This is a genomic window from Streptomyces sp. NPDC030862 (assembly GCF_055571835.1).
Map to the genome: position 1 here is coordinate 737449 of NZ_JBVIEN010000002.1, position 56570 is coordinate 794018.

The window sequence follows — 56570 nt, forward strand, 5'->3', positions numbered from 1 at the left end:
GCGGTTCCTGATGGTGCTCGCCGCCAACCCCTGCCCGTGCGGACGGCACACCCTGCAGGGGGCCGGCTGCGAGTGCCCGCCCTCGGTGATCCGCCGCTACCAGGCGCGGCTGTCCGGGCCGCTGCTCGACCGCGTCGACCTGCGCGTGCAGGTCGCCCCGGTCGGCCGCGCCGACCTGATGGGGCAGGGCGGGCGCGGGGAGCCCAGCGCGGCGGTCGCCGCGCGGGTGCTGGAGGCCCGGGAGCGCGCCGCCGCCCGCCTGGACCGCACCCCGTGGACCGTCAACTCCGAGGTGCCCGGCCATGAACTGCGCACGCGCTGGCGCGTCGCGCCCGGGGCGCTCGACGCGGCGGAGCGGGACGTCGAGCGCGGCCTGCTCACCGCGCGGGGCCTGGACCGGGTGCTCAGGGTCGCCTGGACCCTCGCCGACCTGGCGGGCCGCGACCGGCCGGGGGCGGGCGACGTCGCCCTGGCGCTGGAGCTGCGCACCGGCATCGCCCGGGGCGTGCCGGTGGAGGCGGGAGCGGCGCCGTGAGCACCACGAACGGGGCGGAGAGCGGGGGCGGCGGCGTGGGGGAGGAGGAGCGGCTGGCGCGGGCCGCGCTGACGCGGGTCCTGGAGCCGGGCGACGAGCACGGCGGGCGCTGGCTGCGGGAGCTCGGGCCCCGGGAGCTGCTCGCCCGGCTGACCTCGGAGCCATACCGGCGCGGAGCCCTCGGCGGCGTGACCGAGCGGCGGCTCCAAGGCCTGCGGATACGGGCCGCCGGCGCCGAGCCCGAGCGGGACCTGGCGGCGGTGGACGCCGTCGGCGGGCGGTTCGTCGTGCCCGGCGACGCGGAGTGGCCCCGCCAGCTCGACGACCTCGGGGACGCCCGGCCCGTGGGGCTCTGGGTGCGCGGGCGGGCCGGGCTGCGCCCTTGGGCGCTGCGCTCCGTCGCCGTGGTCGGCGCGCGGGCGTGCACGCCGTACGGGGCGCACATGGCCGCGAGCCTCGCCTCGGGGCTCGCCGAGCGCGGCTGGGTGGTCGTCTCGGGCGCCGCCTTCGGCGTCGACGGCGCCGCGCACCGCGGCGCGCTCGCGGTGGACGGCGCCACCGTCGCCGTCCTCGCCTGCGGCGTCGACGTCCCCTACCCGCGCGGCCACGCCGGCCTGATCGGGCGCATCGCCGAACAGGGGCTCGTCATCGGCGAGTTGCCGCCCGGAGCGCATCCGACACGCAGCCGCTTCATCCTCCGCAACCGGGTCATCGCCGCGCTGACCCGCGGCACGGTCGTCGTCGAGGCCGAGTACCGCAGCGGGTCGCTCGTCACCGCGCGCAGCGCGCAGCGGCTCGGCCGGTACACGATGGGCGTGCCGGGGCCCGCCACCAGCGGGCTGTCGGCGGGCGTGCACGAACTGCTGCGCGGCGAGGCCGTCCTCGTCACCGACGCCGCCGAAGTCGCCGAACTGGTCGGGGACATCGGGGAGCTGGCGCCCGCCCGGCGCGGGCCCGTACTGCCCCGCGATCTGCTCGGCCCGGTCAGCGCCCGCGTACTCGAAGCCCTCCCGCCGCGCGGCACGCCCGTCACCGCGCGGGACGCGGCGCAGGGCGCCGGCACCGACGTTGACGAAACCCTCGGCAGCCTGTACGAACTCCACTCCCTCGGGTACGTCGAACGCCACGGCCAGGGCTGGCAGTTGACCGCGGAGGCCATACGCCGCCCGAACACCCGGCGAGGCGGTGCTTGACCTGCAGCATTCGGGTGAAAAGGTGATGCCGATGACGTCCGTAGCGCTCCCGGAACCGCCCGAGGGGCCGGTGTGCGCGCCGTCGGCCCCGCCGGCCCCCCTCGTGGCTGCCGATGTTTTCGAAGCGTGCGGACTATTCGAAGATGCGGCCGACGGCACGCCCCCGAGGAGGCATGATGCGCATCCCTTAGCGCACCGCGACCGGCCAGTCACGCTACGCTCACCAGAATTACCCCTTCCGCTATTCGGCCCTCCTTCGTTCCCCCGTCCCCCCATACACCCAGAACGGCTCAAGGCGACGCATGCCCCAGCACACCTCCGGGTCCGACCGCGCAGCGGTGCCCCCCGCTGCACGGGGCGCCGTGCGCCCGCCCGCTCCCTCGTCACTCGAGGAGCTGTGGCGGTCGTACAAGGACACGGGCGACGAGCGGCTGCGGGAACAGCTGATCCTGCACTACTCGCCGCTGGTGAAGTACGTGGCCGGGCGGGTCAGCGTGGGCCTGCCGTCCAACGTGGAGCAGGCGGACTTCGTCTCCTCCGGGGTGTTCGGGCTGATCGACGCGATCGAGAAGTTCGACATCGAGCGGTCGATCAAGTTCGAGACGTACGCGATCACCCGGATCCGGGGCGCGATGATCGACGAGCTGCGGGCGCTGGACTGGATCCCCCGGTCGGTGCGGCAGAAGGCGCGGGCCGTGGAGCGCGCGTACGCCACGCTGGAGGCGCAGCTGCGGCGCACCCCCTCCGAGAGCGAGGTCGCCGCCGAGATGGGCATCGCGCTGGAGGAACTGCACGCGGTTTTCAGCCAGTTGTCGCTGGCGAACGTCGTGGCCCTGGAGGAGCTGCTGCACGTCGGCGGTGAGGGCGGCGACCGGCTCAGCCTGATGGACACGCTGGAGGACACCGCGGCGGACGACCCCGTCGAGGTCGCCGAGGACCGCGAGCTGCGGCGGCTGCTCGCCCGGGCGATCAACACGCTGCCCGAGCGGGAGAAGACCGTGGTGACCCTGTACTACTACGAGGGGCTGACCCTCGCCGAGATCGGCAACGTGCTCGGCGTCACCGAGAGCCGGGTCAGCCAGATCCACACCAAGTCCGTGCTCCAGCTGCGGGCCAAGCTGGCGGACGTCGGCCGCTGAGCCGGCGATCTCTCACACCGAGGTCGAACGGGCGGCCGTAAACCGTAAAGTGGAGCCGTGCCCAGGATTCGAGCGGCCTCCGTGGCCGAGCACCGGACCATGCAGCGCGGCGCCCTGCTGGACGCCGCGCGTTCCCTGCTGTCCGAGGGCGGTACGGAGGCGCTGACCTTCCCCGCCCTCGCCGAGCGCACCGGCCTGGCCCGGTCCTCCGTGTACGAGTACTTCCGCTCGCGTGCCGCCGTGGTGGAGGAGCTGTGCGCGGTGGACTTCCCCGTGTGGGCGGCGGAGGTCGAGGCGGCCATGGAGCGGGCGGACACGCCCGAGGGCAAGGTCGAGGCGTACGTCCGCAAGCAGCTGGAGCTGGTCGGGGACCGGCGCCACCGGGCCGTCGTCGCGATCTCGGCCGGCGAACTGGACGACGGCGCACGCGAGAAGATCCGCGCCGCGCACGGCGGGCTCATCGCCATGATCGTCGAGGCGCTCGGGGAGCTGGGGCAGGAGCAGCCCCGGCTGACGGCGATGCTGCTGCAGGGCATGGTCGACGCGGCGGTCCGCCGCATCGAGCTCGGCGCGGCCGAGGAGCCGTCGTGCATCGCCGAGGCGGCGGTGGCGCTGGCCCTGCGGGGCGTGGGCGGCACCGCGAGCTGACGCCGCGCCGCCGGACCCATGCCCGGCCGGTACGCCGCGCCGCCGGACCCACGCGCCGCCGGGCGGCCTGACCGGCAGGCGCGCCGTCGAGGAGCCTCACGGGCCCGTCAGCGGCAGCAGCCGCGACGGCCGGCGCGGCACCAGCGTCAGGGGGTTCAGGTGCGTGTCGCCCCGGCGCAGGCTCCAGTGGAGGCAGGTCGGGGCGCAGTGGGGCCGCGCGGCGGTCAGGACCGCCACCACCTGGCCCTTCGCGACCTCGGCGCCCGCGCGGACCAGGGGCTCGACCGGTTCGTACGACGTACGCAGGGGCGGCCCCGGGCTCGCGTGCGTGATCGTCAGGACGCCGCGGCCCGCCACCGGCCCCGCGAACGTGACCCGGCCCGCGGCCGCCGCGCGGACCGGGGTGCCCGGTGCGGCGCCCAGGTCCACGCCCCGATGGCCGGGGCCGTACGGGGAGGCGGCCGGCTCCCAGCCGCGGACGACCGGTGGTCGCGGCGGTCCCACCGGCCAGGTGCCCGCCAAGCCGCGCAGGACGGGCGGGACAGCCGAGCCGGACGGCCCGGGCGGGACGGTCGAGCCCGTCAGAGCGGTCGTGAGCGTGAGCAGCAGAGTGATCAGGCGCATGGGGTGACTGTGGGGCACCGGAGCCGCGCCCGCCGGGGGCTGTGGATTTCGAAGATCTTGTGGACAGCGCCGTCACCCGGCGGTGCCTGGGTCCCGTACACTTCTTCTGGCGACCCGGGCCACCGGGTCGACTTCGCACGCCCCGCCACCGCCCTCAAAAGTCGTGGTAGCGCTCTTCGGTCCCTTGTGGCAGCAGCGCGTCGGGGCGTCAGGACACAACCGAGATTCCAAGGAGATACGGCCATGGCCGTCGTCACGATGCGGGAGCTGCTGGAGAGCGGCGTCCACTTCGGTCACCAGACCCGTCGCTGGAACCCGAAGATGAAGCGCTTCATCTTCACCGAGCGCAACGGCATCTACATCATCGACCTGCTCCAGTCGCTGTCGTACATCGACCGCGCCTACGAGTTCGTCAAGGAGACCGTCGCGCACGGCGGCTCCATCATGTTCGTGGGTACCAAGAAGCAGGCCCAGGAGGCCATCGCCGAGCAGGCGACCCGCGTCGGCATGCCGTACGTCAACCAGCGCTGGCTCGGTGGCATGCTCACCAACTTCTCCACCGTCTACAAGCGCCTTCAGCGTCTGAAGGAGCTCGAGGCGATTGACTTCGAGGACGTCGCCGCGTCCGGTCTGACCAAGAAGGAGCTTCTCGTGCTCTCGCGCGAGAAGGCCAAGCTGGAGAAGACCCTCGGCGGTATCCGCGAGATGCAGAAGGTGCCGAGCGCCGTCTGGATCGTCGACACCAAGAAGGAGCACATCGCCGTCGGTGAGGCGCGCAAGCTCCACATCCCGGTCGTCGCGATCCTCGACACCAACTGCGACCCCGACGAGGTCGACTACAAGATCCCGGGCAACGACGACGCGATCCGCTCCGTCACCCTGCTCACCCGCGTGATCGCCGACGCCGTCGCCGAGGGCCTCATCGCCCGCTCCGGCGCCGCCACCGGCGACCAGAAGCCGGGCGACAAGGCTGCCGGCGAGCCGCTGGCCGAGTGGGAGCGCGACCTGCTCGAGGGCGACAAGAAGGAGGCCTCCGAGGAGGCTCCCGAGGCCGCCGAGAAGCCGGCCGAGGCTGCTGCCGAGGCTCCGGCCGCTGAGGCCGCCGAGGCCCCCGAGGCCGCTGCCGAGGCTCCGGCCGCGGACGCCGAGCAGGCCTGACCTTTCAAGGTTCGGATGACGGCGGGGGCCCACAAAGCCCCCGCCGTCCACCCGTAGATCTTCGTAGATCTTCCAGACTTCGAGAGAGATTCACAGATCATGGCGAACTACACCGCCGCTGACGTCAAGAAGCTCCGCGAGCTCACCGGCGCCGGCATGATGGACTGCAAGAAGGCGCTCGACGAGTCCGACGGCAACGTCGACAAGGCCGTCGAGGCCCTGCGCATCAAGGGCCAGAAGGGCGTCGCCAAGCGCGAGGGCCGCTCCGCCGAGAACGGCGCCGTCGTCTCCCTCATCGCCGGCGACAACACCTCCGGTGTCCTCGTCGAGCTGAAGTGCGAGACGGACTTCGTCGCCAAGGGTGACAAGTTCCAGGCCGTCGCCAACGCGATCGCCGAGCACGTCGCCAAGACCTCCCCGGCCGACATCGAGGCGCTCCTCGCCTCCGAGATCGAGCCCGGCAAGACCGTCCAGGCGTACGTCGACGAGGCCAACGCCAACCTCGGCGAGAAGATCGTCCTGGACCGCTTCGCGCAGTTCGGCGACGGCTTCGTCACCGCGTACATGCACCGCACCATGCCCGACCTGCCCCCGCAGATCGGCGTCCTCGTCGAGCTCGACAAGGAGAACGCCGAGGTCGCGAAGGGCATCGCGCAGCACATCGCCGCGTTCGCCCCGAAGTACCTCTCCAAGGACGACGTCCCGGCCGAGGTCGTCGAGGCCGAGCGCCGCGTCGCCGAGGAGACCACCCGCGCCGAGGGCAAGCCGGAGGCCGCGCTCCCGAAGATCGTCGAGGGTCGCCTCAACGGCTTCTTCAAGGACGCCACCCTCCTGGGCCAGCCGTACGCGCTGGACAACAAGAAGTCCGTCCAGAAGGTCCTGGACGAGGCCGGTGTCACCCTGAAGCGCTTCGCCCGCATCAAGGTCGGCATCTGAGCCGGTACGCGATCGACCGGGCCGCCCAGTAGGGTTGCCCACGTGGACGTCGGCGCGTGAGCGACCGGACGCCCGCAGATCTGACGAGGAGGCCATTGCCGCTAGGGAGAGCAGTTACCCCGGCAATGGCCTTCTTCGTATGTGCACGAGGAGATCTCCATGAATCAGGGCGCCGCACAAGGCGACGACAACCACGGCAAAAAGGCCGGCCGCTTCATGCTGAAGCTGTCCGGTGAGGCGTTCGCCGGCGGAGGCGGCCTCGGCGTCGACCCCGACGTCGTACACGCCATCGCACGCGAGATCGCCGCGGTCGTACGCGACGGCGCGGAGATCGCCGTAGTGATCGGCGGCGGCAACTTCTTCCGCGGCGCCGAGCTCCAGCAGCGCGGCATGGACCGGGCCCGCTCCGACTACATGGGCATGCTCGGTACGGTCATGAACTGCCTCGCCCTCCAGGACTTCCTGGAGAAGGAGGGCATCGACTCCCGCGTCCAGACCGCCATCACCATGGGCCAGGTCGCCGAGCCGTACATCCCGCTCCGCGCCGTCCGTCACCTGGAGAAGGGCCGCGTCGTCATCTTCGGCGCCGGTATGGGCATGCCCTACTTCTCCACCGACACCACCGCCGCGCAGCGCGCCCTGGAGATCGACGCCGAGGCGCTTCTCATGGGCAAGAACGGTGTGGACGGGGTCTACGACTCCGACCCGAAGACCAACCCGGACGCGGTGAAGTTCGACGCGCTGGAGTACGGCGAGGTCCTCTCGCGCGACCTCAAGGTCGCCGACGCCACCGCCATCACCCTCTGCCGCGACAACAACCTCCCGATCCTGGTCTTCGAACTGCTCGCGGCGGGCAATATCGCCCGCGCGGTGAAGGGTGAGAAGATCGGCACTCTCGTGAGCGACCAGGGCACCAGGAACTGACCCACCCTCCCCGGTGCCCTGATCCCGGGGATGGACAAAGCCCTGCCGGTCGGACACCGTGCAGAGCGTAAAGACGCGCCTACTCAAGACACGCAGGAGCAAGTGGTGATCGAAGAGACCCTCCTCGAGGCAGAGGAGAAGATGGAGAAGGCCGTCCTGGTCGCCAAGGAGGACTTCGCCGCGATCCGTACCGGACGGGCGCACCCCGCCATGTTCAACAAGATCGTCGCGGACTACTACGGCGCGACGACCCCGATCAACCAGCTGGCGTCGTTCTCCGTGCCGGAGCCGCGCATGGCCGTGGTGACCCCGTTCGACAAGAGCGCGCTGCGCAACATCGAGCAGGCCATCCGCGACTCGGACCTCGGCGTCAACCCGAGCAACGACGGCAACATCATCCGGGTGGTGTTCCCCGAGCTCACGGAGGAGCGCCGCCGGGAGTACATCAAGGTCGCCAAGGGCAAGGCCGAGGACGCCAAGATCTCGATCCGCTCCGTCCGCCGCAAGGGCAAGGAGACCCTCGACAAGCTCATCAAGGACGGCGAGGTCGGCGAGGACGAGGGCCGCCGCGCCGAGAAGGAGCTCGACGACACCACCGCGAAGTACGTCGCGCAGGTGGACGAGCTGCTCAAGCACAAGGAAGCCGAGCTGCTCGAGGTCTGATGAACGACTCTTCCTGGGGGGCCCCGCCGAAAGGCGGCTACTGGGGTCCGCCCGACCAGGGGCACGCTCCGGGGCCGCGCGCCCCGCAGGCCGCCCCGGCGGGTCCCGCATACGACGGGCATGACGCGGGGCAGACGCGCCCCATGCCCGTCGTACCCGCCGATGTTCCCCCTGGCGCGTACGCCGGAGGACACGTCGGCGGAGACCAGGACGACGACCACCGTGACCGGGGGACCGCTCGGCTGAGCGGTCCCCTGTTCCGTGACGAGATGCCGCAGGAGCCCATGCCCACGCCGCCGTCGGGAGCGACGCAGCCTCCGGAGCAGCCGGGTCAGCCGGGTCAGCCCCACCAGTCTCCGCCGAAGAAGCGGGCCGGGCGCGACCTGCGGGCCGCCATAGGGGTCGGCGTCGGCCTCGGCGCGGTCATCATCGCGTCGCTCTTCATCCTCAAGGACGTGTTCGTCGGCGTCGTCGCGGTCGCCGTCGTGGTCGGGCTGTGGGAGCTGACCTCGCGCCTTCAGGAGCGCAAGTCCATCAAGGCCCCGCTCGTGCCGCTCGCGGTGGGCGGCGTGGCGATGGTCGTCGCCGGGTACGTACGCGGCGCCGAGGGCGCGTGGGTGGCGATGGCGCTGACCGCGCTCGCCGTGCTCGTGTGGCGCATGACGGAACCGCCCGAGGGCTACCTCAAGGACGTCACGGCCGGCCTCTTCGCCGCCTTCTACGTGCCGTTCCTGGCGACCTTCGTGGCGCTGATGCTCACCGCCGACGACGGTTCGTGGCGGGTGCTCACCTTCCTGCTGCTGACCGTGGTCAGCGACACGGGGGCGTACGCGGTCGGCTGGCGCTTCGGCAAGCGGAAGCTCGCGCCGCGCATCAGCCCCGGCAAGACGCGCGAGGGCCTGGTCGGCGCGGTGGCGTTCGCCATGGCGGCGGGCGCGCTGTGCATGGAGTTCGCCATCGACGGCGGCGCCTGGTGGCAGGGCCTGCTGCTGGGCCTCGCGGTCGCGGTGAGCGCCACGCTCGGCGACCTCGGCGAGTCGATGATCAAGCGGGACCTGGGCATCAAGGACATGGGCACCCTGCTGCCGGGCCACGGCGGCATCATGGACCGGCTGGACTCGTTGCTGCCGACGGCGCCGGTGGTGTGGCTGCTGCTGGTGCTGTTCGTGGGCGCCGGCTGACGGTGGCCACGGCGCCACGCGGCGGTAGCCGCAGATAGGCACAGTATGGACCGGCTGGACTCGTTGCTGCCGACGGCGCCGGTGGTGTGGCTGCTGCTGGTGCTGTTCGTGGGCGCCGGCTGACAGGAACAGGCCGAACCGCCGTCCGGTTACCCTGGAAGGGCTCGTCGCATCGGAGCGGCGGGCCCTTTCGGCCCCGTACACCTTCAAGGCGGGGATCATCCGGTGAGGTCACCCGGCTCACGTACCGCGGCCTCGTCTTTACTGAGGAGTACCAGGTCATGCCACGCCCCGCCCCGGGAGAGCTCACCTTCGTCGCCCCCCGCGGGGCCGTGAAGCCGCCGCGGCACCTCGCCGACCTCACGCCCGCCGAGCGCAAGGAAGCCGTGGCCGCGATGGGCGAGAAGCCGTTCCGCGCCAAGCAGCTCTCCCAGCACTACTTCGCGCGGTACGCGCACGACCCCGCCGAGTGGACCGACATCCCGGCCGCCTCGCGCGAGAAGCTCGCCGCCGAGCTGCTGCCCGACCTCATGTCCGTCGTACGGCACATCTCGTGCGACGACGACACCACCCGCAAGACCCTGTGGCGGCTGCACGACGGCACGCTCGTCGAGTCGGTCCTCATGCGCTACCCGGACCGGGTGACCATGTGCATCTCGTCGCAGGCGGGCTGCGGCATGAACTGCCCCTTCTGCGCCACCGGCCAGGCCGGCCTCGACCGGAACCTGTCGACCGCCGAGATCGTGCACCAGATCGTCGACGGCATGCGGGCGCTCAGGGACGGCGAGGTGCCGGGAGGCCCCGCCCGCCTCTCCAACATCGTCTTCATGGGCATGGGCGAGCCGCTCGCCAACTACAAGCGCGTCGTGGGCGCCATCCGGCGGCTGACCGACCCCGAGCCCGACGGCCTCGGCCTGTCGCAGCGCGGCATCACCGTCTCCACCGTCGGCCTCGTGCCCGCGATGCTGCGCTTCGCCGACGAGGGCTTCAAGTGCCGCCTCGCCGTCTCGCTGCACGCGCCCGACGACGAGCTGCGCGACACCCTCGTGCCCGTCAACACCCGCTGGAAGGTCCGCGAGGTGCTGGACGCCGCCTGGGAGTACGCCGAGAAGTCCGGCCGCCGCGTCTCGATCGAGTACGCCCTCATCCGCGACATCAACGACCAGGCCTGGCGCGGCGACCTGCTGGGCCGCCTCCTCAAGGGCAAGCGCGTCCACGTCAACCTCATCCCGCTGAACCCGACCCCCGGCTCGAAGTGGACCGCCTCGCGCCCCGAGGACGAGAAGGCGTTCGTCGAGGCGATCGCCGCCCACGGCGTACCGGTCACCGTCCGGGACACGCGCGGGCAGGAGATCGACGGCGCCTGTGGACAGCTCGCGGCCGCGGAACGCTGACCTTGTAGTCTGAGCTCGAACACATCTGCATATTCCGACAGGGGAGCGCCACAGCGCTGAGAGTGCGGCACCGTCCAGGCCGCAGACCCTCTGAACCTCGCCCAGGTCATTCTGGGTAGGAAGTTCGGTCGTTACTCGAGCTGTTGCGCCCTGCCCGCCGCACGATCGCGGCGGGCGGGGCCGCGTCTCTTCCTGGACACCCCCAGGAGGAATCTCAGTGAGCACCACCAAGAAGATCGCGGTCGGCGCGCTCGCCGCCGCGCTGGGCGTCACGACGCTCACCGCCTGTGGCGGCGAGTCCGCCAAGGACTCCGCCGGCGGCGGGACGAAGTCGAAGACCGTGACGCTCGTCAGCCACGACTCCTTCAACGCCTCCCCGGCCGTGCTGAACGAGTTCACCAGGCAGACCGGCTACACCGTCAAGGTGCTGAAGAGCGGCGACGCCGGCGAGGCCGTCAACAAGGCGATCCTCACCAAGGGCGCCCCGCAGGGCGACGTCTTCTTCGGCGTCGACAACACCCTGCTGTCGCGCGCCCTCGACAACGGCCTCTTCGAGCCGTACGAGGCCAAGGGCCTGGACCGGGTCCCCGGTGACGTCCAGCTCGACAAGGACAAGCACCGCGTCACGCCGGTCGACACCGGCGACATCTGCGTCAACTACGACAAGAAGTACTTCGCGGACAAGAAGCTCGCGCCGCCGCAGTCCTTCGACGACCTCGCCAAGCCGCAGTACAAGAACCTCCTCGTGGTCGAGAACCCGGAGCGGTCCTCGCCCGGCCTCGGCTTCCTGCTCGGCACGGCCGCGCAGTACGGCGACGAGGGCTGGCAGGACTACTGGAAGAAGCTGAAGGCCAACGGCGTCAAGGTCGTCGACAGCTGGGAGCTCGCCTACAACCAGGAGTTCTCCGGCTCCGCCGGCGGCAAGCAGGCCAAGGGCGACCGGCCGCTCGTCGTGTCGTACGCCTCCAGCCCGCCGGTCGAGGTGCTGTACGCCACGCCGCAGCCGGCCGAGGCGCCGACCGGGGTCTCCACCGGCACCTGCTTCCGCCAGATCGAGTTCGCCGGCCTGCTGACGGGCGCGAAGAACCCGGACGGCGGCAAGGCCCTGATCGACTTCCTGATCGGGAAGAAGTTCCAGGACGACATGCCGCTCCAGATGTTCGTGCACCCGGTTGCGAAGGACGCGACGCTGCCGGAGCTGTTCACCCGGCACGGCGTGACGGTCGACAAGCCGCACACCCTGGCCCCCGCCAAGATCGCCGAGAACCGTGACCAGTGGATCAAGTCGTGGTCCTCGCTCGTCCTGAAGTAAGGCGCACGGGCCTGCGGGCGGGGCTCATGGTCCTGCCCGTGGCCTTCTTCGCCCTCTTCTTCGCCTATCCCGTCGCCGCGATCGTCGGCCGGGGCCTGCGGACGGGGGAGGGGGCCTGGGAGGTCGGGCGGCTCGGCGAGGTGCTGGGCCGCCCGGACATCCTGGACGTGCTCTGGTTCACCACCTGGCAGGCGCTCGCCTCCACCGCGCTGACCCTGCTGGTCGCGCTGCCGGGCGCGTACGTCTTCGCCCGCTTCGACTTCCCCGGCAAGCAGGTGCTGCGGGCGGTGGTGACCGTGCCGTTCGTGCTGCCGACCGTCGTCGTCGGCACCGCCTTCCTCGCGCTCGTCGGGCGGGGCGGGCTCCTCGACGAGCTGTGGGGCGTACGGCTGGACACCACGGTGTGGGCGATCCTGCTGGCGCACGTCTTCTTCAACTACGCCGTCGTCGTCCGCACGGTCGGCGGCCTGTGGGCGCAGCTCGACCCGCGCCAGGAGGAGGCCGCGCGGGTGCTCGGCGCCTCCCGCTTCGGGGCGTGGCGGCGGGTGACGCTGCCCGCGCTCGCGCCCGCCGTGGCCGCCGCGGCGCTGATGGTCTTCCTCTTCACGTACACCTCCTTCGGCGTCGTACAGATCCTCGGCGGGCCCGCGTACGCCACGCTGGAGGCGGAGATCTACCGGCAGACCGCCCAGCTGCTCGACCTGGAGACGGCCGCCGTGCTCACCCTGGTGCAGTTCGCGGCCGTGGGCGCCGTCCTCGCCGTGCACGCCTGGACCGTCCGCAGGCGGGAGACCGCGCTGAAGCTGGTGGACGCCGGCCTGACCGCGCGGCGGCCGCGCGGGGCCGGGCAGTGGGCGCTGCTCGCCGCCGTCCTCGTGACGGTCGCGCTGCTGCTCGTGCTGCCGCTCGCGGTGCTCGTGCAGCGCTCCTTCGCCGGGGGGCTCGGCTACTACCGGGCCCTCCAGGACGCCGGCGCGGGCGGCGGGACCTTCCTCGTGCCGCCCGTCGAGGCGATCGGGAACTCGCTCCAGTACGCCCTCGCCGCCACCGCGATCGCGCTGGCCGTCGGGGGGCTCGCGGCCGCGGCGCTCACCCGGCGGGCCGGGCGGCTGGTGCGCGGTTTCGACGCCCTGCTGATGCTGCCGCTCGGCGTGTCCGCCGTCACCGTCGGCTTCGGCTTCCTCATCACGCTGGACGAGCCGCCGCTCGACCTGCGCTCGTCGTGGATCCTGGTGCCGCTGGCCCAGGCCCTGGTCGGCGTGCCCTTCGTCGTACGGACCATGCTGCCGGTGCTGCGGGCCGTGGACGAGCGGCTGCGCGAGGCGGCGGCGGTGCTCGGGGCGTCGCCGTGGCGCGTGTGGCGCGAGGTGGACCTGCCGTTGGTGCGGCGGGCGCTGCTGGTGGCGGCGGGGTTCGCGTTCGCCGTGTCGCTGGGTGAGTTCGGGGCGACCGTCTTCATCGCGCGGCCCGACAACCCGACGCTGCCGGTGGCCGTCGCCCGGCTCCTCGGCCGGCCCGGGGAGCTCAACTACGGACAGGCCATGGCCCTGTCGACGATCCTCATGGTGGTGTGCGCGGTGGCGCTGCTGCTGCTCGAACGAATCCGTGTCAACCGCTCCGGGGAGTTCTGACCATGCTGCGCCTAGACGGCGTGACCGTACGCTTCGGGGCCCGCGCCGCCCTCGACGCGGTGGACCTCGCGGTCGCCGACCACGAGATCGTGTGCGTGCTCGGCCCGAGCGGCAGCGGCAAGTCGACCCTGCTGCGGGTCGTCGCGGGTCTCCAGCCCGTGGACGGCGGCCGGGTGCTGCTGGACGGCGCGGACCAGGCCGGGGTGCCGGTGCACCGGCGCGGCGTCGGGCTGATGTTCCAGGACCACCAGCTCTTCCCGCAGCGGGACGTCGCCGGGAACGTCGCCTTCGGGCTGCGCATGCGCGGCGCCCCGAAGCGGGAGCAGGCCGCGCGCGTGACCGAGCTGCTGGAGCTGGTGGGCCTGCCGGGCGCCGGGCGCCGGGCGGTGGCCGCGCTCTCCGGCGGGGAGCAGCAGCGCGTGGCCCTCGCCCGCGCCCTGGCGCCCAGCCCGCGGCTGCTCATGCTCGACGAGCCGCTGGGGCAGCTGGACCGGGGGCTGCGGGAGCGGCTCGTGGTGGAGCTGCGCCACCTGTTCGGGCGGCTCGGGACGACGGTGCTCGCCGTGACGCACGACCAGGGGGAGGCGTTCGCGCTCGCCGACCGGGTCGTGGTGATGCGCGACGGGCGCGTCGAGCAGAGCGGCACGCCGCTGGAGGTGTGGCGCCGCCCGGCCTCCGAGTTCGTCGCCCGCTTCCTGGGCTTCGACAACGTGGTGGCGGCGACGGTCGCCGGCGAGGCGGCCGACACCGCGTGGGGCAAGGTCCCCGTGCCCGCCGGCGCCCCGCAGGGCGCCGCCCGCCTGCTCGTCCGCCCCGCCGGGGTGCGGCTCGGCGACCCGGCGGACGGCCTGCGCTGCGAGGTCGACGCCCGCACCTTCCGCGGCCACCACGTCGCCGTACGGCTCCGCCCGGAGACCGGCCCGCCGCTGGAGGCGGAGTGCGCCCTGCGCGACGCGCCGGAGGAGGGCGCGGTGGTCGGGGTGACGTTCGCGGCGGACGAGGTCGTGGTGCTGGACTGAGGCGGCGCCGCGTCATTGACGGCCCGTCAGCTCCCTGTCATGGTGGGCGCGGTCCGCACGGTCCGCACGGCACCCGGCGCATGGCGGGAGGGTCCTCATGGACGAGTACGGCGACGCGCCGGCGATGGGGGTCGAGGAGGAGCTCCTCCTCGTCGACGCCGCGACCCTGGCCGCCGCGCCCGGCGCCCCGGCCGTACTGAAGCACTGCGCGAGCGCCCCCGGCGCGGCCGGCCGGTTCTCCGCCGAGATCACCACGCTGCAGGTGGAGACCAAGAGCGCCCCGCACCGCCACGCCCGCGACCTGGGCGGGGAACTGCTCGCCCTGCGGCGCACGGTCGCACGCGCCGCCGGGCGCGAGGGGCTCCGGGTCGTCGCGTCCGGGCTGCCCGTCCTCGGTGACGTCGTCCCGCCGCCCCTCACCGAAGGAGACCGCTTCGCCGAGGGCCTGGCGACCTACCGGGCCCTCCACGACGAGATGTCCATGTGCGCCTTCCAGGTGCACGTCGACATCCCCGGCCTGCCCCGCGCCCTGGACGTCGGCAACCGGCTGCGCCCCTGGCTGCCGGTGCTGCTCGCGATGTCGGCCAACTCCCCGTACTTCGCAGGCCGCGACACCGGTTACGCCTCCTGGCGGGCGCTCGCCTGGGGGCGCTGGCCGGTGGCGGGCCCGCCGCCGTACTTCCACTCGCCCGCGCATTACGAGGAGGTCCTCGGCGCCCTGGCCGAGTCGGGGGCGCTGGTCGATCGCGGAACCGTCTTCTGGGACGTACGCCCCTCGGCGCGGCTGCCCACCCTGGAGGTGCGCGTCGCCGACATGACCGGCACCGCGGCCGAGTCGGCGTTCCTCGCGGCGCTGGTGCGCGCCCTGGTCACGGTGGCGCTGCGGGACGCCGAGCGCGGGGAGCCCGCGCCCGCGCCGTCGGCGGAGGTGCTGCGCGCCGCCTACTGGCGGGCGGCCCGGGACGGGCTGGACGGCATGGGGCTCGACGTGGCCACCGGCAGGGCCGTCCCCGCGCCGCTGCTCGCCGAGCGGATGGTCGCGTACGCCCGACCTGCGCTGGTGCGCCATGGGGACGCCGACCTGGTGGAGACGGGGCTGCGGTGGCTCCTGCGCCACGGCTGCGGGGCCGCGCGGCAGCGCGCCGCGGCCGCCGCGGCGGGTTCGCTCGCCGGTGCCGTGCGGTGGCTGGCCGCGCAGACGGGGGCGGAGGGATTCCCCGATCCGGGCCGCCGTTGACGGGCCCTACGCACAGGACGGTCCCGTGCGCGGGACGGACGGCGTAGGCGTGGCGCAGTGGCCGGTGACCGCCCTGCGCGGCGGCCGCCGCCGGGCGATGATGGCGGCACCATGCGATCCGGAGCGCGGCGGAGGGGGCAGGCGCCGATGGTGACAGCGGACGGGAAGGGCAGGACGGGCGAGCACCACCGCTATGTGGTGCTCGGGGCGGGACCGGCGGGGCTTCAGCTCGGGTGCTTCCTGACGGCGGCCGGCGCCGATCACGTCGTACTGGAACGGGAGGACGCGCCCGGCGGCTTCTTCCGGCGCTACCCCCGCCACCGGCGGCTGATCTCCCTCAACAAGGTGCACACCGTCGAGGAGGACCCGGAGATCCGGCTCCGCTGGGACTGGAACTCGCTGCTGTCCCCCACCGCGCGGCCCCTGTTCCCCGACTACAGCGGCGACTGGTTCCCGCACGCCGACACCATGACCGCATACCTGGAGGACTTCCAGCGCGCCCACGTCCCGCACATACGCTTCGGGGTCGATGTCACGGAGATCCGCCGCGACGGCGGCGGCTTCCGCCTGACCACCGCCGACGGACGCCTCTTCACCTGCGACTGCCTGATCGTCGCCACCGGGTGGGGCGGCCCGTACGTCCCCGCAGTCAAGGGGATCGAGTACGCGCAGGGCTACGAGTCCGCGCCCCTCGACCCCGAGGCGTACCGGGGCAAGCGCGTCCTGATCATCGGCAAGGGCAACTCCGCCTTCGAGACCGCGACCCCCCTCCTCGACCACGCGGCCCTCGTCCACCTCGCCTCCCCGCACCCGACGCGCCTGGCCTGGCACAGCAAGCACCCCGGCGACGTACGCGGACAGTACGGCGCGCTGCTCGACAGTTATTGGTTCAAGACCCTGCACGGGGTCCTGGAATGCGAGATAGACGAGATACGCCCGGTCGGCGACGCGTACCGGGTCGACATCACCTACACCCTCGCCGAGGGGGAGCGCGAGTCGCTGGAGTACGACACCGTCATCCGGTGCACCGGCTTCCGGATGGACGACACGCCCTTCGGCGAGGACTGCCGCCCGGAGCTCGTGGCGTCGGGGCGCTTTCCCGCGACCGGGCCGGACTGGCAGTCGGCCAACGTCGACGGGCTCTACTTCGCCGGCACCCTCGCCCAGGCCCGCGACACCAAGCACGCCGCCTCCCCCTTCATCGACGGCTTCCGCTACAACCTGCGCACCCTGGCACGCCTCCTCGCCGAGCGGTACGACGGTCGCCCGCTGGAGTACGCCGTCGTCGACGCCGGCCCCGACCGCCTCGCCGACACGATGCTGGACCGCGTCAACTGGTCTTCGGCCCTGTGGACCCAGTTCGAGTACCTGGTCGACGTGTTCGTCCTCGACACCGCTGACGGGCGCGTATGCGTACGGCACTACGAGGACCTGCCCGAGGACTACGCCGTGGCCCGCTTCGGCGACCGGGAGCACTTCTACACCCTGGGCCTGCGCTGGGGCCGCCAGGAGCACGCCGACATCTTCGCCATCCGCCGCAGCCCCGTGCCCGAGCGGGCCCACGAGTCGGCGTTCCTCCACCCGGTGATCCGCCGCTACCGGCACGGCGAGATCGCCGCCGAGCGCCACCTGCTGGAGGACCTGCGCGCCCAGTGGCGCCGCCCCGACCGGCACGTGGAGCCGCTGCGGGCCTTCCTGCGGGAGCAGGAGCGGTAGGGCCACCGCCGCGAGGCGGCCCCGCCCGACGGGGGGCGGGGCCGCCTCGCGGTTCACCTAGCTCCGGGACGCCGCCACCTGCTCCGACACCCCCGCCGGTACGGGCGCGTACCCGGCCGGCCGCGTGGTGAAGGTGCCGCGGCCCTGGGTGCGGCCGCGCAGCCGGGACGCGTAACCGAACAGCTCCGCCAGCGGCACGGTCGCCGTGAGCACGGCGGTGCCGGCCCGGGTGGTGGAGCCCGAGACCCGGCCGCGGCGTGCCGCCAGGTCGCCGAGCACACCGCCCACGGCGTCGTCGGGCACGGTCACCGTGACCTCGACGACCGGTTCGAGCAGCGTTACCACGCTCGCGCGCAGCGCCTCACGCAGCGCCAGCCGGCCGGCGGTGCGGAAGGCCATCTCCGACGAGTCCTTGACGTGCGTGGCCCCGTCGGTCAGGGTCACCCGCACGCCGGTCACCGGATGGCCGCCCAGCGGCCCCTCGGCCAGGGCGTCCCGGCAGCCGGCCTCCACAGCCCGGACGTACTCCTGCGGTACGCGCCCGCCGACGACGGCCGACCGGAAGACGAAGTCCTCGTCCCCGCTCTCGTTCTCGCCGTCCGCCGGTTCGACGTCCAGGACGACATGGGCGAACTGGCCCGCGCCGCCGTCCTGTTTGACGTGCCGGTACGTCAGCCCGGACACCCCGCGCACGACCGTCTCCCGATAGGCCACGCGCGGCCGGCCGACCCGGACCTCCAGGCCGTGGGCCCGGCGGACCTTCTCCACCGCCACCTCCAGGTGCAGTTCGCCCATCCCCGACAGCACCGTCTGGCCCGTCTCCGGGTCGGTCCGCACCGTCAGCGACGGGTCCTCCTCGACCAGCCGGGCCAGCGCCGTCGCCAGCCGGTCGGTGTCCAGGCCGCGGCGGGGCTCCACCGCCACCGACACGACCGGGTCCGTCACTGTGGGCGGCTCCAGGACCAGCGGGTCGCCGGGCGCGCACAGGGTGGTCCCGGCGCGGGCGCCCTTCAGCCCCACCACCGCGACGATGTCCCCGGCCGACGCCTGGTCCACCTCGGCGTGCCGGTCGGCCTGCACGCGCAGGATCCGGCCGATCCGCTCCGTACGGCCCGTGCCCATGTCCAGCACCGCGTCCCCCTTCCGTACCGTGCCCGCGTACACGCGCAGGCAGGACAGCCGGCCGGTGGCGGTCGCCTGCACCTTGAAGACCAGCGCGGCGAAGGGCGCCCCGGGGTCGGCGGGCCGCTCCCGCACCGCGCCGTCCAGCGTGCCGCGCACCGGCGGGACGTCCGCGGGCGACGGGAGGTACGCCACGACGGCGTCCAGCAGCGGCTCTACCCCGCGGTCGCGGTACGCCGCACCGCACAGCACCACCACGCCCTCGCCACCGACGGTCAGGTCGCGCAGCGCCGCGGCGAGCGTCCCGTCCGAGACCCCGGACCCGGCGCAGAACTCCTCCAGCGCCGCCGGATGGAGCTCCGCCACGGCCTCCTCCAGCAGCCGGCGGCGCCGGTACGCCTCGTCGCGGAGCGCGTCGGGGACCGGGCCTTCCGCGTACGAGCCGGCGCCTTCCCCTTCCCAGAGCAGCGCGCGCATGCGGACCAGGTCCACCACGCCCGTGAAACCGACCTCGCGGCCGATCGGCAGCTGGACCACCAGCGGGACCGCGCCCAGCCGCTCCCGCAGGGAGGCGACCGCCGTGTCGAGGTCGGCGCCGGCGCGGTCGAGCTTGTTGACGAAGGCGATCCGCGGCACGCCGTGCCGGTCGGCCTGGCGCCACACCGCCTCGCTCTGCGGTTCGACGCCCGCGACGGCGTCGAACACCACGACCGCTCCGTCGAGGACCCGCAGCGATCTGGCCACCTCGTCGGAGAAGTCGACGTGGCCGGGTGTGTCGATGAGGTTGATCCGGTGGCCGTCCCAGACGCAGCCGACCGCCGCGGCGAAGATGGTGATCCCCCGGTCGCGTTCCTGCGGGTCGAAGTCCGTGACGGTCGTCCCGTCGTGGACCTCGCCGCGCTTGTGGGTGGCGCCGGTGGCGTACAGGATCCGTTCGGTGAGGGTGGTCTTCCCGGCGTCGACGTGGGCGAGGATGCCGAGGTTTCGTACGGTACGCATGGGTGTGCGCATGGCCTGGGGCCTTTCGGGTGATCGCGAACAGGGCGGCGCGATTCCCGGGACGGGCGGACCGGGGCACGCCGACGCGGGCGTGCGTCGGCGTGCGGCGGCGAGGGTGAGGTGTCAGATGCTCGTCACGGGCATCCGGTGGCGGCCGCGCAGCCGCCACCGGGCACACGAGGACACCGGGATCACGTCGTACCGCGACCGGGGAACGGCGACGGCGGTGTGGTCACGCACGTCGGGCTCCCTTCGAATGGCCGGTTGGCGCGCCGCGATCGTGTGACGGCGCGTCAGCGAGACTAGCGAGCCCAGTCGGCCCGGAGCATCGGATTTTCCGGCGCGGCTCTCGCCGGCGCGGCTCTCGCCGGCGCGGCTCTATTCGCGGGGTTCACCGGCCGGGAGACCACGGCGCGGGGCCCGCGCCCTCCGTCCAGGCGTCGAGCGCCGCGCGGTCGCAGCAGACGATGCCGCACTGCGCCGCGTACTCCGCGGCCGGTTCGGTGAAGTCGCTGCTCGTCACGAGGGCGGCCACGTCGGCTTCGTGCACCGCGAAGCAGGTGCCGCCGAAGCGCTGGAGGTCCTGCGAGCCGACCTTGTTGCCCGGGCCGTAGTGCTTGCACTGGAGCACCACGCGCCGCCCGTCGGGCGCGGTGGCGACCACGTCGGCGCCGAGGTCGCCCGCGCCGCCGACGACTTCGACGTCCACGCAGCCGTCCCGCACGCAGAGCTCCGCCACGGCCAGCTCGAACGCGTTCGCGTCCATGGCGTCGTAGTCGACGGGGTCCGCGGGAGCCTTCGCGGAGGCGGCCCGGCGGCGGTGGCGCGCCGCGGCCCGGACCAGGACCGCGGCGACCGCCACCAGGCCGAGGGCCGCGAGCACGGCGCCCGGCACGCCCGACGCGTCGTCGGCGGCGGCGCGGGCGATGGTCGCGGTGCCGCAGAGGACGATGCCCACCAGCCCGGCGGCCAGCACGACGTCACGCAGCCGGAGGCGCGGGCGCCGGGAAGGGGCACCGGGGCGGGCGGCGGCCCCGGTGCCCGTGGAAGCCGGGCCCGTGGAGGCCGGCGGGCGAGTGGAGGTCGTCACAGCGGCCTTCCGCTCAGGACCGCGTCAGACGCGGGCGCGGCACATGGCGGCCGCCGCGCGCCTCCGGGTGCCGGTGGGGCGTCCGGCGCCCCTCGGTTATCAGCTCGTCGAAGAGCCGACGGGCTTCGAGCAGTTCGGTACGCAGCTGCTCCGTGCCGGTACTGGCGCTGGTACCGGCGCCGACGCCCTCCGCTGCGCCCGTGGCCCGGCCGCGTACGCGACGGTAGGCGTCGACGCTCCCGGCGTGGTGCACCGACAGGGCGGCCACCTGCTCGTCGTGGGCGTGGTCGGCGGCGGCGGGGAAGCCGCGCTCCTGCGCCAGGCCGTCCAGCAGCGCGCCCGCCTCCACGACCGCTTCGCGCGGCGCGTCCACGAACCGCTTCTGCAGCGCCTCCCAGCGCTCGGTGTACCGCTCGCGCGCCTCCGGTGCGAGCGGCTGGAGCCGCAGCCGGCCGTACCGCTCGACCCGCCCGGCGAGCTCCCGCTCGGCGGCCTCGGTGTCGCCGCCGTGGCGGGCGACGGCCAGGTCGTACTCGGGCCCGAACCGCCGCTTCAGCGCGGGGCCGTCGAGCCCGCGTGACCGGCTCTTCCAGAAGTACAACGCCGCGCCCGCGAGGGCCACCAACACGACGAGGGCGACGACGATCAGGACAGTGGACATGGACTGCCTTCCTCGATCCGCTTGTGCCCAAAGGCTGTTGGTCTCGCAGGTTGCCCCGATTCCGCCCCCGAAACGGCGCCCGGCCCCACCGCCTGCCACGTGCTCCTACGCGGCCGACAGCCGCGCCAGCGCCTCCGGGGCCTCGTCCACCGTGTCCACCAGCGCGATCCGCGCCTCCATCGAGCGCCCGGCGGCCAGCGCCCGCAGCAGGGGCCAGGCCGGCAGGTGGTCCGTCCAGTGCGTGCGGTTCACCAGCACCATGGGGGTCGGCTCCCCGCGCGACTCGTAGTAGTTGGGGGTCGTGCTGTCGAAGATCTCCTGCACGGTGCCGGCCGCGCCGGGCAGGAAGACGACGCCCGCGGTGCAGCGGGCCAGCAGGCCGTCCTCACGCGTGGCGTTGGAGAAGTACTTGGCGATGTGCGCGGCGAACGCGTTCGGCGGCTCGTGCCCGTAGAACCACGTCGGGATGCCCACCGAGTCGCCGCCCCCGGGCCAGCGCGACCGCACCTCGAACGCCGCGCGCGCCCAGTCGCCCACCGACGCGCCGTACGACGGCTCCTTGCCGAGGAGCAGCAGCGCCTCCTCCAGCATGGCGTCCTCGAAGGGGGCGGCGTACGCGCCCAGGTTGGCCGCCTCCATCGCGCCGGGCCCGCCGCCGGTCGCGACCGTCAGCCCGGTGCGGGCGAGGGTGCGGCCGAGGCGCGCGGCACCGGCGTACGCGTCGGTGCCGCGCGCCATGGCGTGGCCGCCCATCACGCCGACGACCCGCGCACCGGCGAGGTGCTCGTCGAGCGCGTCGGAGACCGCGTCGTCGTGCACGGCGCGCAGCATCGAGGCGAAGACGTCCCCGTCCGCCTTGGTCCGCTGGAACCACGCGTACGCGCGGGCGTCGGCCGTCGCCTCGTACCCGTCGCCGTCGAGGCCGGCGTACAGCTCGTCGGGGGAGTACAGCAGGCCGCGGTAGGGGTCGAACGGCAGGTCCGGTACGGGCGGGAAGACGAGCGCACCCTCGGCGCGCACCTTCGCCGCCGCGTCCGGCTCCATCGGGCAGCCGAGGAATATCGCGCCGGTCGCCGGCGCGGCGAGCAGCGCGGACGTACGGTCCGTCAGGTCGACGGACTGGACGCGGTATCCCACGAGGCTGCCGCGCGCGACGACCTCGTCGAACTCCCGCAGGGTCTCGATCTCACGGTCGTGGCCGTGCCGGTGAGTGTGTGCCATGCGGCCACGATAGGCGTCACCGAGCCGGTCGGCCGGACCTGTGGAAAACCACCTCCGGGTGCTCCGCCGACGGGCCGTCCAGCAGGGGCCGCACCGCGCCCTTGAGGTGGAGGTCGAAGAAGGCCGTCACGTAGCGGCGGGTGATCGCCTGCGAGCGGTCGCCCGACAGCGGCTCGTCCGGTGGAAGGAGCCCGAGCTGATCGGCGAGGACGGGTACGTCGGTGAAGGTGTAGTGCCCGGAACCGGTCACCGTCAGCCAGCGCTTCCAGCCGTCGAGGCGCGGCCAGCTCTCCACCCACGAGTCGTGGCTCTTCTCGGTGCCCATGACCATGAAGGGCCGGCCGCCGAGACCGTCGTCGGGCACCGCGCCGTAGAAGCCGCCGTCCAGGTTGGCCCCCGCCCGTACGCGCGGGTCGCGCGCCATGGTGGCGGCGGCGGAGGCGCCGCCGACGGAGTGGCCCGCCATGCCGATCCGCGTGCGGTCGATCAGGCGCGCGTGCCGCCAGGCCGGGTGCCGACCGGTGAGCCGGTCGATCAGGAACGAGACGTCCAGGGCGCGGGCGCGCGGAACCGCCTCCATGCCGACCTCCCGCACCGTGGCGCAGGCGACGCAGGTGAGGAGCCGGTCGCCCGGGAACGCGGTGCCCACCGACTCGTGGGCGTGGTCGACGGCGGCGACGACGTACCCCCGGCTCGCCAGGTCCTCGGCGAGCAGCGTGAGGGTCGCGCGGTGTGCGGTGAAGCCGGGCGACAGGACGACCAGGGGGAAGGCGCCGCGTACGGGGGCCGCGCCCGGGCGGGCGTACGTACGGGTGGAGCCGAGGGTCTCGGCGGGCACCTTGCCGGTCAGCTTGCGGTCCGCCAGGAAGGCCCGCGCCTCCTCGGTGGTCATGTACGGCGCCGTCGGGCCCCGCCCGGGGCGGGCCGGGTAGTACAGCGAGACCATCAGCTCCCGGGCCCCGGACTCGGGCACCCACGGGTCGGGGCGGCCCGAGTCCACCAGGTGCAGGGTGTCGCGCCCCACGGCCAGCGGCCCGGTGGGGCGGGGCAGTTCGAGGCGTACGCGGTCGCCCACGGCGGGCGAGGCGACGGCGTGGGGCGGCGTGGCGGGCGCGGGTAACGCCTGGGCCGTGCCGGCGCCGAGGGCGAGGAGGGACAGGCCGATCAGGGCGGCGGTGGCGCCGCGGGGCAGTCGGTTCATGCGGATCACGCTAGGCAGCGGGCGCCGCGGCCACCTCCTCCGGCGAGCCCGTCCCTCGGTCCGTCCTGGGACGGACCGCAGGCCCCCCGTCGTTCCGGGGACGGACGGCCCCCTACGACCGGGGCGCGGGCTCAGGCAGGGGAGCCGAGCGCCTCACCGGCGCAGCGGGAGCGCCGCCAGCTCCGCGACGGCCCACGTCAGCGGTGCGAACACCACCAGCAGCACCAGTGCGCGCAGGCCCGCGGCCGTGCGCAGCAGGGCGCGCGAGGCACCCAGGCGCAGCAGCGCGTCCTTGGTGTCGACACGGGTCTGGCGGGACTCCAGCGCCGCCGTGAGCAGGGTGGCCGCGGTGCAGCCGAGGACGAGGCTCGCGCCCAGTCCGGTCAGGGGGCCGAAGGGGCGCACGCCCCCGTCGCCGTAGAGCATCGTCGCGGTGAGGGTGGCGGACGCCACGGCGCAGGCCACGCCCAGCGGCCGCCCGATGCGCCGGGCCTCCGCCATCAGGGCCCGCCCGGCCAGCAGTCGCGTGGCGCCCGGCCGCAGCGCCTGCAGGGCCCGCCCGCACAGGTGGGCGACGCCCGGCCCGGTGAGGGCCAGGCCCACGGCGGTGAGCACCCACCCGGCCAGCACGCCGCGGGGAGGCACCACCGCCTCGGCGGAGGCGCCGCGCGCCGCGTACGTCCCGAGGGCGAGGCCGACCGCCATCAGGGCCACGCCCCACGGCAGGTCGGCCGGGGTGGTCAGGGGGCGGCGCGCGGCCGGCTCCTCGCGCTCCCGCGGGGCGGCCCCGTCCCGCGGGAGGGGCGTGCGGCGCGGGCGCAGCGCCAGGGCCGCCGCCACGGAGGCGGTCAGCGGGACGACGGCGAGCAGGGTGAGCGCGCCCGCCAGAGGCAGCGGCTGTCCGGCCGCCAGCAGCTCGGACGCCGCCCCGTCGAACGGCAGGCCCGTGAGGTCGCCGCGCAGGTGCAGGAAGACCAGCAGGGCGACCGCCGAGCCGAGCGCGCTGGACACGGCGGTCGACGCGGCGGCGAGCGCGGTCATGCGCGCGGGGCCGAGCCCGATCGCCGACAGGCCCGGCCGCGGCCGCGTACCGGGGTCCGTACGGGCCACGGCGACGGCGAGGTGCACGGTCGCCGCCAGCGGCAGCGCGCACCACAGCAGGCGCCGCAGGGCGGCGGCGGACTCGCCGGGGTGGCCGACGGCGTACCCCAGCGCGCACAGCAGCAGGAAGCCGACCCCGGCCGAGGCGGCCGCGACGAGCAGCCTGCGGAGCAGGACCAGGGGGTGGGCGCCCAGGGCTAGACGGAGAGCGAGCACGCGTCGCGCCCCTCCGCGTCGTGGAGCCGTACGGCGTCGGCGTTGACGCGCCGCCCGTCGAGGAGGTGGAGGGTGCGGTCGGCGACGGCGGCCACGTCCGCGTCGTGCGTGGCGAGGATCACGGTGATCCGGTGCGAGCGGGCGGCGGCGGTCAGCGTCCGCAGCACCTGCGCCCGGTCGGCGCGGTGCAGGGGCGCGGTGGGCTCGTCGGCGAAGAGCACCGTCGGCATGGGCACCAGGGCACGGGCGACGGCGACGCGCTGGCGCTGTGCCTGGGTCAGCGCGGTGGGGCGCTTGCGGGCGCAGTCGCCGATGTCGAGCCGCTCCAGCCACTCCATGGCGGCGGCCTTGGCGGCGCGGTGCGAGGAGCCGCGCAGCAACAGCGGCAGGGCGGCGTTCTCCCAGGCCCGCAGCTCGGGGAGGAGGGTGGGGTGCGGGTCGATCCACCCGAGCCGTTCGCGGCGCAGCCGCTCGCGCTGGAGGGCGTTCATGGTGTGGACGGGGGCGCTGTTGAACCAGACCTCGCCGTCCTGGGGGACGAGCTGGCCGGAGAGGCAGCGCAGCAGTGTCGTTTTGCCACACCCCCGGGGGCCCGTCACGGCGAGGATCTCGCCCTCGCGCACACCGAGCGAGACACCGCTGAGGGCGGGGGAGCCGCTGTGGGTGTGGTGGAGGGAACGTGCCCAGAGCACGTCGTTGTCCGGCGGGGCCACCATGGCGTACACCTCGGTCTCAGCTCGTATCGGATTCCCCCGTACGGGGGAACGAAGGTCAGGCCGATCGGTCACTGCGCACCGTAGGAATACATGACCGGGCGTACGAAAAGCACACGGCCCGGGTCGCCCACATCACTCGGATGGGGCAAACCCGGGCCGCGTTCAGCCTACGATCGGACGATCAAGGACCGTGAGGGCGGTCCCGGAACGTTTCTGCGATCAGAGCTTCGTCCAGGCCTCGGTGAGGGTGGCCCGGAGGATCTGCTCGATCTCGTCGAACGTGGACTGGTTCGAGATCAGCGGCGGAGCCAGCTGGATGACCGGGTCGCCACGGTCGTCGGCACGGCAGTACAGGCCGTTGTCGAACAGCGCCTTGGAGAGGAAGCCGTACAGGACGCGCTCGGTCTCGTCGTCGTTGAACGACTCCTTGGTGACCTTGTCCTTGACGAGCTCGATGCCGTAGAAGAAGCCGTTGCCGCGGACGTCGCCGACGATCGGCAGGTCGTGCAGCTTCTGCAGGGTCGACAGGAAGTTGCCCTCGTTGTCGAGCACGTGCTGGTTCAGCTTCTCGCTCTCGAAGATGTCGAGGTTGGCGAGGCCGACGGCCGCGGAGACCGGGTGGCCGCCGAAGGTGTAGCCGTGCAGGAAGGTGTTGTCGCCCTTGTAGAACGGCTCGGCCAGGCGGTCCGACACGATGCAGGCACCGATCGGGGAGTAGCCCGAGGTCATGCCCTTGGCACAGGTGATCATGTCCGGCACGTAGCCGAACTTGTCACAGGCGAAGGTCGTGCCGAGGCGGCCGAAGGCGCAGATGACCTCGTCGGAGACGAGCAGCACGTCGTACTGGTCGCAGATCTCGCGGACCCGCTGGAAGTACCCGGGCGGCGGCGGGAAGCAGCCACCGGCGTTCTGCACCGGCTCCAGGAAGACGGCCGCGACGGTGTCGGGGCCCTCGAAAAGGATCTGCTGCTCGATCTGGTCGGCGGCCCAGCGGCCGAAGGCCTCCGGGTCGTCACCGAAGAGCGGCGCGCGGTAGATGTTGGTGTTCGGCACCTTGTGCGCGCCGGGGACCAGCGGCTCGAAGGGGGCCTTCAGGCCCGGCAGGCCGGTGATCGACAGGGCGCCCTGCGGGGTGCCGTGGTAGGCGACCGCGCGGGAGATGACCTTGTACTTGGTCGGCTTGCCGACCAGCTTGAAGTACTGCTTGGCGAGCTTCCAGGCGGTCTCGACCGCCTCGCCGCCACCGGTGGTGAAGAAGACCTTGTTGAGGTCGCCCGGGGCTTCGTTGGCGAGGCGCTCGGCCAGCTCGACGGCCTTCGGGTGGGCGTAGGACCACACCGGGAAGAAGGCGAGCTCCTGGGCCTGCTTGGCGGCGACCTCGGCGAGCTCCTTGCGGCCGTGGCCGGCCTGGACCACGAACAGGCCGGCGAGGCCGTCGAGGTAGCGCTTGCCCTTGTCGTCGTAGATGTAGGTGCCCTCACCGCGGACGATGGTGGGGACGGGGCTGTTCTCGTACGACGACATGCGGGTGAAGTGCATCCACAGGTGGTCGTAGGCGGTCTTGGAGAGGTCCTTGCTCACGGCTATCGGGTTCCCCACATATAGGTCTGCTTCTTGAGCTTGAGGTAGACGAAGCTCTCGGTGGAGCGCACGCCGGGGAGTGTGCGGATGCGCCTGTTGATCACATCCAGCAGGTGGTCGTCGTCCTCGCAGACGATCTCCACCATGAGGTCGAACGAGCCCGCGGTCATCACCACGTACTCGCACTCGGCCATGGCCGTCACGGCGTCCGCGACCTGCTCCACGTCGCCCTCGACGTTGATGCCGACCATCGCCTGCCGCCGGAAGCCCACGGTGAGCGGGTCGGTGACGGCGACGATCTGCATGACGCCTTGGTCGAGGAGCTTCTGGACGCGCTGGCGCACGGCCGCCTCGGAGAGGCCCACGGCCTTGCCGATGGCGGCGTACGGACGGCGTCCGTCCTCCTGGAGCTGTTCGATGATCGCCAGGGACACGGCATCGATCGCGGGGGACGATCCATTCCCGGTCCTGGTCTCTGCGCTTCGACTGGCCACGCATCCACTGTGCACCGAGTCTCGTCACTCGCGCAAGCCAAGAACGAGGAAATTCGTTGTTCTGGTGATCGAATACCACTGAATCCGAAGTTCTAGAGCGTCGGGCCTGTCGAAAACGTCACCGCAGCGACTAGGGTGGGCCTGTCCAGTACTTGGACACCGAGTCACCGAGCACCACGAGACCGACAGGAGGGGTGGCAAGTGACCACCGAGCTGCGTCGTCTGCGCAACTACATCAACGGGGAGTTCCGGGACGCCGCCGACGGACGGACCATCGACGTGGTCAACCCGGCCACCGGCGAGGTGTACGCCACTTCCCCGCTGTCCGGGCAGGCCGACGTCGACGCCGCCATGGAGGCCGCCGCGGCCGCCTTCCCCGCCTGGCGGGACACCACGCCGGCGGAGCGCCAGAAGGTCCTCCTCAAGATCGCGGACGCCTTCGAAGAGCGCGCCGAGGACCTCATCGCCGCCGAGTCCGAGAACACCGGCAAGCCCCTCGCACTCACCCGCACCGAAGAGGTCCCCCCGATGGTGGACCAGATCCGCTTCTTCGCCGGCGCCGCCCGCCTGCTGGAGGGCAAGTCCGCCGGTGAGTACATGGAGGGCATGACCTCGATCATCCGGCGCGAGCCGGTCGGCGTCTGCGCCCAGGTCGCGCCGTGGAACTACCCGATGATGATGGCCGTCTGGAAGTTCGCCCCGGCCCTCGCCGCGGGCAACACCGTCGTCCTCAAGCCGTCGGACACCACCCCGGCGTCCACCGTGCTGATGGCCGAGATCATCGGCTCGATCGTCCCCAAGGGCGTCTTCAACGTCATCTGCGGCGACCGCGACACCGGCCGCGCCATGGTCGAGCACCCGACCCCCGCGATGGCCTCCATCACCGGCTCCGTACGCGCCGGCATGCAGGTCGCCGAGTCCGCCGCCAAGGACGTCAAGCGCGTCCACCTGGAGCTGGGCGGCAAGGCGCCGGTCGTCGTCTTCGAGGACACCGACATCGCCAAGGCCGTCGAGGACATCGCGGTCGCGGGCTTCTTCAACGCCGGCCAGGACTGCACCGCGGCCACCCGCGTGCTCGTCCAGGAGTCCATCCACGACGAGTTCGTCGCCGCGCTCGCCAAGGCCGCCGCCGAGACGAAGACCGGCCAGCCGGACGACGAGGACGTGCTGTACGGCCCGCTCAACAACGCCAACCAGCTGAAGCAGGTCAGCGGCTTCATCGAGCGCCTCCCCGCCCACGCCAAGGTCGAGGCGGGCGGCCACCGGGTCGGCGACAAGGGCTACTTCTACGCCCCGACCGTCGTCTCCGGCCTCAAGCAGGACGACGAGATCATCCAGAACGAGGTCTTCGGCCCGGTCATCACCGTCCAGTCCTTCACGGACGAGGAGCAGGCCGTCGCGTACGCGAACGGCGTCGAGTACGCCCTCGCCTCCTCGGTCTGGACCAAGGACCACGCCCGCGCCATGCGCCTGTCGAAGAACCTCGACTTCGGCTGCGTCTGGATCAACACCCACATCCCGCTGGTCGCGGAGATGCCGCACGGCGGCTTCAAGAAGTCGGGTTACGGCAAGGACCTGTCGGCGTACGGCTTCGAGGACTACACGCGCATCAAGCACGTGATGACCTCGCTGGGCTGATCCCCTCCAGGACCACCTCGCGGGCGGGCCGGGTCTCCCGGTCCGCCCGCTCGGCGTTTTCCGGTCCGCGTTTTCCGGCGTATGGGCATCTCCCGGGCGGGTACCCGCGGGCCATGAACGACAAGACGCCCGACAGGACACCGGACAAGACGCCGCAGGAACGCGCCCGCGAGCGGGCCGAGAAGGAGCCCGGAGCCCACTCGGGCGCCGAGCGCCAGGCGGGCCACCGCACCGTCCCCGGTACGGCGAGCGCCGCGGAGGGCTTCCGCCCCGGTGAGGGGACGGGCGGCGGCGAGCCGCTCAAGGGGGTCGAGGCGGACGAGGACGACGCCCACGGTCAGTAAGCCGGCCCCCGGGCCGTCGAGGGCGACGCTCACGGTCAGGAGGCTGGCCCCAGGCCGTCGGGAGCGAGGCCCACGGTTACTGAGCGACCCCCGGGCCGCCGGTAGCGGAGTGGACGCGGCGGAGCACTTCCCGGTCCACGCCTTTCGGCGCCTCCGGGCGGCTCACGTAGAGCTTCCCGTCGTCCGCCGGGGTGATCACCATCGACCCCTGCTCGCGGCAGGCCGCCTTGGCCGGGAGGAGCGGCCCGACGACGAGCCGGTCGCCCTGCGCGCCGGACAGCTCCCCCTTCCACTGGCAGCTCTCCTCGGACGAATCCGCGCGGCGCGCCGTGACGGCCTGGGTGCCGACGGCGCCCTGTTCGATCGTCAGCGTCAGAGCCTTCCCGTCGGGCGTGACCGCCATACCCCAGGTGCCCAGGAACCGCGCGGGCACGGCGGTGTCGCCCGTCTCGGCCGGGCGGAGCGTCGTCGACTTGCCCCCCACCTGCCACAGCAGTGTGCCGTCCGGCTGCGCCTTGAGGGTCTGCTCGACGGCCGGCTCGTCACAGCCCTTCGTGTCCTCCGGTACGTGCCGGACCCGGGTGCCCGCCCCCAGGACGATCTTCTCGCGACCGGCGGACACCAGCGGTACGCGGTCCTCGCACAGGGCGTGGGGCAGGGTGTACGTGACCGTGGCGACCGTCTCGTTCTTCTGCCCCTGGACGATGTCGAGGCGCCCCGCGAACTCGTTCTTGGACCCCGACCCCATCGTGCCCTCCCAGGAGCCGAGATAGGCGCCGGGTATGGCGCCCACCGGCTCCTTGATCTCGGGCTCCTTCTCCTCGCCGACGAGCACACCGATGATCACCAGCAGCACGATGACCGCCAGCGGCAGCCCGAACACGATGCCCAGGACGATCAGCGTCACCCGGCCGCCGCTCATCGGCGGCCGGGTGGCCGGGGGCGGGGTGGGCTGGTGCAGGTACGGATACGGGCCGGGTCCCGGGGGCGGGGTCGGGAACGCCGTGGGCCCGTACGGCCCCGGGTGCGGCGGCGGCGTCGGCTGCTGCGGCACCTGCCGGAGCGCGGGCGCCGGGGCGGGCCCCGGCACGACGGTTGCCGCCGCCGACGCGGGCGCCTCCGCGTCCAGCAGCCGCGCCGCCCGCTGCCCGAGCTGCGCGAGGAGCGCGCCCGGCAGCCAGGCCCCGGCGGGCTCGGCGTCCCGCGTGGCCTCGATCAGCTCCGCGACGGAGGGCCGCCCGGCCGGGTCCTTGATCAGACAGGCCCGGACGAGCCCGGCGAGCCTCGGCGGCACGCCCGCCAGGTCCGGCTCCTCCTGCACGATCCGGTACATCACGCTGTGCACGCCGCTGTCGAGGCTGCCGAACGGCGTCCGCCCCGTCGCCGCGTACGCGAGCACCGCACCCAGGCAGAACACGTCCGACGCGGGGGTGATGGCCTCGCCGCGCACCTGTTCCGGCGCCATGAAGCCGGGCGAGCCGACGACCGCGCCGGTGCGGGTCCTGACGTCACCGGCGGCGCTGTGCGCGTCCAGCGCCCGGGCGATGCCGAAGTCGATCACCCGCGGACCGTCCACGGTCACCAGGATGTTGGAGGGCTTCAAGTCGCGGTGCACCAGGCCCACGGCGTGGATGGACCCCAGTGCCTGGGACAGCCCGCTCGCCAGGGCGCGTACCGACTCCTCGGGCAGCGGCCCGTGGTCCTTGCCGACGACCTCCGAGAGGGAGGGGCCCGGGATGTACCCGGTCGCCACCCAGGGCATCGCGGCCCCGGTGTCGGCGTCGAGGACCGGTGCCGTCCACCGCCCGCCGACCCGCCGCGCCGCGTCGACCTCCTGGGCGAACCGCTGCCGGAACTCACCGTCCTGCGACAGCTGACGGAGGATCAGCTTCACGGCGACGGTCCGGCCGCCCTCGCTGCGCGCGAGGTACACGCGGCCCATCCCGCCCTCTCCCAGGCGTCCGAGAACGCGGTACGGGCCTATCCAGGCCGGGTCTTCAGCGGTGATCGGTTGCACGCTCGGATCTTCGCACAGCGGCGCCCCGAGTGCCGGGGGTGGGGTAAAGGCCGCGTAAACACCGGCGTACGCTGCGGACATGAGCGAGACCCGCGCCCTTATGCGGCGTATACGCATGTGGTTGGTGTTCTTCATCGTCTGTCTGGTGCTGAGCGGTCTGACGGCCTTTCCGCTCGTCACCGAGCTGCACCTCGCCGAGAGCGCCCTGAACGGCTGGGCGTCACCCGTCGCCGACACCTTCCCCGGTCTGGCGGAGTGGATCGGGCGCGTCAGCGCCGGCCTCGACACCGCCGACCAGCGCTACCCCTTCCTCCTCTACGGGACCGACTGGCTCGCCTTCGCGCACCTCGTCATCGCGGTCGCCTTCTACGGCCCCTACCGCGACCCCGTTCGCAACATCTGGGTCATCGAGTTCGGCATGATCGCCTGCGCCGGGATCATCCCGCTGGCGCTGATCTGCGGACCCATCCGGGACATCCCCTTCTGGTGGTCGGTGATCGACATGTCCTTCGGGGTCTTCGGCGTCATCCCGCTGCTGATCGTCCACCGCATGATCAAGCGCCTGGAGTCGCTGACGGAACCGGTCGGCGGGGCGCGCCGCGCGCTCCCCGTCTGAGACCGCTACCGGCGGCGCAGGACCGAGGCGAGCGTGTCCACCCGGTTGGTGGTGATCGAGTCGACCCCGCACGCGACCAGCCGGCGCATGGTCCTGCGGGTGTCGGCCGTCCACGCCGAGACGAGCAGCCCGTCGCGGTGGATGCGCTCGGTCAGCGCGGGGCTGACCAGCCCGAAGCGGTAGTTGAGCCAGCGCGGCGCCACCGTGTCGAGCAGCACGGGACGCGGCGGGGCCAGCGTCGTCCACGTCAGCGCGATCTCGGCGGCCGGGTCGGCCGCCCGTACCGGCAGCATCGCGGCGGAGCCGGCGCAGTAGTACACGCGCTCGGCCGCGCCGCAGTCGTGCACGGTCCCGACGATGGTCCGCACCGCCGCCTCCGTGGCGCCGGGCAGGTCGATCATCACCCGGTGCCCGCCGCCGATCGCGTCCAGCGCCTCCACCAGCGTCGGCACGCCCTCCGCGCCGGTCAGCCCCCGCACTTCGGCGAGGGTGAGCCGGTCCAGCCGCCGGTCGACGCCCCACAGCCGCTTCAGCGTGTCGTCGTGGAGCAGCACCGGGACGCCGTCGCGGGTGAGCCGTACGTCGATCTCGACGGCGTCCGCGCCGCGCGCGAGCGCCGAACGGATCGACGCCGTCGTGTTCTCGCGGACGCGGTACGGGTCGCCCCGGTGCGCGACGACGGTGACCGGGGGCATCAGCGGGCGAGCCACGCGGCGGTGTAGTCGTCGATCTCGGCCGCGATCCTCGCCTTGCCGGCCGCGTCCAGGAAGGACGCCTCGACGGCGTTCTTGGCGAGTTGGGCGATGCCGCGCTCGTCCAGCTCCAGCAGCCGGGCGGCGACCGCGTACTCGTTGTTGAGGTCGGTGCCGAACATCGGCGGGTCGTCGGAGTTGACGGTGACCAGCACCCCGGCGGCGACCATCTCCTTGATCGGGTGCTGCTCGATGTCCGTGACCGCGCGGGTGGCGATGTTCGAGGTCGGGCAGACCTCCAGCGGGATGCGGTGCTCCGCGAGGTACGCCAGCAGCTCCGGGTCCCGCGGCGCGCTGGTGCCGTGGCCGATGCGCTCGGCGCGCAGCTCGCGCAGCGCGTCCCAGATGGTCTGCGGCCCGGTCGTCTCGCCCGCGTGCGGCACCGAGTGCAGGCCGGCCGCGATGGCCCGGTCGAAGTACGGCTTGAACTGCGGGCGCCCCACGCCGATCTCCGGGCCGCCCAGCCCGAACGACACCAGGCCCTCCGGGCGCAGGTCGACCGCGAGCCGCGTGGTCTCCTCGGCGGCCTCCAGGCCGGCCTCGCCGGGGATGTCGAAGCACCAGCGCAGGATGACCCCGAGCTCGCTCTCGGCCGCGAGGCGGGCGTCCTCGATGGCCGCCATGAACGCCTTCTCGTCGATGCCGCGCCGCGTCGAGCTGAACGGCGTGACCGTCAGCTCGGCGTACCGGATGTTCTGCCGGGCCATGTCGCGGGCGACTTCGTAGGTGAGCAGCCGGACGTCCTCCGGCGTCCTGATCAGGTCCACCACCGACAGGTACACCTCGATGAAGTGCGCGAAGTCGGTGAAGACGAAATAGTCGACGAGCGCCTCGGGGTCCGTCGGTACCTTGGAGTCGGGGTGCCGGGCGGCCAGTTCGGCGACGATACGGGGGGAGGCGGAGCCGACGTGGTGGACGTGGAGCTCGGCCTTGGGCAGCCCCGCGATGAAGGGGTGCGGATCGGTCATCGGGGCCTCCTGGGTGCGCGGCCGGGCTGGTCAGGGATCATCGTAGGGCGGTCGTTAGCATGGCGGGACACGATGGGGGAGGCCCATGCCAGAGAACAGCGAAGCGAACGATCCCTGGGCTCCGCCGGAGAGCAGGCCGCCCCAGGACCGGGTCGAGCCGGTCAAGCCGCCGGCGGTCCACGAGCAGCCGACGGTGACGTCCATGCCGGCGGGCGGGGACGTCCCGCCGCCCCCGATAGCCCCCGGCGGGCCCGCCCAGCCGGCCCCGGGGCCGTACGGCTACCCGGCGCCCGCCTCGGCCCCGACGTCCCCCGGTGGCTACGGCTACCCGACCCAGCCCTACCCCGCCCCCGCCGCCTACCCGCCCCCGGCCTACGGCCGCCACACCGGCTGGACGCCCGCCCCGGCCAACGGCCTGGGCATCGCGGCGATGGTCCTCGGCATCGTCGCCGTCGTCGGCTTCTGCTTCTACGGGCTCGGCATCATCCCGGGCGTCCTGGCGCTGATCTTCGGCATCGTCGGCCGCAAGCGCGTGCAGCGCGGCGAGGCCACGAACAGCGAGATGGCGACGGCGGGCATCATCCTCGGCGTGATCGGCACGGTGATCAGCGCGGCGTTCCTGGCGTTCATCATCTGGGCGATCGTCGAGAGCGAGAGCTCCCGGGACGACCGCGACCCCTTCGCGACGTCGCTGGTCGTCTCCCGCGACTGACCTCCCGCCGGACGGCGGGGGTCTCGCGGGCGCGTCCGTCAGGCCCCCGCCGCGCGGAGCGTCGTACGCGCCCGCATCAGCGCGAACCCCAGGAGGTTGAGGCCCCGCCACTTCGCGGGGTTCGAGGCGTCGGGGTCCGTGGCGGCGAGGCCGATGCCCCAGACGCGGTCCAGCGGGCTGGCCTCCACCAGGACGCGGGTGTGCGTGGAGAGCAGGTACTCCCGCAGCTCGGGGTGCTGCCCGAACTTGTGCTCGCTGCCCGCGACCACGAGGGCGAACCGCTCCCGCTCCCATATCGCCTCGTCGAAGCCCCGCACCAGCCGCCCCGCCTTCTTCGCGGCCGCCGGGCTGCGGGCCTCGATGGCCTGGCGCTCGGCGTCCGCGTCCCCGAAGAGCCTCGCCTTCTCGGCCATCATCCAGTGCTCGGCCGTCGCGTACCGCACGCCGTCGACGGTGAACGGCGCCGGCCACCACTGGCTCAGGCAGCTCGCGCCGATCGTGCCGTCGGGCCTCGGGCGGTGGCCCCAGAAGTGCAGGTACTTCACCCGCTTACCACTGTTGACCTGCGCCAACAGGTCTTCGATCTTCTCCATGCACGGGAGTCTGACAGCCGCCACGGACACTCCGTACCGGGTTTTTGCTGCCCACGCGACACATGGTCGACCGATTCCGTCGCGTAACCAAAAGGCAACAACGGAATCCCTTGTTGGGTAGGCGCGCCTCTGTCAGGATCGGCACTCAATTCGAGCCGGGACAACGGAGAGCGTCATGGGCAACCGCTTCCAGGTGAAGGACGTGCGGGACCGCTTCGCGGCCGGCGCGCAGTACATCGGCGGGCGAGCGCGGGCCGGGACCTCCGGGCGTACGCACACCGTCGTGGACCCCGCGACCGGCGAGGACGTCCTCACCTACGAGCTCGCCGGAACGGCCGACGTGGACGCGGCCGTCGCCGCCGCGCGCGAGGCGTTCCCCGGCTGGGCGGGGGCCACTCCGGGCGAGCGGTCCGAGGCGATGCACCGCTTCGCGGGCGTACTCGCCGAGCGCGCCGAGGAGTTCGCGCAGGCGGAGTCGCTCCAGTGCGGCAAGCCCATCAAACTGACGCGCGAGTTCGACGTGCCCGGCACCGTCGACAACACCGCCTTCTTCGCGGGCGCGGCCCGCCACCTCCAGGGCCAGTCGGCCGGCGAGTACAGCGGCGACCACACCTCGTACGTCCGCCGGGAGCCCATCGGCGTCGTCGGCTCCATCGCGCCGTGGAACTACCCGCTCCAGATGGCCGCCTGGAAGGTCCTGCCGGCCATCGCCGCGGGCAACACCATCGTGCTGAAGCCCGCCGAGCTGACCCCGCTGACCTCGCTGATGTTCGCGCGGGCGGCCACGGACGCGGGCATCCCGGACGGTGTCGTCAACATCGTCACCGGGGCGGGGAAGGAGGCGGGCGAGCACCTCGTCGGGCACCCGGACGTGGCGATGACCTCGTTCACCGGCTCGACCGCCGTCGGCAGGCGCGTCGCCGAGATCGCCACCGCCACCGTCAAGCGCCTCCACCTCGAACTCGGCGGCAAGGCGCCCTTCGTCGTCTTCGACGACGCCGACCTGGAGGCCGCCGTCCACGGCGCGGTCGCCGGCGCGCTCATCAACACCGGCCAGGACTGCACGGCCGCCACCCGCGCCTACGTGCAGCGCCCGCTGTACGACGCCTTCGTGGAGCAGGTCGCCGACCTGATGGCGACCGTACGCCTCGGTGACCCGTTCGAGGAGAGCACCGACCTCGGGCCGCTGATCAGCCACGCCCAGCGCGACCGCGTCGCCGCCTTCGTGGACCGCGCCCGCGCGTACGCCACCGTCGTCACCGGCGGCGTGGCGCCCCACAACGACGGCGCCTACTACCGGCCGACGCTCATCACCAGGGCTCCGCAGGACAGCGAGATCGTCCAGGCCGAGATCTTCGGGCCGGTGCTGGTCGTGCTGCCGTTCGACAGCGACGAGGAGGGCATCCGGCTGGCCAACGACACGCCGTACGGCCTCGCCGCCTCCGCCTGGACCCGGGACGTCTACCGCGCCGGTCTCGCCACCCGCGCGATCAAGGCGGGCTGCGTCTGGGTCAACGACCACATCCCGATCATCAGCGAGATGCCGCACGGGGGCTACAAGGCATCCGGCTTCGGAAAGGACATGTCAACCTACTCCTTCGAGGAGTACACGCAGGTCAAGCATGTGATGTACGACAACACGGCGGTGGCGGCGAAGGATTGGCACCGCACCATCTTCGGAGACCGCGGCGACGCGAGGAAGTGAGACGTGAACCTCCTCCCGCCCGCGGGCGCGTGTGCCGAAAGGCAGTCCGCCGGACGCACCGGCGGACTGCCCCGTGTTACCCGCGAGCCCTACCCGTCACGGCCCTCCGTGCTTACGAACCGCGGCGTAGTACTTGTCCGCCCACTTCTTGCACCCGCCGACGTTCATCTTGTGCTGCCCATTGCAGTACGTGTACATGTCGGCTTTGAAATTGTCATCAATCATTTTACGCGTCGTGCGGTTGAACCGGTTCTGCTTCTTGTAATTCCGGTAACCGAAGTCATGCCGCTGACAGGACGGCAGGAAGTCATGGCCCAACGGGCTGTCAGGCGACCAGGAACAGCCGTCGGACGACCAGTCGAGGTTCTTGGAGCGAGTCGCACTGTTGCGGACACTCTGGAACTGCTTCATCGAGTACGTGTAGAGCAGCTTGTCCGTGTATTGCTGAATGGCCGGCTTCGGGCTCGGCTTTGCCAGAGCCGGCTCCGAGAGCATGGTCACGCACAGGAGTGCGCACAGTGCTGTGATGAAAGCAGCAGCCCCTTTGCGAGGCATGGAAGTCCCCCAGTTCCCGATAAGACGTTGGGTGACGGCGAGGAGCCCGTCCATCCCCCGGTGAAGTGCTCTGCGGCGCCGACGAATCCGTGGCGGCATGTCGCGCGGCGAGGTCTTCGACGTCCGCGGAGAAGTTTTCCCAGGAGGTGTGGTCGCACCCGCTGAGTCCTGTTCCCCCGTGAGCCGCGTGCAGCGGTGTGAACGATCCCCCTCGAACCGCCGCTCGCGATCAGAATCTTGGCAGGTTCACGCCGCCACGCGCTCGAAAGCCTGCCATTTTTGCCGTTTCTTTGCCTTGCTTGGCTCGCCCGGGCGGCCGGGCGGTCTTGTGGTCACCGCATGCCACCGATTCCGTCGCGGGGTCAGGCGGAAGCCACGAAATCGCTTGTTGACACCATGATGTGCCGTCAGGATCCTCGTCCCTAGCCGGAATCAGCCACTCCCCTCCCGATGAGCCGGTCGACACCTTCGAAGGGTATGAACACATGGAGCAGAACGAGCCCGAGGGGCTGTCCTCGCACGAACTGGCCGCGATCCGGCGCAGCGTGAGGAACGGACGCATGGCGCTCAGCCGTCGGAACATGCTGAGGGTCGCCGGTGCGAGTGCTCTTGTGCTCGGCGGCGCTGGTTCCCTCAGCGCCTGTGGCATTCCGCCCGCAAAGCGCAGTGGTGACGAATCGTCGGAGGACTACTCCGACACGGAGAAAACCCTCAATTTCTCCAACTGGCCGCAGTACATCGACGTGAGTGACGACGAGAAGAGCCGTCCCACGCTCGAAGCCTTTCAGAAGCGCACCGGCGTCAGGGTCAAGTACACCGAGGACATCAACGACAACGTCGAGTTCTACGGAAAGGTCAGTGCGCAGCTGGCCGCCGGTCAGGACACCGGCCGGGACCTCATCTGCGTAACGGACTGGCTGGCCGCCCGGCTTATCGGTCTCGGATGGATGCAGAAACTCGACCAGGCCAACGTGCCGAACGCCTTCGCCCATCTCGCGGACGGATTCCGCAACCCCGCTTGGGACCCCGGCCGTGCCCACTCCTACCCGTGGACCGGCATCATGACCGTGATCGCCTACAACAGGAAGGCGACGGGCGGCCGCAAGGTCGAATCCTTCGATCAACTGCTGGAAGACCCCAAGCTGAAGGGGCGCGTCGGCCTCCTGTCCGAAATGCGGGATACTGTCGGGTTCTCCCTGCTGGACATGGGCAAGAAGCCGGAGAACTTCACCGACGACGACTTCGACGCCGCCGTCGCCCGCGTTCAGAAGGCCGTCGACCGCAAGCAGATCCGCCGCTTCACCGGCAACGACTACACCGGGGACCTCAATAGCGGAGACATGGCCGCCTGCCTCGCCTGGGCCGGCGACCTCATCCAGCTGCAAGCCGACAACCCCGACATCCAGTTCGCCATACCGGCCGCCGGCTACATGACGTCCAGCGACAACCTGCTGATCCCCAACAAGGCACGCCACAAGAAGAACGCCGAGCGGCTCATCAACCACTACTACGACCCCAAGGTCGCAGCGCAGCTCGCCGCCTGGATCAGCTATGTCTGCCCGGTGGACGGAGTGCGCGATGAACTCGCCAAGATCGACAAGGATCTGGCCGCCAATCCCCTGATCCTCCCGGACGAGGAGATGGCCGCGAAGGGCCACACCTTCCGCCCCCTGTCGGAGAAGGAGAACAAGACGTACGAGAAGAAGTTCTCCACCCTCACGGGCTCCTGACGGCTCGAAGGGGACCGCTCACCACGGGCCCGTACACGCCATCCCGCTCCCCGACGACCCTGGGACGACCATCCATGACAGAGACCGTTTCGAACACCGACAACAGCACCGGCGGCGACGTCCGCCTCTCCGGGATCAGCAAGACGTACGGCTCCTTCACCGCCGTCCACCCCCTCGACCTCACCGTCCCGCAGGGCTCCTTCTTCGCCCTCCTCGGCGCCTCCGGCTGCGGCAAGACGACCACCCTGCGCATGATCGCCGGCCTGGAGGAGCCCACCACGGGCACCGTCCACCTCGGCGACACGGACGTCACCGACCTGCCCCCGTACAAGCGGCCCGTCAACACCGTCTTCCAGAGCTACGCCCTCTTCCCGCACCTGAGCATCTACGAGAACGTCGCCTTCGGGCTGCGCCGCCGCGGCGTGAAGTCCGTGAAGAAGCAGGTCGACGAGATGCTGGAGCTCGTCCAGCTCGGCGACAAGGCCGGGCACAAGCCGCACCAGCTCTCCGGTGGCCAGCAGCAGCGCGTGGCCGTCGCCCGGGCGCTCATCAACCACCCGCAGGTCCTCCTGCTCGACGAGCCGCTCGGCGCCCTCGACCTCAAGCTGCGCCGTCAGATGCAGCTGGAGCTCAAGCGGATCCAGACCGAGGTCGGCATCACCTTCGTCCACGTCACGCACGACCAGGAGGAGGCCATGACCATGGCCGACACGGTCGCGGTGATGAACGGCGGACGCGTCGAGCAGCTCGGCGCCCCCGCCGACCTCTACGAGAACCCGCGCACCACCTTCGTCGCCAACTTCCTCGGCACCTCCAACCTCATCGAGGCCGAGGTCGTCGAGGCCGCCTCCGACCTCGCCGTCACCGCCGGCGGCGCCACACTGCGGCTGCCCGCCGACCGGTGCTCCGCCCCCACCACCACCGGCGGCAAGGTGCTCGTCGGCATCCGCCCGGAGAAGATCTCGCTCGCTCACGCCGACGACGCGAGCGCGATCGCCACCGGGCGCAACCAGGTCAGGGGCCGGATCACCGCCACCTCCTTCATCGGCGTCTCCACGCAGTACGTCGTGGACGGCCCGGCCGGCCAGGGCCTGCAGGTGTACGAGCAGAACATCGAGCGCGACTCCCGGCTGGCGCCGGGCGCCGAGGTCGTCTTGCACTGGAACCCGGCGCACACCTTCGCCCTGGACGCGGCCCAGGACATCGACGCGGGCGTGGAAAAGGTGGAGGACGCCGCGTGACCACGACCACGGAAGTCCCCGAAGCCCCACCCGTCGCCGTACGCGAGCCGTCCGTACGGAAGCCGGCCGCCCGCAAGCGGCTCGTCCCGTACTGGCTGCTGCTGCCCGGCATCCTCTGGCTGCTCGTCTTCTTCGCGCTGCCGATGGTCTACCAGGCCTCCACCTCCGTGCAGACCGGCTCCCTGGAGAAGGGGTACGAGGTCACCTGGCACTTCCGGACGTACTGGGAGGCCTTCACCGAGTACTGGCCGCAGTTCGTGCGGTCCCTGCTGTACGCCGGTACCGCGACCTTCCTGTGCCTGCTGCTCGGCTACCCGCTCGCCTACCTCATCGCCTTCAAGGCGGGCCGCTGGCGCAACCTGCTGCTCGTCCTCGTCATCGCGCCGTTCTTCACCAGCTTCCTCATCCGGACGCTGGCGTGGAAGACGATCCTCGCGGACGGCGGCGCGGTCGTCGGCGCGCTGGACGCGCTGCACGTCCTCGACGTGACCAGTTGGCTCGGCTGGACCCAGGGCGACCGGGTCCTCGCCACGCCCATGGCGGTCGTCTGCGGCCTGACGTACAACTTCCTGCCCTTCATGATCCTGCCGCTCTACACCTCGCTGGAGCGCATCGACGGCCGGCTGCACGAGGCCGCCAAGGACCTGTACGCGTCGCCCGCCACCACCTTCCGCAAGGTGACCTTCCCGCTGTCCATGCCCGGCGTCGTCTCCGGCACGCTGCTCACCTTCATCCCGGCCAGCGGTGACTACGTCAACGCCGAACTGCTCGGCTCGACCGACACCAAGATGGTCGGCAACGTCATCCAGTCGCAGTTCCTCCGGGTGCTCGACTACCCGACGGCGGCCGCGCTGTCCTTCATCCTGATGGCGATCGTGCTGATCATGGTCACCGTCTACATCCGCCGGGCCGGAACGGAGGACCTGGTCTGATGCGCTGGCTCCGCAAGAACCTCGTCGTCATCGCGGGTCTGCTGACCCTCGCCTACATGATCCTGCCGAACGTCGTCGTGATGGTGTTCTCCTTCAACGACCCGGCGGGCCGCTTCAACTACACCTGGCGGGAGTTCTCCACCCAGGCGTGGCGCGACCCGTGCGGCGTCGCCGACCTGTGCGGCTCGCTCGCGCTCTCCCTCCAGATCGCCGCCTGGGCCATGCTCGGCGCCACCGTCCTCGGCACGATGATCGCCTTCGCGCTGGTCCGCTACCGCTTCCGGGCGCGCGGCGCGATCAACTCGCTGATCTTCCTGCCGATGGCGATGCCCGAGGTCGTCATGGCCGCCTCCCTGCTGACGCTCTTCCTCAACATGAACGCCGACCTGGGCTTCTGGACGGTCCTCATCGCACACATCATGTTCTGCCTGAGCTTCGTCGTGACGGCGGTCAAGGCGCGCGTGATGTCGATGGACCCGCGCCTGGAGGAGGCCGCCCGGGACCTGTACGCCGGTCCCGTGCAGACCTTCCTGCGGGTCACGCTGCCCATCGCCGCGCCCGGCATCGCGGCCGGCGCGCTGCTCGCCTTCGCGCTGTCGTTCGACGACTTCATCATCACCAACTTCAACGCGGGCTCGACCGTGACCTTCCCCATGTTCGTGTGGGGCTCGGCGCAGCGCGGCACGCCCGTACAGATCAACGTCATCGGCACGGCGATGTTCGTCATCGCGGTCCTGGTGGTCCTCGCCGGACAGGTCGCGGCCAACCGGCGCAAGCGCACGACACAGCCCTAGAAACTGAGGGAGTTGGAAACCATGGCCCCAGCCGCCATGCGTACCGCTGCACAATCACTCTCGGACGCCCAGCCCGTCCCCTTCTGGCTGGAAGACCCCGGCAAGCCCGCGCCAGAGCCCGCCCTCACCCGCACCGACCACTGCGACCTGCTGGTCGTCGGAGGCGGCTACAGCGGCCTGTGGACCGCGCTCCTCGCCAAGGAGCGCGACCCGAAGCGGGACGTCGTGCTCATCGAGGGCCGGGAGGCGGGCTGGGCCGCCTCCGGCCGCAACGGCGGCTTCTGCGCCGCCTCCCTCACCCACGGCTTCGGCAACGGTCTCGCCCGCTGGCCGGACGAGCTCGCCACGCTGGAGCGGCTGGGCGAGCAGAACCTGGACGCGATCGAGGCCGCCGTCGCCGCGTACGGCATCGACTGCGACTTCGAGCGCACCGGCGAGATCGACGTCGCCACCGAGCCCCACCAGCTCGCCGAGCTGACGGAGGTGTACGAGGCGGCCGCCCGCCTGGGCCTCGCCGACGGGCTGGAGGTCCTCGACCGCGACGCCGTACGCGCCCAGGTCGACTCCCCGACCTTCCTCGGCGGCCTGTGGGACCGGCGCGGCGTCGCCATGCTCAACCCCGCCAAGCTGGCGTGGGGCCTCAAGCGGGCCTGCCTGGAACAGGGCGTACGCGTCTACGAGAACACCCCGGGCCTCGACCTGGTCCGCGCGGGCGGCGGCATGGCCGTCCGCACCCCGTACGGCAGGGTCCTCGCCCGGCAGGTCGCGCTCGGCACCAACGTCTTCCCGTCGCTGATCAAGCGCGTCCGCGCGTATACCGTCCCCGTCTACGACTACGCCCTGATGACCGAGCCGCTCGGTGACGAGCAGCTGGAGGCCCTCGGCTGGAAGAACCGCCAGGGCCTCGGCGACAGCGCCAACCAGTTCCACTACTTCCGGCTCAGCGCCGACAACCGGATCCTGTGGGGCGGTTACGACGCCGTCTACCCCTTCGGCGGGCGCGTGCGCGCCGAACTGGACCACCGCCCGGAGACGTACCTGACCCTCGCCGAGCACTTCTTCCGCTGCTTCCCGCAGCTGGAGGGCGTCCGTTTCACCCACGCGTGGGGCGGCGCCATCGACACCTGCTCGCGGTTCTCCGCCTTCTTCGGCACGGCCCACGCCGGCCGGGTCGCCTACGCGGCCGGCTTCACCGGCCTGGGCGTCGGCGCGACGCGCTTCGGCGCGGACGTGATGCTCGACCTCCTCTCGGGCGAGCGCACCGAGCGCACCGAGCTGGAGATGGTCCGCTCCAAGCCGCTGCCCTTCCCGCCGGAACCCCTCGCATGGGCGGGCATCGGCCTGACCAAGTGGTCCCTGGCGAGGGCCGACGCCAACGGCGGCCGGCGCAACCTGTGGCTGCGGACGATGGACCGGCTGGGGCTGGGCTTCGACAGCTGACCACGTCATCCGCGCGACCCGCGTAATGATCCGGGTTCACCCGCCTCTCTCCGTGTGAACGCACTGCCCGGCAGGGCAGGCACAGGCACGGACAGGGAGGCTGTGGACGATGACCGGTTCGGGGGCTTCGGGAGCTTCGGGGGCTTGGGGGGCTTCGGGTGGCAAGGGCGCGGTGGAGTGGCTGGTGTCGGCGGCGCCGGACCCCGTCGCGTGCCGGTGGGAGTGGGAGCGCAGCCCCGCGGGGGTGGTGCTGCTCCCGGCGGGGCGGCGCTGGGACGTGCTGATCGTGCCCGGCGAGCTCGGCTACCCGGCCCTCGACGTGCTCTCCCGGCTCGTCGACCGCCCCGGCCCGGTCCTCGCCGACTTCGGCGACGCCCGCATGGGTTTCTTCGTCCCGCCGGGCACGGCCGCCCGCTGGGTCGGCACCGGCATGCGCGCCGCCGGGCGCGGCACCTGGCTCGTCGTGCCGTATCCCTGCCCGGGCCGGGCGACCGGCGGCACGCGCTGGCTGGTGTGGCCGGACGGCGCGGGGACCCTGACGGACCCGGCGCTGCTGGAGCTGGCGCTGCACGAGGCGGCGGGGTGGCTGGCGAGGCGGCGGCACCGGACGTGAGCGAGGGGGCGGGCCGGAGCGCGACCTGACGAAGTGGCGTTCCGGGACGGGCGGCGCCGGGCGCGCCGCCCCTACTGTCCTGGCAACACGGCCCGCCCTCCGCCTCTCTTCAGGGAGCCCCGCATGACCGTCGCCGACATCGCGATCCCCGACAGTGCCCTCGCCAAGGAGGCCACCGAGCTCGTACGCGACACCGCAGACGAGCTGATCTACCACCACTCGCGCCGCGTCTACCTCTTCGGAGCACTCCAGGGCCGCAACCGCGGACTGGTCTTCGACCCGGAACTGCTCTACGTGGGCGCCATGTTCCACGACCTCGGACTCACCGAGGCGCACCGCGGCTCCACCCGCCGCTTCGAGATCGACGGCGCCGAGGACGCCCGTGCCTTCCTGCTCCGGCACGGGGTGCCCGAGGAGAGCGCCCGCGTGGTGTGGGAGGCCATCGCCCTGCACACCACGCCCGAGATCCCCGCGTACATGGCCCCCGAGATCGCCCTGGTCACGGCGGGCGTCGAGCTCGACGTCCTGGGCATCGGCTACGACGACGTCTCCGACAGGCAGCGGGCCGCGGTCGTCGCCGCGCACCCGCGCCCCGACTTCAAGCGCCGCATCCTCCAGGCCTTCAACGACGGCATCGCACACCGTCCCCACACCACCTTCGGCAACGTCAAGGCCGATGTCCTGGAGCGCTACACCGAGGGCTACGTCCGCCCCGACTTCGTCGACGTCATCACCGGCTCCCCCTGGGCGGAGTAGGTGGCTCTCGACACGGCCCGGCTGCGGGCGGAGTTCCAGGCCCTGGGCCTGCCCAGGGGAGCCGTCGTGATGGTGCACTCGTCCCTGTCGGCCTTCGGCCAAGTGGAAGGCGGGGCCCGTGCCGTCCTGGACGCGCTGCTCGGCTGCCTCGGGGACTCCGGCACCGTCGCCGTCCCCACCTTCACGCCCCAGGTCGCCGACCCCGCGCCGTACGCCCGCGACGCCTTCGACCCCGAGGTGGAGAGCGCCCGCCGGGCGGTGCCGGACTTCCACGACGCGCTGCCCACCCCGATGGGGGCCCTCCCCAACGCGGTGCTGGCCCACCCCGGCCGGCTGCGCGGCGGCCACCCCCAGGCCTCCGTCGCCGCCATCGGCCCGCACGCCCGCACCCTCACGGAGGGGCGGCCCCTGGCGTACGCCCTGGGCGCGGGATCCGCCTTCGCCCGGCTGTACGAACTCGGCGCCCACATCCTCCTCCTGGGCGTCGGCCACAACCGGAACTCATTCCTGCACTACGCCGAGTCGCTGGTCCCGCACCACCGCCGCAAGCTGCGCCGCTTCCCGTACTCGACCGGCGGGCAGCGGGTGTGGGTCGAGGCGCCGGACGTGGGCGACGACAACGGCACCTTCTTCCCCCGCCTGGGCGCCGAGGCCCGCGCCGCCGGCCTGGTCCGCACCCGCACGGTCGGGGCGGCGCCCTGCGAGCTGATGGAGAGCGTGCCGTTCACCGACTTTGCGGCGGCGCGCCTGGCGGAGCTGCTGGCTCAGCGGCGGGCGGCGTAGCCCAGGCCCAGGAGCACCGGCGCGAACAGGCACGCGCTGCCCAGCACGTCCAGCGGCCAGTGGTAGCCGCGCAGCACCAGCCCGACGCCCGTCGCCACCGTCAGCAGGGCGGCGACGGGCAGCAGCCGTCGCCGGTGGACCAGGAGGGCCGCCCCGCCGTACGCCACCAGCGCCGTCGCCGTGTGCCCGGACGGGTAGTAGCCCGTCTCCGCGGTCAGCGGCCCCACCCGGTCGACGAGCACCTTCAGCGGCACCACCACGGCGGGTACGAGCGCCATCGCCAGCCCCGCGCACAGCGCCGCCCGGCGGCGCCGGCGCCACACCGCGTACGCGAGGGCGACGGCGAGGACGGGCAGAGCGACCTGGAGGTTGCCGAGGTCGGCGAGGAGTTCGGTGAGCGGGGCCGGTCCGCGTCCGGCGACGGCGCGCCCGGCGCGCTCGTCCAGCCGGGCGAGCGGCCCGTGGACCGCGACCTGCCAGGTGACGACCGCGAACAGCAGCAGGGCCGCCACGGGGAGGAATGCCGACCGCCCCGGAACAGGGGGGGTTGTTCCGGGGCGGTCGCCGTGACCGGTGCGCCGCACGCCCCGGGGGGTATGGGGCGGGCGACTGTCCGATCGGTGAGGAGTTCCGGAGCCGAAGGCCCCGGTGGTGTGCGCGAAGGCACGCCCAGGGCGGGGCTGGGGAGGCTCCGGCCTGGAAGGTGTCTCTCTCATCTGCGAAAACCGTACGGCAGGAAAGCGGGGGGCCGACAGCGGGATCTCCATCCCGCCATCGGCCCCCCACAACCTCTTCACACGTACGTCGGAGCACGTGTGCCGAGCGCGTGCGTCAGATGCGCGCGAACGCGGCCTCGATGACGTCCAGGCCCTCGTTCAGCAGGTCCTCGCCGATGACCAGCGGCGGCAGGAAGCGCAGCACGTTGCCGTAGGTGCCGCAGGTCAGGACCAGCACGCCCTCCGCGTGGCAGGCCTTCGCCAGCGCGCCGGCGGCCTCCGGGTTCGGCTCCTTGGTCGCCGGGTCCTTGACCAGCTCGATGGCGATCATGGCGCCGCGGCCACGGATGTCACCGATGATCTCGTACTTCTCCTGCATGGCGGAGAGGCGGCCCTTCATGACCTCCTCGATGCGCTTCGCCTTGCCGTTGAGGTCGAGCTCCTTCATCGTCTCGATGGCACCGAGCGCACCGGCGCAGGCCACCGGGTTGCCGCCGTAGGTGCCGCCGAGGCCGCCGCCGTGCACGGAGTCCAGGATCTCGGCGCGGCCGGTGACGGCGGCGAGCGGCAGGCCGCCCGCGATGCCCTTGGCGGTCGTGATCAGGTCCGGGACGATGCCCTCGTCCTCGCACGCGAACCACTGGCCGGTGCGGCAGAAGCCGGACTGGATCTCGTCCGCGACGAAGACGATGCCGTTGTCGTTGGCGAACTTCACGATCGCCGGGAGGAAGCCCTTGGCCGGCTCGATGAAGCCGCCCTCACCGAGCACCGGCTCGATGATGATCGCGGCGACGTTCTCGGCGCCGATCTGCTTGGTGATCTGGTCGATCGCCTGCGCGGCGGCCTCGGGGCCGCAGTTCTCGGGCCCGGTCGGCCAGCGGTAGCCGTACGCCACCGGCACGCGGTAGACCTCGGGGGCGAACGGGCCGAAGCCGTGCTTGTACGGCATGTTCTTGGCGGTGAGCGCCATCGTCAGGTTCGTACGGCCGTGGTAGCCGTGGTCGAAGACGACGACGGCCTGGCGCTTGGTGTACGAACGGGCGATCTTGACCGCGTTCTCGACGGCCTCGGCACCGCTGTTGAACAGCGCGGACTTCTTGGCGTGGTCGCCCGGGGTCAGCTCGGCGAGCGCCTCGCAGACCTCGACGTAGCCCTCGTACGGCGTGACCATGAAGCAGGTGTGCGTGAACTGCTCCAGCTGGGCGCTCGCCCGCCGCACGACCGCCTCGGCGGACGCGCCGACGGACGTCACGGCGATGCCGGAACCGAAGTCGATCAGGCTGTTGCCGTCGACGTCCTCGATGACGCCGCCACCGGCGCGGGTGGTGAACACCGGCAGCACGGAGCCCACGCCGCCCGCGACCGCGGACAGACGGCGGGCCTGAAGCTCCTGCGACTTCGGGCCGGGAATGGCGGTGACGACGCGGCGCTCCTGCGGGATTTCGGTCATGCGGGGCTCCTGGGAAGGGGTCTTTCGGACGCTATTGCTCTTTCTTCCGCAGGCTAGGCGGGTGGAAGGGGTGGGGGCATGCGCCGATAGGGAGTGATGAAGGGCGTGTCGTTGTCCGCTGCGGACATAGGACCGCCGATCCGCGTCCCCGGAGGGGTCCGCCCACTAGATTGACAGGTGCACAGACGCGCGCGACCCGGCTGGTCAGGGGGCAGGGGTTCATGGACACCGACGGTACGTACGGCACGTACGGAACGCAGGGGGCACAGGGGACGCAAGGGGCGTCCGGCGGCGGCACCGCCGGCGCCCCCGCCGTACCGCCGCCCGCGCACCCGCCGCGGCCCGCGCACCCGCCCGCTGCGCCCACCGGCGGGGGCACCGGCGGCGTCGTCGCCTGGCTGCGCACCCCACGGCCGGACGCCGAACCCGGCGTGTGGCGGTTCGGGCACCGCCCCCGGCCCCAGGAGGAGCCCGAGGCCGTACCGGCCCGCCGCCTCTTCGCCGGCGCGCTCATCGCACTGCTCAGCGGCTGGCTCCTGTGGTCGCTGCTGTGGAACGGGTACTTGGGCTCCTACTGGGTCTGGCCCTTGGACGTGTTCACGCCAGTCTCCTGGCGAGGGAACGTGGCGCAGGTGTTCGCCTCCTACACCTACTACGCCTTCTGCCTGAGCCTGCTCGCGGTCGGCATGGGACGCGTCGGCGCCTGGAGTGAGATTTGGCACCGGTATGGCGTACCGCTGTGGCCGCTGTTCATCCTCGTGCCGAGTGTGTGGCGTGAGATGCCGCGCACGGTCTGGTGGCTGGAGTGGACGTCGAATCTCTACTACGTGGGGGTGACGGTCGCTGTCGTCGCAGTGGTCGGGAGGATCGGTACCTGGCCCGTGTTCGGGCGCCGGCGGACCGGACCGACGCCTGCGCAGGTCGAGCCGCAGGCCGACCCCGCCGACTGGCCCGAGCTGCGGGCCGCCGGGCTCGCCGAGGCCGCCGCGCGGCTCGCCGAGGCCACCCGCTCCGGCGCCCTCGGCGACGTCGACTACGCCCGCATCCGGCGCGCCTGGCAGGGCGTGCGGACGCACCCGGAGCGGCTCGCGGCCTTCGCCGACGCCGTACGGGCGCAGGGCGCCGCCGCCTGCGCGCACCCCTCGGGCGTGCGGGACCTGCCCGTCCGGACCGCCGTGCACGACCTGGCGACCGGGCAGGTGCGGATCGGCACCGCCGCGGACCACCCGCGCAACCCCTACGTGCGGCGGACCACCGGCGTCGCGCTGGAGCCCGGGGTGCTCGGCACCTCGCTGGTCGCGGTCGGGCCCGCCGGGTCCGGCAAGACCGTCCGGGTGATCCGGCCGGTGGTGGAGTCCCTGTGCCTCCAGGCCCTCGCCAACCGCGCCGCCGTCGTCGCGGTGACCGCCCAGGGCGCCGCCCTGGCGCCGGACGCCGCCTTCGACGTCGTCGTACGCGTCGGGCGCCCGGACTCCACGCACGACCTGGACCTGTACGGCGGCGCCGACGACCCCGACGAGGCCGCCCGCATGCTCGCCGAGGCGCTCGTCGGCGACCTCGTGCCGGACAGCCGCCGGGCGGCGACGGCGCTGGCCCAGCTCATCGGGCCGTACCGCGCCGCGTACGGCCACTTCCCGGCGGTGCCGGAGCTGCGCGAGCTGCTCGGCGGGGCGCCCGATGCGCTGGCCGCGCTGCGCGCGGCCGTCGCCGGCGACCCCGCGCAGCTGCGGGAGCTCGACGCCCGGGCGCGCCAGGCGGAGCGGGGCGACGACGTCGCGGTGCTGCTCGCGGAGCGGATCGCGTTCCTGGACCGGCCCGCGTTCGCCCGGTTCTTCCGCGGGGGCGGCGGAGGCAGCGGGGGCGGCGGGGGCCGCGGGAGCGCCACCCCGGCGTTCTCGCTGCGCGCCATCGAGCACCCGCTGCGCGTCCGCGTAGACCTGCCCGAGCGCGGGCACGCCGAGGCCTCCCGGATCGTGGCGCGGCTGCTGCTCGCGCAGTTCACCGAGGCGGCCCTCGCGCGCGGCGACCGGTCGCTCTTCGCCTGCCTGGTGCTGGACGACGCCACGTACACCGTCACCGCCGACTCCGTACGCGCCATCCAGCGGCTGCGCTCGGCCCACGCCGGTGTCGTCCTGGCGCTGCGCACCCTGGAGGACGTACCCGAGGCGCTGCGCGGGCCGCTGCTGGGCGCGGTGGGGTGCCGGATGGCGTTCGCGGGGCTCGCGGCGTGGGACGGGGGCCGGTTCGCGGAGACCTGGGGCACGGAGTGGGTGCAGACCCGGGACGTGACCAACCGGCAGATCATCGCGGAGGAGCCGCTCACCAAGGCGCTGCACTTCCTGCGCCGCCTGGTGACCGGCAAGGCCGCGACGGCCGAGGCGGTCACGGTGCGGGAGGTGGAGCGGCAGCGCTGGTCCGCCTCGGACCTCGCCCACGCGGTGCCGCCCGGGCATGCCGTACTGTCCCTGACAGGCGTCCGAGGGGAACACACCCCTCCGCTTCTGGTCGATCTGCGCACGTAAGACGGTTGTCATACGTGCTGGCAGAATTGAAGGGAGCCGTTCATACGGGACGGCGAAAATCCCTCCTCGAAAGTCCGACGGTTCCGCCATGCCGCTCACGCTCGCCTCGCTCGTCCAGCACTCGGCGCTGAAGCTCACCGTCCGCGCCGGGGAGGACCGCCTCGACACGCCCGTCCGCTGGGCGCACGTCAGCGAGCTCGCCGACCCCGTCCCGTACATGGAGGGCGGCGAGCTGCTCCTGGTCACCGCGATGAAGCTGGACGCCGGGAACCGCGAGGCCATGGGCCGCTACGTGAAGCGGCTGGCCGACGCGGGCGTGGTCGGCCTCGGCTTCGCGGTCGGCGTCAACTACGACCAGATCCCCGACGCGCTGCTGGAAGCGGCGCGCGAGGCCGACCTGCCCCTGCTGGAGGTGCCGCGCCGCACGCCGTTCCTCGCCATCTCCAAGGCGGTCTCCGCGGCGCTGGCGGCCGACCAGTACCGGGCCGTGACGGCCGGCTTCGAGGCACAGCGCGAGATGACGCGGGCGGCGCTCGCGGAGGGCCCCGCGGCGGTCGTGGCGCGGCTCGCCTCGCACGTCGACGGCTGGGCCGCGCTGTACGACGCCTCCGGCCAGGTCCTCGCAGCGGCGCCCGACTGGGCCGCCCGGCGCGCGGCCCGGCTGACCGCGGACGTCGAGCGGCTGCGGGAGCGGTCGGCCCCGGCGAGCGCGGTCGTCGGCGGCACCGACGACCGGGTGGAGCTCCAGTCGCTCGGCACGGGGCGGCGCGTGCGCGGCGCGCTGGCCGTCGGCACGGGCGCCCCGCTCGGCACGGCGGAGCGGTACGCCGTCCACTCCGCCATCGCCCTGCTCACCCTCACCACCGAACGCTCCCGCTCCCTCCAGGCCGCCGAGCAGCGGCTCGGCGCGGCCGTGCTGCGGATGATGCTCGCGGGCCAGCCGGACCACGCCCGGGCGGTCGCGGGCGACCTGTACGGCGGGATCCTGGACGCTCCGTTCCGGCTGCTGATCGCCGAACCGGCCGGCGACCGCGACCCGGGCGCGGAGCCCGCCCTCACCACGCTCGCCGAGACCCTGGAGACGGCCGCCGCCCGCACCGGCGAGACGGTGCTGACGGTGCCGGAGGGCGAGGAGCGGCTGGTGGTGCTCGCGGCCGACGGGGGAGCGGTGGCCGCCGCGTGCGACGCGTACGCCGAGAAGGAGGCGGAGGACGCCGGGCTGGTGATCGGCCTGTCCGCCCCGACGGGCCCGACGGCCGCCGCCTCCGCGTACAAGCAGGCGGAGCAGGCCCTCTCGGTGGCCCGCCGCCGCGGCCGCGCGCTCGTCGAGCACGAGGAGCTGGCCGCCGGCTCGGTGCTCCCGCTGCTGGCCGACGACGCCGTACGCGCCTTCGCCGACGGCCTGCTCCGCGCGCTGCACGAACACGACGCGACCGGCCGCGGAGACCTGGTCGCCTCGCTGCGCGCCTGGCTCTCCCGCCACGGCCAGTGGGACGCGGCGGCGGCGGACCTCGGCGTCCACCGCCACACGCTGCGCTACCGCATGCGCCGCGTCGAGGAGATCCTGGGCCGCTCCCTGGACGACCCGGACGCGCGCATGGAGCTGTGGCTCGCCCTCAAGGCCACGGGCGAGGCCCCGGCGCCCCGCTGACGCTTCCGCTGATTCGTTTCAGCGCGCCGCGGCCGCCTGCTCGCCGCCGCGCACCACGCCTGGCCCGGCGTCACCTACGTACCGCTCGCGGGGGCCGCCCCCCTCGGCTGCGGCCTGGTGTGGCGTGCCGCGCACGCCACCGGCGCGGTGCGGGAGTTCGTCCGTACCGCCCGGGAGCTGGTGACGACCGCGCATCAGCCCGCGAGGGGCGGGAATCCGGCCAACAGCCCGTATCCTGCCCGGAATCGGGCAGATTTCTTGATGGCGGGCCCTGGGAATCCATAACCTCCAGTGCATGACAAGCCCCGCCGTCGATCCGGCCGCCGCAGGCACCACCCCACCCCCGACCCCTCCGTCCGGCCGCCCCCGCATCGGCGGTGCCGTCTGGGCCGCGCTCGCGATCGTGTACCTCGTGTGGGGCTCCACCTACCTCGGCATCCGGGTCGTCGTCGAGACCATGCCCCCGTTCCTCTCCGCCGGCGCCCGGTTCGTCGTCGCCGGCGTGCTGCTCGCCGCGCTCCTCGCGTGGCGGCACGGCCTCGGCGTGCTCAAGGTGACCCGCGCGCAGCTCGCCTCCACCGCCGTCGTCGGGCTGCTGCTGCTCCTCGGCGGCAACGGCCTCGTCGTCCTCGCCGAGACCTCCGTGCCGTCCGGCCTCGCCGCGCTGCTCGTCGCCGTCGTGCCCGCCTGGGTCGTCCTGCTGCGCACCGCGGCCGGCGAGCGCCCGGGCCCCGGCGCGTACGCCGGCGTGCTGCTCGGCCTCGCCGGGCTCGCGATCCTCACGCTCCCCGGCCTCAGCGGCGACGTACGCATCGGGGGCGTGCTCACGGTGATCGCGGCCGCCCTCCTGTGGTCCGTCGGCTCCTTCTCCTCCTCCCGCCTGCGGATGCCGAAGAACCCCTTCACCACCAGCGCGTACGAGATGGTCGCCGGCGGCCTCGCCTGCCTCGCGCTCGGGCTCGTCCGCGGCGAGCACCACGGCCTCGACCCGGCCGCCGTCTCGGCCCGGTCCTGGACCGCCTTCGCCTACCTCGTCCTCTTCGGCTCGGTGATCGGCTTCACCGCGTACGCCTGGCTCCTGCACGCCGCCCCGCTGTCGCTCGTCGCGACGTACGCGTACGTCAACCCCGTCGTGGCCGTCGCCCTCGGCGCGCTGGTCCTGGGCGAGGCCGTGACCTGGCCCATCGCCCTCGGTGGCGCGATCGTCGTGGCGGGCGTGTGCCTCATCGTGAGCACGGAGCGCCGCCCGGGAAGCCCCGCGCGCCGGCCGTAACGTACGGAACGGCGAAACCGGCTCCCCGCACCACTCCATCCCGGACAAACCACGGCCCGGCCGCCCGGCCCTACCGTGTGAACAGAACGCAGAACCCCCCATCCTCCGCACAGCTTCGAAAGGGCCGGGATCGCACATGACTGCCACCGCCTTCTGGCTCGCCGGCCGCCAGGCCACCGGCGAGACCACCTTCGACGTCACCTCCCCGTGGGACGGCCGCCTCGTCGGCCAGGTCAGCGTTCCCACCGAGGCCCAGGTCGAAGAGGCCGTGGCCGCCGCGCACGCGGTCGTCGACGAGTTCGCCGCGACCCCCGCCCACGTCCGCGCCGCCGCCCTGGACCACGTGTCCAAGCGCCTCGCCGAGCGCACCGAGGAGATCGCCCAGCTGATCTCCGCCGAGAACGGCAAGCCGATCAAGTGGGCCCGCGGAGAGGTCGGCCGCGCGGTGTCCGTGTTCCGCTTCGCCGCCGAGGAGGCCCGCCGCTTCAACGGCGGCGAGGCCCAGCGCCTCGACACCGACGGCGGTGGCGTCGGCCGCCTGGCCCTGACCCGCCGCTTCCCCAAGGGCGTCGTCCTCGGCATCGCGCCGTTCAACTTCCCGCTGAACCTGTGCGCCCACAAGGTCGCCCCGGCCATCGCCGTCGGCGCCCCCATCATCCTCAAGCCCGCCCCGGCCACCCCGCTCTCCGGCCTGATCCTGGGCGAGCTCCTCGCCGAGACGGACCTGCCGGCCGGCTCCTGGTCGGTCCTGCCCGTCCTGAACGAGGCCATGCCCGCCCTGGTCAAGGACGAGCGCCTGCCGGTGATCTCCTTCACCGGCTCCGACAAGGTCGGCTACGCCATCCAGGAGTCGGTGCCGCACAAGCACTGCACCCTGGAGCTCGGCGGCAACGCCGCGGCCGTCGTCCTCGCCGACTGGGCCTCCGAGGAGGACCTGGACTGGGCGGCGACCCGCATCGCCACCTTCTCGAACTACCAGGGCGGCCAGTCCTGCATCTCCGTGCAGCGCGTGATCGCCGACGCGTCGGTCTACGACCGGCTCGTCCCGAAGGTCGTCGCCGCCGTCGAGGCGCAGGGCACCGGTGACCCGTCCGACGACACCACCGACGTCGGCCCGCTGGTCAGCGAGGACGCCGCCAAGCGCGTCGAGTCCTGGGTCGACGAGGCCGTCAAGGGCGGCGCCACGCTGCTCACCGGCGGCAAGCGCGAGGGCGCGACCTACGCCCCGACCGTCCTGGCCGACCTGCCCGCCGACACCACCCTCGCCTGCGAGGAGGTCTTCGGCCCGGTCCTGACCCTGCACAAGGTCGACGGCGAGGCCGCCGCCTTCGCCGAGGTCAACAACTCCAAGTTCGGCCTCCAGACCGGCGTCTTCACGCACGACCTGCAGACCGCCTTCCGCGCCCACCGCGCTCTGGAGGTCGGCGGCGTGGTCGTCGGCGACGTCCCGTCCTACCGCGCCGACCAGATGCCGTACGGCGGCGTCAAGCAGTCGGGCGTCGGCCGCGAGGGCGTGCGGTACGCGATGGACGACTACACGTACGAGCGGGTGCTGGTCCTCACGGGCCTGGCGCTGTAACAGCCCGTCACTCGTACGGCCCAGACCGGCGGCCGGAGCCCACTGTGCGGGGGCTCCGGCCGCCTTTCTTCATCCGGGCGCTGACCAGGAAAGACGGCAAGATCGCGACTCCCTGCTGAGCAGGCGCGGGAACACCGTGGGATCACCCGTACGTGTCCGGACCCACACGGGCGGGGTGCGTCCGGACACGGGGTCGGGCAGCTGTGCACAGGCGGTCGCGGCGTCCCGCTCGAAAGCCAGGTCGTCGCGATATAACAGCACGGTCGTTCGTGCTATTGTCTCGACTCCTTGAAGCCGACGGAGGAGTACAGGACATGGACCGCACCACGGCAGTGGCCGGCGTCGCCCTCAACAGCGTCTCCCGCATCTCCGGCCGGGTGGCCGGCGCGGGCGCCTTCACCCTGCTCCACATGCCGCTCGCGCGTAGCAGGGTGCGCGGCGAGGAGCGCGACGTGCTCGCCACGGCGCACACGGAGCGGGTGACGGCCGGCGGCAAGTCCGTGGTGACCTACCGGTGGGGGAGCGGCGAACGGCCCGTGCTGCTGGTCCACGGCTGGCAGTCCCGCGGCTCACGGTTCTCCGCCTTCGTGTCCGAGCTCCTCGCCCGCGGCCGCAGCGTCCTCACCTTCGACGCGCCCGGCCACGGCGACTCCGGTGGACGTAGTGCCACCATCCTCGACTACCGCGATGTCATCTCCGGGCTGCACGACCGGTACGGACCGTTCGACGGCCTCATCGCGCACTCCCTGGGCTGCCTCGCCTCCTTCTACAGCCTCCAGAACGGCGTCACGGCCAAGCGCGTGGTCGCGATGAGCGGTGTCTGCGACTTCGACTACTCCCTCGACGTGTTCTGCACCACCCTCGAACTCCGCCCGCAGCTGCGCAGGCGGCTCACCGAGCGGATCGGGCGGAAGCTGTTCCCCGGCGACCCCGCCGACCGCATGCCGTTCTCGGCGACGTACGCCGCCGCCGACGTGCCGGCGCCGGTCCTCGTCATCCACGACCAGGACGACGAGCGGATCGAGGTGGCGCAGTCCCGCCGACTCGTCGGCGCGTTCGGCACGCAGGCGCACCTGATCGTCACCCAGGGCCTCGGCCACCGCAGGATCCTCTGCGATCCCGAAGTCGTCCGTGCCGCCGCGGACTTCGTGGAACACGGCTCGATCAGCGAGATCCAGGCCGCGACCGCGCCCGTGTCCTCACCAAACTGACCGCACGAGCGTCCACTTAACCGGATACACTGTCCGCTTCAGGAGCACACGGGGGCCGGCACGAGAGATACGGAGGCGCGACTATGGCACCGTCACACACCGACGGTCGGATCGCGCGCGGGAACCAGACACGGAAGCTGGTTCTCGAGCGCAGCGTCGCGATCGCATCCGTCGAGGGCTTGGAATGCCTGTCCCTCGGGCGGCTCGCGGGTGAACTCAAGCTGAGCAAGAGCGGTGTGTTCGCCCTGTTCGGTTCCAAGGAGGACC

51 protein-coding genes (2 of these 51 only partly in view) are annotated in these 56570 nt (G+C 72.6%); 34 read left to right on the forward strand and 17 right to left on the reverse strand.

Features of this window, described 5'->3' with window-relative positions:
- The 4 genes from ACZ42X_RS07610 to ACZ42X_RS07625 form a co-directional block, all read left to right on the forward strand.
- Positions 1–535 carry the final stretch of a YifB family Mg chelatase-like AAA ATPase gene (locus ACZ42X_RS07610; protein ID WP_468285318.1) on the forward strand. The gene continues 1079 nt to the left of window position 1, outside the view, so the window shows 535 of its 1614 coding nt (coding positions 1080–1614); its start codon lies off the left edge, out of view; its stop codon occupies positions 533–535.
- Positions 532–1728, forward strand: a complete 1197-nt coding sequence (gene dprA, locus ACZ42X_RS07615) for a DNA-processing protein DprA (protein ID WP_468285321.1) — start codon at positions 532–534, stop codon at positions 1726–1728. The genes ACZ42X_RS07610 and dprA overlap by 4 nt, the downstream gene beginning before the upstream one ends.
- Positions 1729–2030: 302 nt before the next feature.
- Positions 2031–2867 (forward strand): RNA polymerase sigma factor WhiG, encoded by an 837-nt coding sequence (whiG, locus tag ACZ42X_RS07620; protein ID WP_468285324.1) that lies wholly within the window; start codon positions 2031–2033, stop codon positions 2865–2867.
- An 81-nt stretch (positions 2868–2948) separates the two neighbouring features.
- The gene (locus ACZ42X_RS07625; protein WP_468285680.1) at positions 2949–3515 is read left to right on the forward strand and encodes a TetR/AcrR family transcriptional regulator; all 567 of its coding nucleotides are present in this window, start codon (positions 2949–2951) and stop codon (positions 3513–3515) included.
- Positions 3516–3611: 96 nt separating this feature from the next.
- Here ACZ42X_RS07625 and ACZ42X_RS07630 read toward each other — a convergent pair whose 3' ends face one another.
- Positions 3612–4139 (reverse strand): murein hydrolase activator EnvC family protein, encoded by a 528-nt coding sequence (locus ACZ42X_RS07630; protein WP_468285327.1) that lies wholly within the window; start codon positions 4137–4139, stop codon positions 3612–3614.
- A gap of 243 nt (positions 4140–4382) precedes the next feature.
- On the opposite strand from ACZ42X_RS07630, the gene rpsB reads away from it, so the two are divergent.
- The 11 genes from rpsB (at position 4383) to ACZ42X_RS07685 (ending at position 17310) form a co-directional block, all read left to right on the forward strand.
- Positions 4383–5297, forward strand: coding sequence for a 30S ribosomal protein S2 (gene rpsB / locus ACZ42X_RS07635; protein WP_468285330.1), 915 nt, complete (start codon positions 4383–4385; stop codon positions 5295–5297).
- A gap of 99 nt (positions 5298–5396) precedes the next feature.
- The gene (gene tsf, locus ACZ42X_RS07640) at positions 5397–6233 is read left to right on the forward strand and encodes a translation elongation factor Ts (RefSeq protein ID WP_468285332.1); all 837 of its coding nucleotides are present in this window, start codon (positions 5397–5399) and stop codon (positions 6231–6233) included.
- A 159-nt stretch (positions 6234–6392) separates the two neighbouring features.
- Complete coding sequence (gene pyrH, locus ACZ42X_RS07645; protein ID WP_355356225.1) at positions 6393–7157, forward strand: UMP kinase; 765 nt, start codon at positions 6393–6395, stop codon at positions 7155–7157.
- A gap of 105 nt (positions 7158–7262) precedes the next feature.
- Positions 7263–7820, forward strand: coding sequence for a ribosome recycling factor (gene frr, locus ACZ42X_RS07650; RefSeq protein WP_468285335.1), 558 nt, complete (start codon positions 7263–7265; stop codon positions 7818–7820).
- On the forward strand, positions 7820–9001 hold the full coding sequence (locus ACZ42X_RS07655; RefSeq protein ID WP_468285338.1) for a phosphatidate cytidylyltransferase: 1182 nt from the start codon (positions 7820–7822) through the stop codon (positions 8999–9001). Before frr ends, ACZ42X_RS07655 begins: the two co-directional genes overlap by 1 nt.
- Positions 9002–9282: 281 nt before the next feature.
- Positions 9283–10395, forward strand: coding sequence for a dual-specificity RNA methyltransferase RlmN (gene rlmN / locus ACZ42X_RS07660; protein WP_468285341.1), 1113 nt, complete (start codon positions 9283–9285; stop codon positions 10393–10395).
- A gap of 217 nt (positions 10396–10612) precedes the next feature.
- The gene (locus tag ACZ42X_RS07665; RefSeq protein WP_468285343.1) at positions 10613–11707 is read left to right on the forward strand and encodes a thiamine ABC transporter substrate-binding protein; all 1095 of its coding nucleotides are present in this window, start codon (positions 10613–10615) and stop codon (positions 11705–11707) included.
- A gap of 11 nt (positions 11708–11718) precedes the next feature.
- On the forward strand, positions 11719–13338 hold the full coding sequence (locus ACZ42X_RS07670) for an ABC transporter permease (protein WP_468285682.1): 1620 nt from the start codon (positions 11719–11721) through the stop codon (positions 13336–13338).
- 2 nt (positions 13339–13340) lie between these two features.
- A complete protein-coding gene (locus ACZ42X_RS07675) occupies positions 13341–14357 on the forward strand; it encodes an ABC transporter ATP-binding protein (protein ID WP_468285346.1) in 1017 nt (338 codons plus the stop codon).
- 97 nt (positions 14358–14454) lie between these two features.
- The gene (locus ACZ42X_RS07680; RefSeq protein WP_468285349.1) at positions 14455–15594 is read left to right on the forward strand and encodes a carboxylate-amine ligase; all 1140 of its coding nucleotides are present in this window, start codon (positions 14455–14457) and stop codon (positions 15592–15594) included.
- A gap of 147 nt (positions 15595–15741) precedes the next feature.
- Positions 15742–17310, forward strand: coding sequence for an NAD(P)-binding domain-containing protein (locus tag ACZ42X_RS07685; protein WP_468285352.1), 1569 nt, complete (start codon positions 15742–15744; stop codon positions 17308–17310).
- A gap of 57 nt (positions 17311–17367) precedes the next feature.
- On the opposite strand, the gene fusA is transcribed toward ACZ42X_RS07685, so the two are convergent.
- The 9 genes from fusA to ACZ42X_RS07730 all read right to left on the reverse strand — a co-directional run bounded on the left by fusA (position 17368) and on the right by ACZ42X_RS07730 (position 27727).
- Positions 17368–19431 (reverse strand): elongation factor G, encoded by a 2064-nt coding sequence (fusA, locus tag ACZ42X_RS07690; protein ID WP_468285354.1) that lies wholly within the window; start codon positions 19429–19431, stop codon positions 17368–17370.
- Between the two features lie 391 nt (positions 19432–19822).
- Positions 19823–20521, reverse strand: a complete 699-nt coding sequence (locus ACZ42X_RS07695) for a restriction endonuclease (protein WP_468285357.1) — start codon at positions 20519–20521, stop codon at positions 19823–19825.
- 13 nt (positions 20522–20534) lie between these two features.
- Entirely contained in the window at positions 20535–21182 is a 648-nt protein-coding gene (locus ACZ42X_RS07700) for a hypothetical protein (protein ID WP_468285360.1), read from the reverse strand.
- Between the two features lie 105 nt (positions 21183–21287).
- Positions 21288–22403, reverse strand: coding sequence for an LOG family protein (locus ACZ42X_RS07705; RefSeq protein WP_468285363.1), 1116 nt, complete (start codon positions 22401–22403; stop codon positions 21288–21290).
- Positions 22404–22419: 16 nt separating this feature from the next.
- Complete coding sequence (locus ACZ42X_RS07710) at positions 22420–23604, reverse strand: alpha/beta hydrolase family protein (RefSeq protein ID WP_468285365.1); 1185 nt, start codon at positions 23602–23604, stop codon at positions 22420–22422.
- Positions 23605–23757: 153 nt separating this feature from the next.
- A complete protein-coding gene (locus ACZ42X_RS07715; RefSeq protein WP_468285368.1) occupies positions 23758–24921 on the reverse strand; it encodes a hypothetical protein in 1164 nt (387 codons plus the stop codon).
- Positions 24903–25637, reverse strand: a complete 735-nt coding sequence (locus ACZ42X_RS07720) for an ABC transporter ATP-binding protein (RefSeq protein ID WP_468285371.1) — start codon at positions 25635–25637, stop codon at positions 24903–24905. The genes ACZ42X_RS07715 and ACZ42X_RS07720 overlap by 19 nt, the downstream gene beginning before the upstream one ends.
- Positions 25638–25856: 219 nt before the next feature.
- Positions 25857–27236, reverse strand: a complete 1380-nt coding sequence (locus ACZ42X_RS07725) for an aspartate aminotransferase family protein (RefSeq protein WP_361428016.1) — start codon at positions 27234–27236, stop codon at positions 25857–25859.
- Entirely contained in the window at positions 27221–27727 is a 507-nt protein-coding gene (locus ACZ42X_RS07730; RefSeq protein WP_355356189.1) for an Lrp/AsnC family transcriptional regulator, read from the reverse strand. Before ACZ42X_RS07730 ends, ACZ42X_RS07725 begins: the two co-directional genes overlap by 16 nt.
- Before the next feature lie 186 nt (positions 27728–27913).
- On the opposite strand from ACZ42X_RS07730, the gene ACZ42X_RS07735 reads away from it, so the two are divergent.
- Together ACZ42X_RS07735 and ACZ42X_RS07740 are read left to right on the forward strand one after the other, a co-directional pair.
- A complete protein-coding gene (locus ACZ42X_RS07735; protein WP_468285374.1) occupies positions 27914–29350 on the forward strand; it encodes a gamma-aminobutyraldehyde dehydrogenase in 1437 nt (478 codons plus the stop codon).
- A gap of 113 nt (positions 29351–29463) precedes the next feature.
- Positions 29464–29694 carry a hypothetical protein gene (locus tag ACZ42X_RS07740; RefSeq protein WP_468285377.1) on the forward strand — a complete coding sequence of 77 codons (231 nt, stop codon included), beginning with the start codon at positions 29464–29466 and terminating at the stop codon, positions 29692–29694.
- Positions 29695–29770: 76 nt separating this feature from the next.
- Here the strand turns inward: ACZ42X_RS07740 and ACZ42X_RS07745 are convergent, their stop codons facing one another.
- The gene (locus tag ACZ42X_RS07745; protein ID WP_468285379.1) at positions 29771–31711 is read right to left on the reverse strand and encodes a serine/threonine-protein kinase; all 1941 of its coding nucleotides are present in this window, start codon (positions 31709–31711) and stop codon (positions 29771–29773) included.
- A gap of 79 nt (positions 31712–31790) precedes the next feature.
- Here ACZ42X_RS07745 and ACZ42X_RS07750 point away from each other — a divergent pair, with 79 nt between their 5' ends.
- On the forward strand, positions 31791–32327 hold the full coding sequence (locus tag ACZ42X_RS07750) for a hypothetical protein (protein WP_468285382.1): 537 nt from the start codon (positions 31791–31793) through the stop codon (positions 32325–32327).
- A 5-nt stretch (positions 32328–32332) separates the two neighbouring features.
- Here the strand turns inward: ACZ42X_RS07750 and ACZ42X_RS07755 are convergent, their stop codons facing one another.
- Together ACZ42X_RS07755 and ACZ42X_RS07760 are read right to left on the reverse strand one after the other, a co-directional pair.
- Complete coding sequence (locus ACZ42X_RS07755) at positions 32333–33022, reverse strand: glycerophosphodiester phosphodiesterase (RefSeq protein WP_468285685.1); 690 nt, start codon at positions 33020–33022, stop codon at positions 32333–32335.
- Positions 33022–34047, reverse strand: a complete 1026-nt coding sequence (locus tag ACZ42X_RS07760; RefSeq protein WP_468285385.1) for an adenosine deaminase — start codon at positions 34045–34047, stop codon at positions 33022–33024. The genes ACZ42X_RS07755 and ACZ42X_RS07760 overlap by 1 nt, the downstream gene beginning before the upstream one ends.
- Positions 34048–34132: 85 nt before the next feature.
- Between ACZ42X_RS07760 and ACZ42X_RS07765 the strand changes: the two genes are divergently transcribed.
- On the forward strand, positions 34133–34759 hold the full coding sequence (locus ACZ42X_RS07765; RefSeq protein WP_468285388.1) for a DUF4190 domain-containing protein: 627 nt from the start codon (positions 34133–34135) through the stop codon (positions 34757–34759).
- Between the two features lie 38 nt (positions 34760–34797).
- Here the strand turns inward: ACZ42X_RS07765 and ACZ42X_RS07770 are convergent, their stop codons facing one another.
- Entirely contained in the window at positions 34798–35352 is a 555-nt protein-coding gene (locus ACZ42X_RS07770; protein ID WP_468285391.1) for an NADAR family protein, read from the reverse strand.
- A 175-nt stretch (positions 35353–35527) separates the two neighbouring features.
- On the opposite strand from ACZ42X_RS07770, the gene ACZ42X_RS07775 reads away from it, so the two are divergent.
- Positions 35528–37057, forward strand: a complete 1530-nt coding sequence (locus ACZ42X_RS07775; protein ID WP_468285394.1) for a gamma-aminobutyraldehyde dehydrogenase — start codon at positions 35528–35530, stop codon at positions 37055–37057.
- Between the two features lie 96 nt (positions 37058–37153).
- Here the strand turns inward: ACZ42X_RS07775 and ACZ42X_RS07780 are convergent, their stop codons facing one another.
- A complete protein-coding gene (locus tag ACZ42X_RS07780) occupies positions 37154–37552 on the reverse strand; it encodes a phospholipase (RefSeq protein WP_468285688.1) in 399 nt (132 codons plus the stop codon).
- 545 nt (positions 37553–38097) lie between these two features.
- Here ACZ42X_RS07780 and ACZ42X_RS07785 point away from each other — a divergent pair.
- From ACZ42X_RS07785 to ACZ42X_RS07820, 8 genes are all read left to right on the forward strand, one after another.
- Positions 38098–39342: an ABC transporter substrate-binding protein gene (locus ACZ42X_RS07785; RefSeq protein WP_468285397.1), complete on the forward strand. Its 1245-nt coding sequence runs from the start codon at positions 38098–38100 to the stop codon at positions 39340–39342.
- Positions 39343–39416: 74 nt separating this feature from the next.
- Complete coding sequence (locus ACZ42X_RS07790) at positions 39417–40583, forward strand: ABC transporter ATP-binding protein (protein ID WP_468285400.1); 1167 nt, start codon at positions 39417–39419, stop codon at positions 40581–40583.
- Complete coding sequence (locus ACZ42X_RS07795; protein ID WP_468285403.1) at positions 40580–41515, forward strand: ABC transporter permease; 936 nt, start codon at positions 40580–40582, stop codon at positions 41513–41515. The genes ACZ42X_RS07790 and ACZ42X_RS07795 overlap by 4 nt, the downstream gene beginning before the upstream one ends.
- Entirely contained in the window at positions 41515–42309 is a 795-nt protein-coding gene (locus tag ACZ42X_RS07800; protein WP_468285406.1) for an ABC transporter permease, read from the forward strand. The genes ACZ42X_RS07795 and ACZ42X_RS07800 overlap by 1 nt, the downstream gene beginning before the upstream one ends.
- 21 nt (positions 42310–42330) lie before the next feature.
- On the forward strand, positions 42331–43749 hold the full coding sequence (locus ACZ42X_RS07805; protein WP_468285409.1) for an NAD(P)/FAD-dependent oxidoreductase: 1419 nt from the start codon (positions 42331–42333) through the stop codon (positions 43747–43749).
- Between the two features lie 109 nt (positions 43750–43858).
- Positions 43859–44362, forward strand: coding sequence for a hypothetical protein (locus ACZ42X_RS07810; RefSeq protein WP_468285411.1), 504 nt, complete (start codon positions 43859–43861; stop codon positions 44360–44362).
- Positions 44363–44485: 123 nt separating this feature from the next.
- Positions 44486–45118, forward strand: a complete 633-nt coding sequence (locus ACZ42X_RS07815; RefSeq protein ID WP_468285413.1) for an HD domain-containing protein — start codon at positions 44486–44488, stop codon at positions 45116–45118.
- On the forward strand, positions 45119–45901 hold the full coding sequence (locus ACZ42X_RS07820) for an AAC(3) family N-acetyltransferase (protein WP_468285416.1): 783 nt from the start codon (positions 45119–45121) through the stop codon (positions 45899–45901). It begins immediately after the preceding gene.
- Here the strand turns inward: ACZ42X_RS07820 and ACZ42X_RS07825 are convergent.
- Both ACZ42X_RS07825 and gabT read right to left on the reverse strand, forming a co-directional pair.
- On the reverse strand, positions 45883–46617 hold the full coding sequence (locus tag ACZ42X_RS07825; protein WP_468285418.1) for a phosphatase PAP2 family protein: 735 nt from the start codon (positions 46615–46617) through the stop codon (positions 45883–45885). The genes ACZ42X_RS07820 and ACZ42X_RS07825 overlap by 19 nt on opposite strands.
- A 115-nt stretch (positions 46618–46732) precedes the next feature.
- Positions 46733–48067: a 4-aminobutyrate--2-oxoglutarate transaminase gene (gene gabT, locus ACZ42X_RS07830; RefSeq protein WP_468285421.1), complete on the reverse strand. Its 1335-nt coding sequence runs from the start codon at positions 48065–48067 to the stop codon at positions 46733–46735.
- A 221-nt stretch (positions 48068–48288) separates the two neighbouring features.
- Here gabT and ACZ42X_RS07835 point away from each other — a divergent pair, with 221 nt between their 5' ends.
- From ACZ42X_RS07835 to ACZ42X_RS07860, 6 genes are all read left to right on the forward strand, one after another.
- Positions 48289–50589 (forward strand): ATP/GTP-binding protein, encoded by a 2301-nt coding sequence (locus tag ACZ42X_RS07835; protein ID WP_468285424.1) that lies wholly within the window; start codon positions 48289–48291, stop codon positions 50587–50589.
- 88 nt (positions 50590–50677) lie between these two features.
- A complete protein-coding gene (locus tag ACZ42X_RS07840; protein WP_468285427.1) occupies positions 50678–52240 on the forward strand; it encodes a PucR family transcriptional regulator in 1563 nt (520 codons plus the stop codon).
- Positions 52241–52535: 295 nt separating this feature from the next.
- Positions 52536–53513, forward strand: coding sequence for an EamA family transporter (locus ACZ42X_RS07845; protein ID WP_468285429.1), 978 nt, complete (start codon positions 52536–52538; stop codon positions 53511–53513).
- 136 nt (positions 53514–53649) lie between these two features.
- Positions 53650–55092 (forward strand): aldehyde dehydrogenase family protein, encoded by a 1443-nt coding sequence (locus ACZ42X_RS07850; protein WP_361427972.1) that lies wholly within the window; start codon positions 53650–53652, stop codon positions 55090–55092.
- Between the two features lie 314 nt (positions 55093–55406).
- Positions 55407–56303 carry an alpha/beta hydrolase gene (locus ACZ42X_RS07855; RefSeq protein ID WP_468285432.1) on the forward strand — a complete coding sequence of 299 codons (897 nt, stop codon included), beginning with the start codon at positions 55407–55409 and terminating at the stop codon, positions 56301–56303.
- A gap of 83 nt (positions 56304–56386) precedes the next feature.
- Positions 56387–56570, forward strand: the 5' portion of a protein-coding gene (locus ACZ42X_RS07860) for a TetR/AcrR family transcriptional regulator (protein ID WP_468285433.1). It continues 461 nt past the right edge of the window; the window shows 184 of its 645 coding nt (coding positions 1–184); it begins with the start codon at positions 56387–56389; its stop codon lies beyond the right edge, outside the window.

Excerpts from the sequence above, each read along its gene's own strand:
- pyrH (WP_355356225.1), top strand. The coding sequence starts at position 6,393 with ATGAATCAGGGCGCCGCACAAGGCGACGACAACCACGGCAAAAAGGCC.
- ACZ42X_RS07835 (WP_468285424.1), top strand. The coding sequence starts at position 48,289 with ATGGACACCGACGGTACGTACGGCACGTACGGAACGCAGGGGGCACAG.
- ACZ42X_RS07850 (WP_361427972.1), top strand. The coding sequence starts at position 53,650 with ATGACTGCCACCGCCTTCTGGCTCGCCGGCCGCCAGGCCACCGGCGAG.
- ACZ42X_RS07815 (WP_468285413.1), top strand. The coding sequence starts at position 44,486 with ATGACCGTCGCCGACATCGCGATCCCCGACAGTGCCCTCGCCAAGGAG.
- ACZ42X_RS07785 (WP_468285397.1), top strand. The coding sequence starts at position 38,098 with ATGGAGCAGAACGAGCCCGAGGGGCTGTCCTCGCACGAACTGGCCGCG.
- whiG (WP_468285324.1), top strand. The coding sequence starts at position 2,031 with ATGCCCCAGCACACCTCCGGGTCCGACCGCGCAGCGGTGCCCCCCGCT.
- ACZ42X_RS07700 (WP_468285360.1), bottom strand. The coding sequence starts at position 21,182 with ATGTCCACTGTCCTGATCGTCGTCGCCCTCGTCGTGTTGGTGGCCCTC.
- ACZ42X_RS07760 (WP_468285385.1), bottom strand. The coding sequence starts at position 34,047 with ATGACCGATCCGCACCCCTTCATCGCGGGGCTGCCCAAGGCCGAGCTC.
- fusA (WP_468285354.1), bottom strand. The coding sequence starts at position 19,431 with ATGCGTACCGTACGAAACCTCGGCATCCTCGCCCACGTCGACGCCGGG.
- ACZ42X_RS07800 (WP_468285406.1), top strand. The coding sequence starts at position 41,515 with ATGCGCTGGCTCCGCAAGAACCTCGTCGTCATCGCGGGTCTGCTGACC.
- ACZ42X_RS07710 (WP_468285365.1), bottom strand. The coding sequence starts at position 23,604 with ATGAACCGACTGCCCCGCGGCGCCACCGCCGCCCTGATCGGCCTGTCC.
- ACZ42X_RS07780 (WP_468285688.1), bottom strand. The coding sequence starts at position 37,552 with ATGCTCTCGGAGCCGGCTCTGGCAAAGCCGAGCCCGAAGCCGGCCATT.
- ACZ42X_RS07705 (WP_468285363.1), bottom strand. The coding sequence starts at position 22,403 with ATGGCACACACTCACCGGCACGGCCACGACCGTGAGATCGAGACCCTG.
- ACZ42X_RS07770 (WP_468285391.1), bottom strand. The coding sequence starts at position 35,352 with ATGGAGAAGATCGAAGACCTGTTGGCGCAGGTCAACAGTGGTAAGCGG.
- ACZ42X_RS07840 (WP_468285427.1), top strand. The coding sequence starts at position 50,678 with ATGCCGCTCACGCTCGCCTCGCTCGTCCAGCACTCGGCGCTGAAGCTC.
- ACZ42X_RS07655 (WP_468285338.1), top strand. The coding sequence starts at position 7,820 with ATGAACGACTCTTCCTGGGGGGCCCCGCCGAAAGGCGGCTACTGGGGT.
- ACZ42X_RS07680 (WP_468285349.1), top strand. The coding sequence starts at position 14,455 with ATGGACGAGTACGGCGACGCGCCGGCGATGGGGGTCGAGGAGGAGCTC.
- ACZ42X_RS07755 (WP_468285685.1), bottom strand. The coding sequence starts at position 33,022 with ATGCCCCCGGTCACCGTCGTCGCGCACCGGGGCGACCCGTACCGCGTC.
- ACZ42X_RS07765 (WP_468285388.1), top strand. The coding sequence starts at position 34,133 with ATGCCAGAGAACAGCGAAGCGAACGATCCCTGGGCTCCGCCGGAGAGC.
- ACZ42X_RS07740 (WP_468285377.1), top strand. The coding sequence starts at position 29,464 with ATGAACGACAAGACGCCCGACAGGACACCGGACAAGACGCCGCAGGAA.
- ACZ42X_RS07790 (WP_468285400.1), top strand. The coding sequence starts at position 39,417 with ATGACAGAGACCGTTTCGAACACCGACAACAGCACCGGCGGCGACGTC.
- ACZ42X_RS07685 (WP_468285352.1), top strand. The coding sequence starts at position 15,742 with ATGGTGACAGCGGACGGGAAGGGCAGGACGGGCGAGCACCACCGCTAT.
- ACZ42X_RS07750 (WP_468285382.1), top strand. The coding sequence starts at position 31,791 with ATGAGCGAGACCCGCGCCCTTATGCGGCGTATACGCATGTGGTTGGTG.
- ACZ42X_RS07805 (WP_468285409.1), top strand. The coding sequence starts at position 42,331 with ATGGCCCCAGCCGCCATGCGTACCGCTGCACAATCACTCTCGGACGCC.
- ACZ42X_RS07720 (WP_468285371.1), bottom strand. The coding sequence starts at position 25,637 with ATGGTGGCCCCGCCGGACAACGACGTGCTCTGGGCACGTTCCCTCCAC.
- ACZ42X_RS07845 (WP_468285429.1), top strand. The coding sequence starts at position 52,536 with ATGACAAGCCCCGCCGTCGATCCGGCCGCCGCAGGCACCACCCCACCC.
- ACZ42X_RS07810 (WP_468285411.1), top strand. The coding sequence starts at position 43,859 with ATGACCGGTTCGGGGGCTTCGGGAGCTTCGGGGGCTTGGGGGGCTTCG.
- tsf (WP_468285332.1), top strand. The coding sequence starts at position 5,397 with ATGGCGAACTACACCGCCGCTGACGTCAAGAAGCTCCGCGAGCTCACC.
- ACZ42X_RS07855 (WP_468285432.1), top strand. The coding sequence starts at position 55,407 with ATGGACCGCACCACGGCAGTGGCCGGCGTCGCCCTCAACAGCGTCTCC.
- gabT (WP_468285421.1), bottom strand. The coding sequence starts at position 48,067 with ATGACCGAAATCCCGCAGGAGCGCCGCGTCGTCACCGCCATTCCCGGC.
- ACZ42X_RS07825 (WP_468285418.1), bottom strand. The coding sequence starts at position 46,617 with ATGAGAGAGACACCTTCCAGGCCGGAGCCTCCCCAGCCCCGCCCTGGG.
- ACZ42X_RS07675 (WP_468285346.1), top strand. The coding sequence starts at position 13,341 with ATGCTGCGCCTAGACGGCGTGACCGTACGCTTCGGGGCCCGCGCCGCC.
- ACZ42X_RS07630 (WP_468285327.1), bottom strand. The coding sequence starts at position 4,139 with ATGCGCCTGATCACTCTGCTGCTCACGCTCACGACCGCTCTGACGGGC.
- rlmN (WP_468285341.1), top strand. The coding sequence starts at position 9,283 with ATGCCACGCCCCGCCCCGGGAGAGCTCACCTTCGTCGCCCCCCGCGGG.
- rpsB (WP_468285330.1), top strand. The coding sequence starts at position 4,383 with ATGGCCGTCGTCACGATGCGGGAGCTGCTGGAGAGCGGCGTCCACTTC.
- ACZ42X_RS07775 (WP_468285394.1), top strand. The coding sequence starts at position 35,528 with ATGGGCAACCGCTTCCAGGTGAAGGACGTGCGGGACCGCTTCGCGGCC.